The sequence below is a fragment of the Janibacter corallicola NBRC 107790 genome (genome assembly GCF_001570965.1).
GTDB classification, from domain to species: domain Bacteria; phylum Actinomycetota; class Actinomycetes; order Actinomycetales; family Dermatophilaceae; genus Janibacter; species Janibacter corallicola.
In genome coordinates this window covers 108,316-152,679 of sequence record NZ_BCSR01000002.1, presented here as the reverse complement: position 1 = coordinate 152,679, position 44,364 = coordinate 108,316, and the positions used below count along the sequence as shown (strand labels likewise).

Sequence of the window (44,364 nt, the reverse complement as noted above, 5' to 3'; positions counted from 1 at the left end):
CCGCCGACAGGCGGGTCGCGGCGACGAGGAGCACCTCGGAGGGGAGGCACTCCCCCTTCGCCACCCGGTCCAGGACCGCGGCCACCGCCACACTCGACTTGCCGGTGCCCGGCCCGCCGAGCACGCGCAGCAGGTCGCCACGGGCGGCCACCGCGGCGGCCTGGTCCGCATCGAGGTCATGACGGGGCACCTCCGCGGCGGTGGTCCTGCGGCGGAGTGCGACTGCTGGTTCCTGCTCGGTCACGTGCCCATCCCACCACCAGCCACCGACAACGCAGCCACCCCCGGACCGGGATGGTCGTCGGTACCACTCGGTAGGATCGTGTGAGCCACGACACCGACGCCCTCGCACGTCCCGGAAGGACCCCCATGAGCCCCACCACCGCCGGCCGCGTCCAGCGGATGCCCCGCGCCCAGCGCCGGGCGCAGCTGCTCGAAGCAGCCCTGTCCGTCTTCGTGGCCAAGGGCTACCACGCGGCGGCGATGGAGGACATCGCCGCCGAGGCGGGCGTCTCCAAGCCGGTGCTCTACCAGCACTTCCCCGGCAAGCTCGAGCTCTACCTCGCGCTGCTGGAGACCCAGTGCGACCACCTCGAGTCGCTCGTCCTGGAGGCGCTGGACTCCTCCCCGGGCCACGAGGAGCGCGTCTACGCGACGGTGGCGGCCTTCTTCGACTTCGTCGCGGACGAAGGGGGCGCCTTCCGCCTGATCTACGAGTCGGACCTGACGAACGACCCGTCCGTGCGCCATCGGCTGGACGCCCTCGAGGCCCAGCTCGGTGACGCCATCGCCCAGCGGATCGCCGAGGACACCGTGCTGGCCCCGCAGCTGGCGGAGATGCTCGGTATCGCGATGGCCGGGGCCGCGCAGGTCATGGCGCGGGTGTGGCTCGCCCACGGGGCGGCCTTCCCGAAGGAGGTCGCCGCCGAGGTCGCCGGCCACCTGGCGTGGCGCGGGATCGGGGCCTTCCCCGTCGACCGGACCAAGGACCCTGCCGGGACCGACGGGGACGGGGAGTGACACGATGGCTCTCGCCAGCACCCGTCCGGAAGGAGTGACCGTGGAGGTCAAGATCGGCGTCCAGAACGTCGCCCGCGAGATCGTCGTCGACGCGAGCGGCACCGAGGAGGAGATCGAGGCCGCGGTCCACACCGCACTCGAGGGCAAGCCGCTGGTGCTCACCGACACCAAGGGCCGCCGCGTCCTCGTCCCCGGTGGCGCACTGGGCTACGTCGAGGTGGGCGAGCCGAGCCGCGGACGCGTGGGCTTCGGGGTCTGAGCCCGCCCGTCGGTCATGTGGACCGTCGTCGCCACGATCATCGTCGGGGCCGTCATCGGTGCCCTCGCGCGTCTCGTGCTGCCCGGCAAGCAGTCCATCTCCACCGTCGTGACCGTCGTCCTCGGCGTCCTCGGGTCGCTCATCGGCTCCTGGGCGCACACCACGTTCTCCGACGGGTCCAGCAGGATCCTGGGGCTGGACTGGATCGCCTTCCTCCTGGGCATCGTCGCCGCCGCGATCCTCATCGTCGTCTACGGCCTCATCGTCGGGCGCACGGAGGACTGACCGTCACGGAGCCAGCCCGAGCCGGCGCATCCGCACCTGGTGCTGGTCGGTGAGGCGCTGCATCAGCTCACCGATCTCCTCGATGGTCGCGCCCGGGCGATCGTGGCTGCGCCCGAGGACCAGGTCACCGAGCGTCTCCCGCCGGCTGGCCACCACCTGGCCCTGGGTGAGCGCCTCCCCCATGAGGCGCCGGCCCCACAGCGCCAGCGGCCCGGCCCGGCGCGAGTCCGCCTCGATGCCCCGACGCACCGCCGCGACGATGACGTCGACGTCCCGGTGGTCGGCCGTGGCCTGCTGGATGATCGCCGCGGTGCCGGGGCGCACGTACTGCGCGGTCTCCAGGTAGAAGTCCGAGGCGATGCCGTCCCCGATGTAGGCCTTGACCAGCCCCTCGAGCAGGTCCCGGGGGCGGGTGCGGTCGTGGTAGGCGTCGAAGGCCTCCCGGAAGGGCTCCATCGCCTCGGTCGGCGTCCCGCCGAGCTCGCCGATGTGGTCCACGAGCAGCTCGTGGCCGCGGAACTCCTTGGCCGCCATCCCGGCGAGCGCGCGCTTGAGGTCCAGGTCCCTGGCCATCTCCGCATCCGCCGCGATGCTCGTGAAGCCCTTGATCGCGCCGTAGGCGATGACCCCGAGCAGGTCGATCGTCCCCTCGAGCTCGCGGGGCCCGATGGTCGCTGGGGTGGGGCTGTCGGGGGCATCGCTCATGTGGCGAGGATATCGACTCCGGAGCACGCATTTGGGTGCTGCACCTGACCGGCGGGTACCATGGAGGTGACCAGCGGTGCCCGGTCGGCATCCTCGTAAGCGCCGGAGCGAAATCCGGACGGTCGCCCACGCAGGCTGACCGCACTTGACTGTCCTCCGATCGGCCCGTCCACCACGGCGTGTTTCGCGCCGTCGATGCTGATCGAGAGAACATGACCGCAGACACGAGTACACCCACGACCGAAACCACGGAAGCCCCCGAGACCGAGCAGCGGCGCTTCCGTGACTTCGACATCGACCCCCTGATCGTCGAGGCGCTCGAAGAGCACGGGATCACCCACCCCTTCCCCATCCAGGCGATGACCCTGCCGGTCGCGCTCGGCGCGCACGACATCATCGGTCAGGCCAAGACGGGGACCGGCAAGACGCTGGGCTTCGGCATCCCGATGCTCAACCGCATCGACACGGGGAGCGAGGACCGCCGGCCGCAGGCACTGGCGGTCGCGCCCACCCGTGAGCTGGCCAGCCAGGTCGCGACCGACCTCCAGCGCGCCGGCAAGAAGCGGGGCATCAAGGTCCTCACCGTCTACGGCGGCCGCGCCTACGAGCCGCAGATCGAGGCGCTGCAGCAGGGCGTGCACGTCGTCGTCGGCACCCCCGGCCGTCTCATCGACCTGGCCCAGCAGAAGTACCTCGACCTGTCGGCGGCCAAGACGATCGTCCTGGACGAGGCCGACGAGATGCTCGACCTGGGCTTCCTGCCGGACGTGGAGAAGATCATGGCGATGACCTCCCCGTCGCGCCACACGATGCTCTTCTCCGCGACGATGCCCGCGGCGATCGTCGCGCTGGCCCGCCGGTACATGACCCAGCCGACCCACATCCGGGCCATGAGCGAGGACGGCGACCACAACGCGCACACCGTCGCGGCGACCGAGCAGCTGATCTACCGCGCCCACGCGATGGACAAGGTCGAGATGCTCGCGCGCATCCTGCAGGCCGAGGGCCGGGGCCGCACGATCATCTTCTCGCGCACCAAGCGCACGGCCGCCAAGGTCGCCGACGAGCTGGCCGACCGTGGCTTCGCGGCCGCGGCCATCCACGGTGACCTCGGGCAGGGGGCCCGCGAGCAGGCGCTGCGGGCCTTCCGCAACGGCAAGGTCGACGTCCTCGTCGCCACCGACGTCGCGGCACGCGGCATCGACGTCGACGACGTCACCCACGTCATCAACTACCAGTGCCCCGACGACGAGAAGACCTACGTCCACCGCATCGGACGCACCGGTCGCGCGGGCAACACCGGCATCGCCGTCACCTTCGTCGACTGGGACGACGCCACCAAGTGGGCGATGATCAACAAGGCGCTCGACCTGGGCATCCCCGAGCCGGTGGAGACCTACTCCTCCAGCCCGCACCTCTTCACCGACCTGAACATCCCCGAGGGGACCAAGGGCCGGCTGCCGCGCTCCAAGCGCACCCGCGCGGGCCTGGACGCGGAGCAGGTCGAGGACCTCGGCGAGACCGGGGCCCACAGCGGCCGTCGCCAGGGTGGCCGCGGTCAGGGTGGCGGCCGTGGCAGTCACCACTCCGGCGGTCGTGGCGGTCAGGAGCGCGGCCAGGAGCGCAGCCAGGACCGACCGCGCCGTCGGCGCAACCGGCGCCGCACCCGCGGGGGCCAGCGGACCCAGCAGCAGGGGAACGCCTGAGCCAGCGCCCCCACGCGCCCCACGATTTCCGGGTGACCCGAGAAACCGCCCCTCGGCACGAGTGTGAAACTCCTGCCAAGGGGCGGTTTCTCTTGTCGAGCGTGCCCTACAACGCCGCGAGGATCTCCTCGGTGACCTCGCGATAGGCCGCGGCCCCCTTGCTGGACCGGGCGGTCTCGAGGATGGAGCGCCCCGCGGCCGGGGCCTCGGCGAAGCGCACCGTCCGCGGGATCGGCGGGGAGAGCACCGGCAGCTGGTACCGCGTGCCGAGGTCCTCGAGCACCTCGCGGGAGTGGTTGGAGCGACCGTCGTACATCGTCGGCAGGATGCCGATGACCTTGAGCTTCTTGTTGAGCAGCTTCTTGACGTCCTTGACGGTGTCGAGCAGCTGCCCGACACCACGGTGGCTGAGCATCTCGGCCTGCATCGGCACGATGAGCCCGGTCGCGGCGGTCAGCGCGGCGAGGGTGAGCACCCCGAGACTGGGGCTGCAGTCCAGGAGGATGACGTCGTAGTCCGCGCGCGCGTCCGCCAGGGCCGACTGGAGGATGAACTCCCGGCCGGGACGGGTGAGCACCTGGGCCTCCGCGCCGGCGAGGTCGATCGTCGCCGGCAGCAGGTCGATGCCCTCACCGGCCTCGAGCAGCGCCTCCTCGACCTCCGCCTGCCCGAGGACGATCTCGTTGACCGAGACCTCCACCGCGTCGGGGTCGATCCCGAGGCTGAAGGTCAGCGAGGCCTGCGGGTCCAGGTCCACGAGCAGCACCCGTCTCCCCAGCTCGGCCAGGGCCGCTCCGATGGACGCCACGGACGTCGTCTTGGCGACGCCGCCCTTCTGGTTCGCAACGGCGATGATCGCCGCCTTCTTGGCTCGTGCCACCGGGGTCAGCCCTCCTCTGGTGCGGGTTCCCGATCATCCTCGCAGGTCGCCACCCGCCCGGCTCGCAGACCTCCCCGACACGACGTGCTGCCTGCAGCATTTTTGTCCGGGTGCGGCTGTCACCGCAGCACGGGCGTGGTGCCGGAGGAGGCAGCGACGATGCGCTCGAGCTGGGCGGGGTCGGTGGTGTTCTCGCCGAGGCGGTTCTCCTTGCCCTCGCCGTGGTAGTCGCTGCTGCCGGTCACGATGAGGTCGTGCTCGGCTGCCAGCCGCCGGGCCAGCCGCCGCCCCTCCGCGTCGTGGTCGCGGTGGTCCGCCTCCAGACCGGCCAGCCCGGCCTCGGCCAGCTCCGCGATGTCCTCCTGGCCCAGCGCCCGCTGCCGGCGACTGGCGAAGGGGTGGGCAGCCACCGGTACGCCACCGGCGGCCCGCACGAGGCGTACCGCCTCCTCGGTGGGGATCGCGTAGTGGCGCTCGTAGTAGGGCGACCTGCTGTAGAGCAGCCTCCCGAAGGCCTCGCTGCGGCTGCGGACCTCCCCCTTCGCCACGAGTGCGTCGGCCAGGTGAGGTCGCCCGAGGGTGGCTGGTTCTTCGCCCTGGGCGAGGACGTCCTCCCAGGTGATGTCGAAACCGTCGGCCGCCATGTGCTCGACGATCCGCTGCAGCCGGGGCACCCGGTCCTCGCGGACCCGTCGCAGCTGCGCGGCGAGCCGGTCCTCCTCCGGGTCGAAGAGGTAGGCCAGCACGTGGACGGACCGACCGTGGTGCCGGGTGGACAGCTCGGCCCCTCGCACCAGGGCGATCCCCTGCGCGGCGGCGGCCTCGGCCGCCTCGGCCCACCCGCTCGTGGTGTCGTGATCGGTCAGCGCGACGGTGTCGATCCCGGTGCGGGCGGCCTGCGCCACGACGACGGTGGGCGACTCGGTCCCGTCGCTGCGGGAGGAGTGGGTGTGCAGGTCGATCACGCCATCACCCTATGGCCTGCCCGCGGCCGGTGGACGAAGCGCTCCTCAGCCCAGGCCGGGCCACTCCGGCCGACGCTTCTCGGCGAAGGCGCGCACGCCCTCGGCCCGGTCGGCGCTGAAGGCGGTGTCGTGCCAGCGGGCGTCCTCCAGGTCCAACCCCTCGTCGTAGGAGAGCTGCAGCCCGTCCCGCATCGCCGCCTTCGCATTGCGTACCCCCACCGGGGAGTGCGAGGCGATCGTGGCGGCCATGGCGAGGGCCTCCCCCTTCGCGTCCTCGACGACCCGGTCGGCCAGGCCCAGCCGGGCCGCCTCGGGGCCGTCGATCCGGCGGGCGGTGAAGATCAGGTCCGCCGCACGGGACCACCCGATCCGGGAGGTGAGCAGCTGGGTGCCGCCACCGCCGGGGATGACGCCCACCGAGACCTCCGGCAGCGCGAAGGAGGCCTTCGGGCCGGCGACGATGAGGTCGCAGGCGAGCGCGATCTCGCACCCGCCCCCGAGGGCGTGCCCGTCGACCGCGGCGATCGTCGGCACCGGCAGGTCGTGCAGCGCCCGGTAGGCCAGCCGGTTGCCCGGCCGCTGCGCCCGCAGGTCCTCGTCGGTGAAGCCGTTGCGCTCCTTGAGGTCGGCGCCGACGCAGAAGGCCTTCTCGTTGCTGGAGGTCACCACGACCGCCCGCACCGAGAGGTCCTCGCGCAGCTGCTCACCGGCCGCGGTCAGCGCGTTCGCCATCTCGGTGGAGACGGCGTTCATCGCCTCCGGCCGGTCCAGGACGACCTCGCGGACGCCGTTCTCGTGCTCCTCGATGCGGATGAGGGCCATGCTCACTCCTTCGCTCAGGGGCGCGACAGCAGTGCCGCGATGCCCTGACCGACACCGATGCACATCGTCGCGACCGCGTGGTCGTGGTCGCCGTCGGCCATGGAGATGGCCGCCGACAGCGCGATCCGCGCACCGCTCATCCCGAGCGGGTGGCCCAGGGCGATGGCCCCGCCGTGGGGGTTGACGCGGGGGTCGTCGTCGGCGATGCCGAGCTCGCGCAGGACGGCGAGGCCCTGCGAGGCGAAGGCCTCGTTGAGCTCGATGACGCCGACGGAGTCCAGCCCCACGCCGGTGCGCTCGATGAGCTTCTTCGTCGCCGGCGCCGGCCCCATGCCCATGACACGGGGCTCCACGCCGGCGGCGGTCACCGCGTCGATGCGCGCGAGCGGCCTCAGCCCGTGCCGCTCGACGGCCTCCTCCGAGGCGACGAGCATCGCGGCCGCGCCGTCGTTGACGCCGGAGGCGTTGCCGGCGGTCACGCTGCCGCCCTCGAAGAGCGGCCGGAGACCGGCGAGCGCCTCCAGCGAGGTCTCCCGGGGGTGCTCGTCGGTGTCGACGACCACCGGGTCGGCCTTGCGCCGGGGCACGCTCACCGGCACGATCTCGCGGGCGAGGCGCCCGTTCGCGATCGCCGTGGCGGCCCGCTCCTGGGAGCGCAGCGCGAAGGCGTCCTGGTCCTCCCGCGAGACCGGGTACTCCGAGGCGACGTTCTCGGCGGTGCGCGGCATCGGGTCGGTGCCGTACATCCGCTCCATCTCCGGGTTGACGAAGCGCCACCCGATCGTCGTGTCCTCCAGCGTCATCGAACGGGAGAAGGCCTTGTCCGCCTTCGGCGCGACGAAGGGGGCCCGGCTCATGCTCTCCGCACCGCCGGCGATCATCAGGTCGGCATCGCCGGAGCGGATCGCGCGGGCGGCGTAGCCGAGCGCGTCCAGCCCCGAGCCGCAGAGCCGGTTGATGGTCGTGCCGGGGACCGAGACCGGCAGCCCGGCGAGCAGCACCGCCATCCGCGCGACGTTGCGGTTGTCCTCACCGGCCTGGTTGGCGTTGCCGAGGGCCACGTCGTCCAGCAGCGCGGGGTCGAGCCCCTCGTGCCGGGCGAGCAGCCCGCGGATGACGTGTGCGGCCAGGTCGTCCGGACGCACGCTCGAGAGCGCACCGCCGTACCTGCCGACCGGGGTGCGGACTCCGTCGACGAGGTAGGCGGCCCGCGTCGCCCCGCTCACGCCCGGTCCGCCAGGCGCGCGCGGCCGGCCTCGGTGAGGACGCGCTCCTTGCCCTCGGTGGCGATCAGCGGCGGCTCGGCCTTGTACAGGTCGGCCCGCACGGCCGGGTCGAGGCCGACCTCACGAGCGATCTGGTGGGCCTCCAGCCGGTTCATCCGGCCGCCCTTGTCGGCGATCTTCTGCAGGAAGGCGGTCACCGGTTCCTCGGCCGCGGCTCCCTCGCTGGGCTTCGGGTCCGGCAGCTCCACGAGCGCCTCGAGCTGGGCGACGACACCGCGCACGGTCTCGCGCCACGAGGCGGCCGTCTGCTCCAGGTCGTGGGCGGCACCACCACTGCCCTGCCAGGTGCGCTTGGGGTAGCGGCGGATGTACTCCCGCTCCAGCTCGAGCATCCGGGCGGTGTGGTGGGCGAACTGGTCGGCGCTGCCGTGCAGGAAGACCCAGTTGCGGGTCTCGTGGGCCTGCTTGCCCTGGGACTCCAGCTCCTCGTCGCTGAGCTCGGAGGCGGGAACGCCGCGATTTTCCTCAGTCATGTCTCGGTCCTCTCCTTCTTCCCACGTCAGTCGAGTCGACGCAGCCGGTCTCGGTAGGTTGTCGCGTTGCGGAGGTACTCGTCGACGCCGAACCGGACCCACTCACGGGCGGCGTCGGGGGCGGGCCGGGCCTTGGCCGGGACACCGATCGCCATGGACGCCGCGGGGATCTCGGCGTGCTCGGTGACGACGGCGCCGGCACCGACGATCGAGCCGGCCCCGACGGTGGCGAAGTTGAGCACGATGCTGCCGGAACCGATCAGGCAGTCGTCGTGCACGGTGCAGCCCTCGAGGTGGGCGTTGTGCCCGACGACGCAGCCGGCGCCGATGCTCGTGGGCTGCTCGACGATGCAGTGCACGACGGTCCCGTCCTGCACCGACGTGCGGTCACCGACGACGATCTGCCCGAAGTCGGCGCGCAGCACCGCGCCGGGCCACACCGAGGCCTGCTCGCCCAGGGTCACCGCGCCGATCACGGTCGCGTCGGGGTGGACGAAGGCGGAGTCCGGCACCACCGGCTCCAGGTCGCCCAGTGCGTACAGGGCCATCAGCGGGCCACCTCCGGCATGTTGGCGTAGAGGCGAAGGGCGTTCCCACCGAGCACCCCGGCGGCCGCCTCCGCGGGGACCAGGTCGGCCACGGCACGGGCGTTGCTGTCGACCCCGGGCACGCCGGGCCAGTCGGTCGCGAAGATCATCTTGCGCGAGAGACGCTCCAGCCCCGCGGCGGCGTAGTACTGCGGCAGTCGCTTGGGCGGCAGGCCGGAGAGCTCGATCCACACGTGCTCGTTGGTCAGCGCCATGAAGCCGGCCTGCTCGTACCACCAGCCGCGGCCGCCGTGGGCGAGGATCACGTTCAGCCCGGGGAAGTCCCGCAGGACCGGCAGCAGGTAGGTCGGGTCCGCGTACTCGTTGCGCGACCCGGAGAAGGTCGAGGTGCCGCAGTGCACGACGAGCGGCACACCCTCCTCCTGGAGCACCTGGTACGCGGGGTAGAGCATCGGGTCGTCGCAGCGGAAGCCCCCGTGGACGGGGTGCAGCTTCAGCCCCGCGGCCCCGTGCCCGAGCTGCCGGCGCACCTCGTCCGCGATGGGGTGGTGCAGGTGCGGGTTGACGTTGGCCATCGGCCGGAACCGCTGCGGGTTGTGCTCGACGATCGGCAGCAGGTCCTCGAAGAGCTGCATGCCGGTCGCCTTGGGGCTGTACTCGCAGAAGAGGACGGCCACGTCCACCCCTTGGGCGGCGAAGTGCTCGTCGAGGTACTCCGGGCGTGGGACGCCCTCGGGGTCCCACGCCCGCTCGAGCAGCCCCTCGGGCCCGAACTGCCGGGCCCAGTCGATCCACGAGCTGCTCAGCGTCGGCAGCACCGGGACGTGGACGTGGGCGTCCACGAGAGGGCGGTCGTCGAGCACGGCGTCCTCAGAGTCCCGCGACGAAGGGGGTGTCGGTCCCGATCGGACCGGTCTTGTGCGAGCCACCGGGCGCCCCGAGCGGCTCCTCGCGCCCCGGCAGGACCTCGGTGAAGAAGCGACGGTTGTCCTCGATGTGCTCCATGTCCTCCTCGGCGACCCGACGGTCCTGGGAGATGGCCTCCACGGGGCAGACCGGCTCGCAGGCGCCGCAGTCGATGCACTCCTTGGGGTTGATGTAGAGCTTGCGATCCCCCTCGTAGATGCAGTCGACGGGGCACTCCTCGGTGCAGGACGTGTCCATCGTGTCCACACAGGGGCTGGCGATCACGTAGGGCATGGCGGATCTCCTCTCTCCGGGGGCTCCAGTGTGCCCCCGAACGCTGTTGCGGGGGTGTCAGGCGGGCTGCGGGACCGACGTCGGCTGCTGGTCGGTCGAGTGACCGGGGAACAGCTGCGCGTCCGGGTCGAGGTGCACCGCAGCGTTGTTCACCGCAGTGGCGACCTCACCGAAGCCGACCGCGATGAGGCGCACCTTGCCGTCGTAGTCGGTGATGTCACCGGCGGCGTAGACGCCCGGGACGTTGGTGCGCATCGCCGAGTCGACGACGAGGTGGCGGTTGTCGTGCAGCTCCACACCCCACTCGCGAAGGGGGCCGAGGTTGGCCGTGAAGCCCAACGCCGCCACGAGGCGGGTGCACGGCAGGTCCCGCGGGTCCTCCCCCTTCGGGGTGATCGTCACCGACTCCAGGGCCTCCTCGCCGGCGGTGCCGGTGACCTGGCAGTTGAGCACGATCTCGACCGGGGCGTCCTTCATCTGCTCGACGGAGCCGTGGTGGGCGCGGAACTTGTCCCGCCGGTGCACGAGCGTGACGGACTTGGCGATCGGGTGGAGCATGTTCGCCCAGTCCACGGCGGAGTCGCCGCCGCCGACGATGACGACGTCCTGGTCGGCGTACTCGGCCGAGCTCGGCACGAAGTACTCCAGCCCCTTCCCGAGGTGGCTCTCGCCCGCCGGCAGCGGACGAGGGCTGAAGGTGCCGATGCCACCGGTCACGACGACGGCGCCGGTGTCGACCACGTCGCCGGTGCTGGTGGTCACCCGCAGCCGTTCCCGACCGTCCTCACCGGTGACGTGCTCGAGCCCCTGGGCCTCCTGACCGAGCAGGTAGGTCGGGTCGTAGGGGGCCGCCTGCTCCACGAGGTTGGCGATCAGCTGGCGCCCCGAGACGCTCGGGAAGCCGGCGATGTCGAAGATCGCCTTCTCCGGGTACATGGCGGTCACCTGGCCACCGACCTGGCTGAGGCTGTCGACGATCGCGGTGGAGAGACCACGGACCCCGGCGTAGTAGGCACCGAAGAGACCGACCGGGCCGGCTCCGACGATCAGCAGATCGACTGTGGTGGTCTTCATGAGACGGCCTCCTTCTCCTGCAGCTCCTTGACGAGCGTGCGGACCTTGAATCGCTGCATCTTGCCGGTCGCGGTCTTCGGCAGCTCGTCGACGAAGTAGACCCGGCGCGGCCGCTTGAAGCTGGCCAGCCCCTCCCGGCACCACGCGTCGAGCTCCTCGGGGGTCACCGCCGACGTGCTGACGACGACGGCGACGGGCTTGACGAGGCCGTCGGCGTCCTCCTGGCCGACCACCGCGCACTCGACCACGGAGTCGTGCTCGAGCAGGCGGTCCTCGACCTCGGTCGGGCTGACCCAGATGCCGCCGGCCTTGAGCAGGTCGGTGGCCCGGCCCATGCAGGTGTAGTACCCGTCGTCGTCGCGGACGTAGGTGTCACCGGTGTTGAGCCACTCCCCCTGGAAGACCGAGCGGGTGGCATCGGCCCGGCGCCAGTACCCCAGCGCCGCGGACTCGGCCCGCACGAAGAGGGTGCCCGGCTCGTTGTCCGGGACCAGTCCGCCGTCGGCGTCGCGGATCTGCAGCTCGTACCCGGGCACCGCCTTGCCGGTGGTGCCCATCTTGATCTCGCCCGGGCGGTTGGACAGGAAGATGTGCAGGCACTCGGTCGAGCCGATGCCGTCGAGGATGTCGAAGCCGAAGCGCTCCTTGACCCGGGACTGCACCCCCTTCGGGAGGGGCTCACCGGCGGAGGCCCCGAGACGCACTGAGGCGAAGGAGTCGTCCGGGATGTCGCTGTTCAGCAGCCCCGCGTAGAAGGTGGGGACCCCGAAGAAGAGCGTCGGCCTGCTCTCCCGGACCCGCTCGGCGATGCCGTGCGGAGTCGGGCGGCCCGGCTCGAGGATGGTCGTCGCGCCCGCCGAGAGCGGGAAGAACATCGAGTTGCCGATGCCGTAGGCGAAGAAGAGCTTCGCGATGGAGATGCACCGGTCCTCGGCGGTGATGCCCAGGACCTGCTGCGCGTAGGTCTCGCACACGAGGCGGAGGTTCTGGTGGCGGTGCATGGCCCCCTTCGGCTTGCCGGTCGTCCCGGAGGTGTAGAGCCACAGGGCCCATGCGTCCGCGCCGGCCGGAACGGGCGCACGCTCCTTGGCGGGGGCCCCGTCGGCCCGGGCGACGAGCTCGTCCCAGGAGAGCTCGTCGGTGCCGGCGACCCCACCGTGCTCACCGGGGTCGCCGTCCCAGACCAGGTGCCCCACCGCGGGGCAGTCGGCGACCGCCTCGGCCACCGCCGCGGCGTAGGTCGAGCTGCCGACCACCACCGCGGCACCCGAGTCGTCGATGATCTCGGCGAGCTCGTTCGCGCCGTACATCGTCGAGATCGGGACCGCGACGAACCCGCCGCGCATGGCCCCGAGGACACCCGTGAAGAGCGGGATGTCGTCACCCGCCACGAACAGGACGCGGTCATCGCGGCGCAGGCCGAGCGAGCGCAGGGCCGCCGCGACCCGGCCGGTCAGGTCGACCAGCTCGTCGTAGGTGAGGTTGCGGGACGGCGTCTCGACCGCCGTGTGGGTGCCACGCTCGGCGGCGACCCGGTCAACCAGCCACTCTGCTGCGTTGAATGTACTCGGCATCTCAGACGCGCTCCAGGTTGTAGTCGCCCTTCTGGCCGCTGCCGTAACGGCGCAGCGCGCCGTCCGGGCCGGAGGCGTTCGGGCGGATGAAGATCCAGTTCTGCCAGGCGGTCAGGCGACCGAAGACCTTGGTCTCCATGGTCTCCGGGCCGACGAATCGGTGGTTGGCCTCCATGCCGGTCAGTGCGTCCGGCGAGAGGGCGGCCCGCTCCTCGAGCACGATGCGCAGCTCGTCCTCGAAGTCGATGTCGTCCAGGGCCATGGTCACCAGGCCCGCCTCGTCGGCGGCCGCGGAGTCCAGGTCCTTGCCCTTGGCGGCACGGGCCTTCTCGAGCTCCTCGTCCCGGTTCCAGAAGCGGGACTCGAGGCGGGAGAGGCCGTTGCTCATCGGGTAGGCACCGTCGTTGATCTCCGTCACGCGGATCGTCGCCGGGGTGGCGTCGGGGTCGACGTCCTCGTAGACGCCCTCGAGCATGTACTGCCGGTCCGCCGCCAGGGCCAGCTCGAGCAGGGTGCCGACGAAGGCGGTGCCCGGGTCGATGACCGCGAAGATGCTGCGCGAGGTGACGTCGAGGCGCTTGAAGGTGCGCTTGAGGTACTGGTTCACCTCGTTGACGAACCAGTCCTGCTTCCACTCGGTGAGCTTCTCGTCGTGGGCGAGCACGAGCGACTGGTCACCGGTGGCGCGGATGACCCAGGTGCCGATGAGCAGCTCGTTGGTCCGCAGGTGCAGGATCAGGTCGTCCAGCTCGCGGGCGAGCGCCAGCGGATAGTAGTCCACGCCCTGCGTGCGGGCGGCCTCGGCGTCGGCCGGGGGCTCCTCGGTGGGGGCGGAGACGGTGATCTCGGCGAGGCGCTTGTCCCGGTCCAGCGTCGCGCTCACGTGCTGGTAGGAGATCGTGTCGCCCTCGATGGTGCGGGAGAGCTCGGTCAGCGCCACGCCCTCGCCGCCGGGACGGCCCGAGTCCTTGGCGCGCTCCTGGGCGCGCTTCTTGATCTCCTCATCCCAGGAGCCGCGCGGGATGGTCGCGTCGATGAAGCCCCAGTCCACGGCCTGGTCCCCGCGGTAGCCCTCGGACTTGGTCGCGAAGAGGTCGGCGCGGTCCTTGCGCACGTGGCGCTTGTCGACGACCCGGGTGAGGCCACCGGTGCCGGGGAGCACGCCGAGCAGCGGCACCTCGGGCAGCGAGACCGTGGAGGAGTTGTCGTCCATGAGCACGATGTCGTCGCAGGCCAGGGCCAGCTCGTAGCCGCCGCCGGCGGCGGTGCCGTTCAGCGCGGCGATCCAGGTCTGACCGGAGTTGGCGGACGCGTCCTCGATGCCGTTGCGGGTCTCGTTGGTGAACTTGCAGAAGTTCACCTTCCAGCTGTGCGGGGACCCGGCGAGCATGCGGATGTTCGCGCCGGCGCAGAACATCTTGTCCTTGCCGCTCGTGATGACGACCGACTTGACCTCGGGGTGCTCGAAGCGCATCCGCTGCGAGATGTCGTAGAGCTCGATGTCGACGCCGAGGTCGTAGCTGTTCATCTTCAGCTCGTACCCGGGGACGATGCCGCCCTGCTCGTCGACGTCCAGCTTCACGTAGGCGACCTCGCCGTCGTACTCGACGGTGAAGTGCTTGTACTTCTCGGGTGAGGTGCGGAACTCGACCACCGGCTGGTCGGTCGCCTCCTGGCCACCCGTGGCGTCCTTCTCGATCGTGGCTTCGCTCACGTCTTACCTTCCGTCTGCAGGGTCGGCGTCGTGGGGACCACGACGTCCGGGGCACAGGAGATACTCTACATTCCCCTCGCTGTGCGTCAAGAGTATGTAGTACTTCGTTGTCCCTCAACCGACTCCGAGGAGGCGCCGGGCGCGGTCGCCGTCGCGACGGAAGTCCGCCACCCCGCTCTCGTGCACGATCCGCCCCTTCTCCATGACCGCCACCCGGTCGGCGACGGCGAAGGCGGCCCGCAGGTCCTGCTCGACGATGAGGACGGTCATGCCCTCCCCGGCGAGCTCGCGCACGACCTCGGTCACCTGCTGGACGACCACCGGGGCGAGCCCGTCCGAGGGCTCGTCGAGCAGCAGCACCCGCGGCCCGAGCAGGAGTGCGCGGCCGATCGCGAGCATCTGCTGCTCACCGCCGGAGAGCTGGTCGCCGCGATTGCCCCGACGCTCCTTCAACCGCGGCATCAGCTGGTAGACCCGGTCCAGGTCCCAGTCCCCCGAGCGCCCGCTGGCGATGCGCAGGTTGTTGTGCACGGTCAGTGGCGCGAAGACCCGACGCCCCTGGGGCACGATCGCCACGCCCTCGGCCGCCCGGACGTGGGTCGGCAGCCCGCTGACGTCCTTCCCCGCGACCTCGATGCTCCCGCGCAGCGTCGGGACGAAGCCCATGATCGTGGACATCAGGGTGGTCTTGCCGACGCCGTTGCGCCCCAGCAGGGCGACGGTCTCGCCGGCGGCGACGTCCAGGTCGACGCCGGTGAGCACCGTGCTCCCGCCGTACCCGGCCTCGACGCCGGTGATCTGCAGATCGGCTCCGACGGTGCTCATGTGGCCATCTCCTCGTTGCTGCTGCCGGCCTCGCCCGGTGACGGTGCCGTCTCGAAGAGCTCCTCCAGGGAGTCCTCCCCGAGATAGGCCTGCTGCACCGCGGGATCCTCCCGGACCTGCTCGGCGGGGCCGTCCGCGATGAGCCCGCCGAGGTGCAGCACGCTCACCCGGTCCGCCAGGCGGAAGACCAAGTCGAGGTCGTGCTCGATGATCACCACCGTGAGGTCCTCGGGCAGGGACTGCACGAGCTCGGCGAAGCGGTTGCTCTCCGCCGGCGACATGCCGGCGGCGGGCTCGTCGAGCAGCAGCAGCCTCGGCCGGGTCGCGAGCGCGACCGCGACCTCGAGCTGGCGCCGCTCACCGTGGCTGAGCGCCCCGGTGACGATGTGGGACCGGTCGGTGAGGCCGACGTCCGCCACGCACTGCCGGGCGACGTCGTCGATGCCCGCACGCTCCCTCGCGGAGGAGGCGAGCAGGGACATCCCCTTGCCCGCGACCCGCTGCGCGGCGAGCGCGACGTTCTCCAGCGGGTTCATCGACAGGAAGAGGGAGCTGTGCTGGAAGGTCTTGCCCAGCCCCCTTCGCGCCCGCCATGCCGCGGACCGGCGGGTGACGTCGGTCCCGGCGAAGCGCACCTGGCCCGAGGTCACCGGCAGGGTGCCGGCGACGAGGTTGAAGAGGGTGGACTTGCCGGCCCCGTTGGGGCCGATGAGGGCGTGGCGGGCCCCCTTCGCCACCTCGAGGGTCACGTCGTCCACGGCGGTCAGGGCGCCGTAGCGTTTGGTCACTCCCGCCAGCGAGAGGGCCGGGACGTCGGTCGTGGTCGCGGTGGTCATGCGACTTCCTCCTCGGCGCCACGGTCCAGCAGGCGTCGCCACGGGGTCCCGGCGAAGCCACGCGGCAACAGGTTGTTCTACAGTCAAGATCCGTCTCGAAACCGTTAAGTAGTAGGTTGGGGAAGGGTCAAGGAGGTCCGGGGTCGCGCGTCGATGTTCGCGGCCACTCACGGTCACGTGAGAACCTGACCAGCGGACCACAGGACGAGGAGGCCACGTGACCACGACCGGTACGAGACCGGCGGCCGCGGGCGCGCGGACGAGTTCGGCCAGCGCCCGTTCGCTGCTGCTGACGATGCTCGGTGAGTTCGTCCACCCCCGCGACGGCGCGGCATGGACCGGCACGCTGGTCTCCGCGCTCGGAGCGCTGGGCGTGGAGAAGAAGTCCGCGCGACAGACGATCACCCGCACCGCCAGCCACGGGCTGCTCGCCTCGGAGCGGCACGGCCGCCGGGTGCGCTGGCAGCTGACCGAGGAGGGGCGCGAGGTCCTCACCGAGGGCACCTCGCGCATCTACGGGTTCCTTCGCTCGCAGCGCACCTGGGACGGGCAGTGGCTCGTCGTGGCCGCCGCGGTCCCGGAGGCGCAGCGCAGCACCCGGCAGAAGCTGCGCACGCGCCTGACCTGGCTCGGCCTCGGCACGCCCACACCGGGCATGTGGATCATCCCGGAGGCGTCCAAGGAGCACGAGGTCCAGACGGTGCTCACCGACCTCGGGCTGACCGCGGGCACCTTCGCGTGGGTCGGGCGGCGCGCCGCCGGCACCGACCCCGCCTCCCTCATCGACGCCGCGTGGGACCTGGCGGAGGTGCGCGACCAGTACCTGGAGTTCACCGAGGACTTCGCCGAGCGCACCGTCGAGACCGACGAGGAGGCCTTCGTCGCCCAGGTCGAGCTCATCCAGGCCTGGCGCGGCTTCCCCTTCGTCGACCCGGACCTGCCGGCCGAGCTGCTCCCCCGCGACTGGCCGGGTCCGGCCGCCGCCACCCTCTTCCACTCCCGCCGGGACCGCTGGCACCGCCGCGCCCAGCGCGCCTGGGACGCCATGGAGCGCGACGCCGCCGAGCGCACCTAGCAGCTGCTGCGCGAGCGTGCGCAGCAAACGAGCCTCGACGGGCGAAGGGCCGGTACCGCTACTCGCGGGTACTACACCATCCTCAGACGTCGAGAACTGACAGGACCCTGACCTTCCGGCATTCCACCTCGCTCGTCACGGGGAGCATGATGTAGTACCCGCGAGCAAGCAGAGGACGAGCGAAGGGAGAGGCCTTCCCGACTCAAGGGCTGAGCTTGCGAAGCCCCAAGGGAAGCCCTCTCCCTTCGCTCGTCCGTAGCGACGTCCGTAGCGACGTCCGTGACGCGTGTCCGCTCAGTACTTGTGCGACTCCACGTCGACGTAGTCCCCGCTCTCCTCCTGGCCGGAGGCGCGGGAGCCCTCGGGCACCGAGGTCGGAGCCGGGCTCGCGGCGGGCTCGGGCAGCTCGTCGCCGACCCGCTTGCGCAGGGAGGCGTCGGACTCGTTGCCCTTGTAGCCGCGCACGAGGAGCCAGTCGTGGACCTCGTCGCGCTCGGGGTGGGTGTCGCGGACGGTGTTGTACACGTAGTTGATCCCGCGCGCACCCGCCTCCTGCTCGAGACGGTCCATCACGAAGGACCCGACACCGGTGCCCTGACGCTCGCCGTCGACGACGAGAGTGATCTCGGCGTCGCCGCCCCACGTCGTGTCCAGCGAACCGAAACCGACGACGGTGTCGCCGTCCTTGGCCACGAACCAGTCGCCGGGCAGGTCCGCACCGGCGGCGTGGTCGAAGACCAGGGCACCCTCGGGGACGGAGGCGACGATGCGCGCCTTCGCCTCGTCCCAGACGGGCCGCTCCTCACGCTGCCAGGTCAGCGAGCTCACGCCAGACCCTCTTCGGCGAGGTGGACGTAGTCGAACTCCACCGGCTTGTCGTTGATCCCGGTCTGCGGCGGGGCGATCCAGCCGGCGAACTTGCCGTACTCGTACTCCGGCACCATGAGCTCGGCGACCTTGGCGCGGTCCTCCTTGCTCGGCAGCCACTCGCCGGCCTTGTCCTCCCAGGTCTTCTCGTCGAGGACCTCGCCCTCGGGGCTGACGAAGTGCTCGGCGTAGACACCGACCTGGCGGTGGAAGCCCTCGTGCGGGATGTAGAGCCGCTCGTCGAGCCCGGCGTCCTCGAGTGCCTGGTTCCAACGGCGCACGCCGTTCTCGCAGTCGGCGACGTACTCGTCACGCAGGTCGAGGTTGAGCGCGGAGATCATCGGGACCGTCTTGGTCTTGATCTGCCCGTCCTCGACGTAGTTCATCTCGCGCTCGTCGTCGAGCAGGACGTGGTCGTCCTTGCGCCGGGTCTCCTGCCAGCGGCCCTTGAGACCGGAGGTGTAGTAGTTGCCGGCGTTGGTCGACTGCTCCGAGCCGAAGAGGTCCATCGAGACCGAGAACTGGAAGTTCAGGTACTTCTGGATGACGTCGAGCGGGATGACCCCGTCCTCGAAGCCGGCCTTGCCCCCGTTCTCCTTCATGACCTCGGCGGTCCGCTCGACCGTGCGCTGCACGCCGGTGGTGCCCACGAACATGTGGTGGGCCTCCTCCTTGAGCATGAACTGGCAGGTGCGGGCCAGCGGGTCGAAGCCGCTCTCCTTGAGGGTTCCCAGCTGGTACTTGCCGTCACGGTCGGTGAAGTAGGTGAACATGAAGAACTGCAGCCAGTCGGTGGTCTCCTCGTTGAAGGCACCGAGGATGCGCGGGTTGTCGTAGTCACCCGAGTTGCGCTTGAGCAGCTGCTCGGCCTCCTCGCGGCCCTCGCGACCGAAGTAGGCGTGCAGCAGGTAGACCATGGCCCACAGGTGGCGCCCCTCCTCGACGTTGACCTGGAAGAGGTTGCGCATGTCGTAGATCGAGGGCGCGGTGTGGGCCAGCACGCGCTGCTGCTCGACGGAGGCCGGCTCGGTGTCGCCCTGGACGACGATGAGGCGCATGAGGTCGGCGCGGTACTCGCCGGGCACCTCCTGCCAGGCCGGCTCACCCTTGTGCTTGCCGAAGTTGACCACGCGGTCCTCGTCGCCCTCGGCGAGGAAGATGCCCCAGCGGTACTCCTCCATCGGCACGTGGTCGAAGTGGGCCCAGCCGTCCCGGCCGACCGCCACCGCGGTGCGCAGGTAGACGTCCTCGGTGGGCAGCTGCGGCCCGAGGTTCTTCCACCAGTCAAGGAACTTCGGCTGCCACCCCTCGAGCGCGCGCTGGAGGCGCCGGTTCTCGTTGAGGTTGACGTTGTTCGGGATCCGCTGGCTGTAGTCGATCGGGCTGGTGGGCCCGGACGGGTCCGGAGCGGATCCGATGCGGTCGTTGGTCGTCGTCATTGTGAATCTCTCCTTGCGCGACGTTGCGGAGGCTACCTTATATACTACACATGCCCCGACGTCACGACAACAGTTTGTGGACTATCTGGGTCGAAGGGGGGTCAGCCGAGGCTGTCCAGGACGGCCGGGCTGCCCTGCACCGCGGTGCGCTGCAGGTGGGCGTGGACGGCCCGCAGGCCCCCCTCCTCCTGGCCACCGCCGGCCCGGCCGGGGCCACCGTGGACCAGCTGCGGCATCGGGATGCCGTGCCCGGTCGACTCCGGGGCGCTCTCCCGGTCCAGGACGAGGATGCGCCCGTGGTAGGGGGCGGCGCCGGCGACGACGCCGGTGACGAAGTCGCGGTCGTTGGAGACGACGGAGCCGGCGAGGCTCCCTTCGCCCCGGGCCAGCAGGTCGACCGCGTGGTCGGCGTCGCGGTAGGGCATCAGGGTGCTCACCGGGCCGAAGGCCTCGACGGAGTGCGGCTCGCCGCGGTCGGCGTCGTCGACCCGCACGAGGTAGGGCGACATGAAGGCGCCCTTGTCCGCGTCGGCGCCGATGACCTCGACCTTCTCCAGGTCGCCGTGCACGACGGTCCCCGCCGCGGCGATCCGGGCGGCAGCGGCACGCACGTCGTCACGCTGCTCGGTGCCGACGAGGGCGCCCATGCGCACGCCGTCCGCCCCGGGCGCGCCGATGCCGATCCCGGCGAGCTTGGCCTCGACGGCCTGGGCGACGTCGTCCATCCGGTCCTGCGGCACCAGGGCCCGGCGGATCGCGGTGCACTTCTGACCGGCCTTGGTCGTCATCTCGGTGACGAGACCCTTGACGAAGAGGTCGAACTCCGGCTCCCCGGGCGCGGCGTCGGGGCCGAGCACGGAGGCGTTGAGGCTGTCGGCCTCGGCGTTGAAGTGCGCCGAGCGCCGGGTGACCGCCTCGTGCCCCCGCAGGGTCGCGGCCGTGTCGGCGGAGCCGGTGAAGCCGATGTGGTCCTGGCCGCCGAGCTGGTCCAGCAGGCCGGGGATCGAGCCGGCGACGACCTGCAGCGAGCCCTCGGGCAGCGCCCCGGTCTCGAGCATGATCCGCGCGGCGGCGACCGCGATGTAGGCGGTCGGGGTGGCCGGCTTGACGATCGTCGGGACCCCCGCGAGGAGGGCCGGCGCCAGCTTCTCCATCATCCCCCAGACGGGGAAGTTGAAGGCGTTGATCTGCAGCGCGACGCCGTGCGGGGTGGTCAGCACGTGGCGGCCGCCGAAGACGCCCTCCTTGCCGAGCTGGATGAAGTCGTCCTCGACGACGACCTTGCCGTCGGGCAGACCCTTGCGCCCCAGCGAGGAGTAGACGAACGCGGTCCCCGCTCCCCCGTCGATGTCGACGCCGGAGTCGCGGGCGGTGGCACCGGCCCGGGCGGAGAGCGCGTAGAGCTCGTCCTTGCGCTCCTGGACGGCGCCGGCGGCGGCCTTGAGCGCCGCGGCCCGCTCCGGGAAGGTCAGGGCACGAAGGGCGGGCCCGCCCACCTCGCGGGCGTGGCGGACCACCTCGCCCATGTCGATGCCCTCGCTGGAGACGCGGGTGACGGGTTCACCGGTGACGGCGTCCAGGACCTCGCGCCCGGTACCGGCCCCCTTCGTCCAGGTGCCGGCGACATAACTCTCGAGGATCTCGCTCATGAGCTCTTCTCCTGCTTCTCTGCGGTCCAGTCGTAGAAGCCGCGTCCGGTCTTGCGGCCGTGGTGTCCCTGCTCGACGAGGTCGATGAGCAGCTGCGGCGGGGCGAAGCGCGGACCGAGCTCGCGCTCCAGGTAGCGGGCGATGCCCAGCCGGGTGTCGAGGCCGACGAGGTCGGTCAGCTTCAACGGCCCCATGGGGTGGCCGTAGCCGAGCGACATCGCGGCGTCGATGTCCTCGGCGGAGGCGACCCCGGACTCGAGCATCCGGATGGCCTCGAGGCCGAGGGCCACCCCGAGGCGGCTGCTCGCGAAGCCGGGCGAGTCGGCGACGACGACCGGGGTCTTGCCCAGGCCCTCGCCCACCCACCGCACCGCGCGCTCGCGCCAGGCGCCGTCGGTGGCCCCCGCGATGATGATCTCGACGAGCTTGCTCGCCGGGACCGGGTTGAAGAAGTGGAGGCCGAAGAACCGCTCCGGGTGCGCCAGGCTCGTGGCCAGCGCGTCCAGCGAGATGGAGGAGGTGTTGCTCGCCAGTGCCGCGTCGGCGGCGATGACGGCCTCGACCCGCTGCAGGGTCTCCCGCTTGAGCGTCTCGTCCTCGGGGACGGCCTCGACGACGAGGCCGCAGTCGGCCAGGTCCGCGGCGTCCGTGGTCGCACTCAGCCGGCCCATCGGCTCGGCCGCATCGTCGAGCTTGCCGCGCTCGACGCTCTTGTCGCAGGAGCGCTGCACCCGCGCGATCGCGGACTGCGCGCTGTCCTCGTCGCGCTCGAGCACGACGACCTCGGAGCCGGCGAGCAGCAGGGCGTGCACGACGCCCGCGCCCATCTGGCCCCCACCGACGACCCCGGCCCGGGCGGGCACCCCGCCGGCGGTCACTGCAGGCCTCCGGTGGCGTCGAGCACGGTGCCGGTGACCCAGCCCGCGTCGTCGTCGACGAGCATCATGACGGCGCCGGCGATGTCCTCGGGGGTGCCGAGGCGCTTCATGGCGTTGCTCTTCGCCATCGCCTCGACCGCCTTGTCCGCGGTGATCGAGCGCATGTACTCGGTGTCGGTCGAGCCCGGACGCACCGCGTTGACGGTGACGCCGCGCTTCGCGACTTCCTTGGCGGTCACCCGCGTGGCGGCCTCGAGGCCGGCCTTGGCGGCGGCGTAGGTGCTCTGCCGGGCCGGGGCCACGGCGGCCGCGGCGCTGGAGACCATGACGATCCGGCCGCCGTCGCTCACCCGCTTGGCCGCCTCCCGCAGCACGAGCAGCGCGGAGACGAGGTTGAGGGAGACCGAGTCCTGGATCTGCTCCATGGTCAGCTCGGTCACCTTCGGGTAGTCCCAGCCGCCGACGCAGTCGACGACGACCGTGAGGTCGCCGGTCTGCTCGGCCGCGTCGAAGGCCGTCACGACCCCGTGCTCCGTGGTGGCGTCCACCGAGAGCGCGGTCACGGTGCGGCCCGCGCCGCTCAGCTCCTCGGTGAGCGCCTGCGCGCGCTCCGGGTGGCCGTGGTGGGTGATGGTCACGTCGTGCGTCTTCGCGAGTCGGCGGGTCACGGCCGCGCCGATCCCGCCTCCTCCGCCCAGTACCAGGGCAGCTGTCATCGTCGACTCCCTTCGTCGACCCCCAACATGCCACACATCTGTGCCGTGGCGCTAGGCGCTATGTAGAATGTATGCCGCCGCCGGTCAGGACACCGGGCGCGGCAGGCCCCGCTCCTTGCGGAGCTTCCGTGCCCGCCACTCCTGACGGAGGTAGAGCGAGGCCACCCAGCTCAGGAACAGGGACAGCAGCGGCGTGATCCACACCCACCACGGCACGTCGTCACCGGCGAGGATGCCCCGGACGTAGAAGACCGCTATCAGGATCCCGAACCCTGCGAGGAACACGGTGACCACCGCCGTCCCCCAGACGGTCGTCACCTGGGGCCTCCCGCGGGCAGCCTTGTCGAAGCCGTACTCCTCCGGCCGGTAGCTGATGAGCCGTCCGTCGTTAGCGCGCGCGAGGATCAGTTCCTCACCCGCGGCCACCCGCTGGTCGTGCTCCTCCGTCGCTGCCTGGTCCCGCCGGGCACGCTCGGCACGAGCCTGGTCATCCACTGCGCTCTCCTTCCCACGACGCTCCGACGCGTGCCGCCGAAGTGGCCCTCCCACGGGTACCACCCATGGGAGCCGTGCGCTGCCCGCGCGGTGAGACGATGGGTGCATGAGTGAGGAACAGAAGCAGGCCGACAACCGGAAGCGTCCCATCACCGACGAGTTCCGGACCTTCGTCGCCGAGGACTGGGCGCCGCGGTCCACCGACCGCCCGGCGCTCACCGAGGCCGCCCGCCGCGCCGCCGATCGCCGCGCGAAGGTTTCCGCGGACCACGAGGGCGAGCGCCTCGTCGTCCCCGCGGGCGGGCTCAAGGTGCGCAGCAACGACTGCGACTACGTCTTCCGGCCGCACACCGCCTTCGCCCACCTGACCGGGCTGGGATCGGACCGCGAGCCCGACGCGGTGCTCGTCCTGGAGCCGCTCGGCATGTCGGAGGAGCAGGCGGGGCACGAGGCGGTCCTCTACTTCCGCCCGCTCGCTCCCCGCGATTCCCAGGAGTTCTTCGAGAACCCCCGCTACGGCGAGTTCTGGGTCGGTGCGCGGCCGACGATCGAGGACATCGAGTCCGAGCTGGGGCTGACCGGTCGGCACATCGACCAGTTCGAGGACGCCGTGGGCAAGGACGCCGGCGAGCTGACCGTGCGCGTGGTCCGCGACGCCGACGCCGGCCTCACTGCACGGCTGGACACCATCCGGACCCAGGCAGGGGCGGAGGAGTCGAGCCTGCAGGAGGCCGACGACGCCCTGGCCCACGACCTGTCCCACCTGCGGATGGTCAAGGACGACTGGGAGATCGAGCAGCTCCAGGAGGCGGTCGACGCCACCCGGGTCGGCTTCGAGGCCGTCATCCGCGACCTGCCCACGCTCCCCGAGCGGGGCCGCGGCGAACGCTGGGTCGAGGGCACCTTCGGCCGGCACGCCCGCCACCAGGGCAACGGCGTGGGCTACGACTCCATCTGCGCCGCGGGCAACCACGCCAACACGCTGCACTGGATCAAGAACACCGGTGACGTCGAGCCGGGCGACCTGATCCTCCTCGACGCCGGCGTGGAGCTGGACTCCCTCTTCACCGCCGACATCACCCGGACGCTGCCGGTCGACGGGACCTTCACCGAGGCCCAGCGGCAGGTCCACGACGCGGTCGCCGCCGCCCAGGAGGCGGGCTTCAACGCGATCCGCCCGGGCGCGAAGTTCTCCGACGTGCACGCCGCCGCCATCCGGGTCATCGCCGAGCACCTGCACGCCTGGGGCCTGCTGCCCGAGGGCGTCTCGGTCGAGGACACCCTGGACCCGGAGCACGGGCAGTACCACCGCCGCTGGATGGTCCACGGCACGAGCCACCACCTCGGCATCGACGTGCACGACTGCGCCCTGGCCACCCGCGAGGAGTACATGGACGCCGAGCTCGTGCCGGGCACGGTGCTCACCGTCGAGCCCGGGCTGTACTTCAAGGCCGACGACCTCAAGGTCCCCGAGCACCTGCGCGGCATCGGCGTGCGGATCGAGGACGACGTCGTCGTCACCGAGGACGGCTACCGCAACCTCTCCGGCGCCTGGCCGCACACCGCCGCCGAGGTCGAGGCGTGGATCGCCGACGTGCAGGCCGGCTGACCACCCGCCTCGCCCGCCGGCTGAGGTGCGAGCGCCAGTGAGCCTCGAAGCCCACCACAGTCGAGGGGACCCGGCCCTTCGAGACGGTCGCTTCGCGACCTCCTCAGGGACCGGGGTGGAGGCGGTGTGGCCGGGTCAACAGCCAGGCGACCTGCCCCGGGGACGGGCGAAGGGGGAGGATGGCCCCGACCCCCTTCGCCCGAGTGAAAGGCGCCGCATGTCCACCAAGACCGTCCCCGGCAACTACTTCGAGGACTTCTCGATCGGCCAGGAGATCCGCCACGCCACCCCGCGGACGGTGACCGACGGGGACATCGCCCTCTACACCGGGCTGTACGGCTCGCGCTTCGCGGCGACGAGCGCGGCCACCTTCGCGGAGTCGATGGGCTTTGCGCGGATGCCGGTCGACAGCCTGCTCGCCTTCCACCTCGTCTTCGGCAAGTCGGTGCCGGACATCTCGCTCAACGCCGTGGCCAACCTCGGCTACGCGGGCGGGCGCTTCGGTGCGCCGCTGCACGTGGGCGACACGGTGACGACCACCTCGACGGTCATCGGCCTGAAGCAGAACTCCAACGGCCGCACCGGCGTCGTCTACGTCAACTCCGTCGGGGTCAACCAGCGCGGCGAGATGGTCGTCGACTACGTCCGCTGGGTCATGGTGCACAAGAAGGACCCCGACTCCCCCGCCCCCGAGACGGTCATCCCCGACCTGCCGGGCGCCGTTGCCGCAGAAGACCTCGTGGTCCCCTTCGACCTCACCGGGCACTCGTACGACACCGACCTCGCGGGCAGTCCCTTCCTCTGGGGCGACTACGAGGTCGGCGAGCGGATCGACCACGTCGACGGCATGACGATCGAGGAGTCGGACCACATGCTGGCCACCCGGCTCTACCAGAACACCGCGAAGGTCCACTTCAACCAGCACGCCCAGGGCCAGGCGAAGATCGGTCGCCGGCTCATCTACGGCGGGCACATCATCAGCCTCGCACGGGCGCTGTCCTTCAACGGGCTGGCCAACGGGCAGGTGATCGCCGCGATCAACGCCGGCGCGCACGCCAACCCCACCTTCGCCGGCGACACCGTCTACGCCTGGTCCGAGGTCCTCGAGCGGATCGAGCTGCCCGGCCGCACCGACGTCGGCGCGCTGCGGCTGCGCACCGTGGCGACCAAGGACACCCCGTGCGCGGACTTCCCGTACAAGGGCGAGGACGGGAAGTACCTGCCGAGCGTCGTCCTCGACCTCGACTACACCGTGCTCATCCCCCGCTGAGCGAAGGGGGCCGCCCCGGGCCGGTCGGGGAGGCGATCACCGGCGATCCCGTAGTCTCCACGAACATCGAGGAGGCGGAGGAGATCATCGGACCGCCTCCCTTCGCACGTCACCCAGATGGAGGCCAGCGCATGAGGACCGACCAGGAGACCCTCTCCCTGACCGTGCACGAGGGCATCCTCCTCGTCACGCTCGACCGTCCGGAGGAGATGAACTCCTTCACCGTGCAGATGGCCGACGAGCTCGAGGCCACCTTCCAGGAGGTCAACGACGACGACGGCGTCCGCGCCGTCGTCGTCACCGGCGCCGGCAAGGCCTTCTGCGCAGGGATGGACCTCACGGCCGAGGGCAACGTCTTCGGCCTGGACGAGTCCCTCACCCCGACCCTGGAGGACATGGCCGACCTCGACGACCCCGGACTGGCCCGGGTGCGCGACACCGGCGGACGGGTGGCCCTGGCCATCCACGCCTGCCGGAAGCCAGTCATCGCCGCCATCAACGGCGCTGCCGTCGGCATCGGCGCGACGATGACCCTGCCGATGGACGCCCGCCTCGTCTCGACGAAGGGGAGGATCGGCCTGGTCTTCGGCCGCATCGGGATCACCCCCGAGGCGACCTCCTCGTGGTTCCTCCCCCGCATCGTCGGGATGCCCACCGCACTGGACCTCGTCTACTCCGCCGACATCCTCGGCGCGGAGGACGCCCTCGAGGCCGGGCTGGTGCGCTCGGTCCACGAGCCCGACGAGCTGCTCGAGGCGGCCTTCGCCCTCGCCGACCGCTGGACGAAGGACCGCTCCCCCGTCGCGACCGCGCTCACCCGGCAGCTGATGTACCGCAATGCCGGGCTCGAGCACCCCGCCGACGCCCACCGGGTGGACTCGCTCGCGATCTTCTACGCGAGCACCGGCGACGGCAAGGAGGGGGTGGCCTCCTTCCTCGAGAAGCGCACCCCCGTCTACTCCGGCAAGGCCTCGCAGATGCCACCCTTCTACGCCGGGTGGTAGAGCCGGCCCGACACGCGCGACGGGGGAAGATCTCCGCTCACCGGGCGAAGTACTCCAGCAGCAACGCGTGCGTCACGTCCGGGTCGGCCACGGCGCGCGCACTCCCGCCGAGGATGTTCTCGAGCAGCTCCGGCGGCTTCGGGAAGTCCTCCGGCAGCGCGTCGTTGTACTGCCGGTGCTCCTCGAGCGAGGCGATCGCGTCCTCGAGGTGCCCGGTGACGTCGACGTAGTGCGTGGCCCGAGACCCGCTGGCGACGGCCACCCCGGACACCTTCCACGGCTCGAGCCCGTCGGCGACGAGCTCGGGGAAGACCCATCGGTTGCCGGCATCGGCCGTCGCGTCGAGCGTGGCGAGCCCGACGGCCCGGTGGTCGGCCTGGTTGAGGTTGCCGCCGACGAAGGTCTCCTCGTGGGTCAGGGTGACGACCAGGTCGGGACGGTTGCGGCGGATGGCGGCGGCGATGTCCCGGCGCAGCACCACGCCGTACTCGATCGTCCCGTCGGGGTGGTCGCCGAACTCGACGCGCTCGACGCCGACGACGGCGGCGCTGGCGCGCTCCTCGTCGGCCCGGGCGGGCGCGGCGTCGACCGGTTCCATGGTGTCGATCCCCGCCTCGCCGCGGGTCAGCAAGTAGTAGTGGACCCGCTTGCCGGCGGCCGTCCACTTCGCGACGGCGGCAGCCATGCCGTACTCAATGTCGTCGGGGTGGGCGACGACGCACAGCACGGCGTCGAAGGCGGTCTCGTCCAGGGCTTCGGGGCTGCTCTCGGTGCTCACGGCACCGAGGCTAGCCGGGCCGACCGGGGCAGTCAGCCCTGCTGTCGCCCCTGCTGCTCGCGCTGCTCCCGCTCGTAGGCGGCGCGGGCGCGCTCCTGGGCCCGGCGCACCTGCTCCTGGGCGGCCCGCAGCGGGTCGAGCTCGGCGAGCAGCTCCCGCGCGCGCTCGACGTGCTTGTGCTCGGTGAGCACCTCGTAGCGCGAGGCGATCACCTGGCTGACGGAGGTGAAGTCCCGCTCCCCGCCGGTCGTCTTGTAGCCCAGCCAGGCCCACACCAGACCGAAGAGGGCACCGATGAGCACGGTGGAGCCGAGGCGCACGAAGAGGTCCTGGCCCCCTTCGAACATCGCGAAGATCAGTCCCACGAAGACACCGATCCACACCCCGGAGAGCAGTCCGCCGACGAGCACCTTGCCGGTGGTCAGGCGCCCGCTGACCCGCTCGACCTGCTTCAGGTCGGTCCCGACGATCATCACGTCGTGCACCGGGAACTCGTTGTCCGCGAGGAAGTCGACCGCCCGCTGGGCCTCCGCGTAGGTGTCGTACACGTCCAGGCTCATCGGGTACTGCAGGCGGAGCCGCCCCTGCATCCGGGCCGCCATGGCGGGCTGCTGCATGCTCATGGCCCCATTGTCCCACCCATGCCGGCCTCCGGACGACCGCGTGACGGACGCGCCCCGACTCCGGCGGTCAGCCCTTGACCGGGTAGTCCTTGAGGATCGACTTGCCGATGATCATCTTCTGGATCTCGGCGGTGCCCTCACCGATGAGCAGCATCGGGGCCTCCCGGTAGAGGCGCTCGATCTCGTACTCCTTGGTGTAGCCGAAGCCGCCGTGGATGCGGAAGGACTGCTCGACGACGTCGGCGCAGTACTCGGCGGCGAGGTACTTGGCCATGCCGGCCTCGAGGTCGTTGCGCTCGCCCTTGTCCTTCAGGCGGGCTGCCTTGACCATCAGCTGGTGGCCCGCCTCGACCTTGGCGGCCATGTCGGCGATCCGGAAGAGGATGCCCTGGTGCGCCGCGATCTTCTTGCCGAAGGTCTCGCGCTGCTGGGCGTAGTCGATGCCGAGCTCGAAGGCGCGCATCATCAGCCCGCAGGCGCGGGAGGCGACGTTGACACGGCCGACCTCGACGCCGTCCATCATCTGGTAGAAGCCCTTGCCGGGCTCGCCGCCGAGCAGCTGGGCACTCGTGGTCCTGTGGTCCTGGAAGATCAGCTCGGTCGTGTCGACGCCCTTGTAGCCCATCTTCTCGATCTTGCCGGGGACGGTGACGCCCTGCGCGGTCTCACCGAAGCCCTCGGTCTTGTCGATGAGGAAGGTCGACATGTTCTTGTGCGGGGTGTCGCCGCCGAGCTCGGTGCGGCAGAGCACCGCGACGAGGTTGGCCGAACCGCCGTTGGTCAGCCACATCTTCTGGCCGTTGATGACCCACTCGTCGCCCTCGCCCTGCACGGCCTTGGTCTTGATGCCGGCGACGTCGGAGCCGAGCGCCGGCTCGGACATCGAGAAGGCGCCCCGGATCTCGCCGGTGGCCATCTTCGGCAGGTACCGCTGCTTCTGCTCCTCGGTCCCGTGCTTGAGGATCATGTAGGCGACGATGAAGTGGGTGTTGATGATCCCCGAGACCGGCATCCAGCCGCGGGCGATCTCCTCGACGCACAGGGCGTAGGTCAGCAGCGACTCGCCGAGCCCGCCGAACTCCTCGGGGATCATCAGGCCGAAGATCCCCATCTCCTTCATCTGGTCCACGATCTTCTGCGGGTACTCGTCGGCGTGCTCGAGCTCCTGGGCCACCGGGATGATCTGCTCGTCGACGAACTCCTTGACCAGTCCGAGCAGGTCCTGCTGCTCCTCGGTCAGTCCGTCGGTCGTCTGCAGGCGGGACATGCGCGTGTACCTCGGTTCTTCGGCGGCAGGATTCCGCGCCAGTATCACAGGTGGGCACCCCCGCCCACCATGGCGGGCGGGGGTGTCATCTGACACGCTACCGATCAGTAGACCCAGACCCGGCGCCCGATCGGGAGCAGCCCGCTGCTCCAGAGGTAGTTCATCGCCGCGTTCGAGACCCGGGTGCAGCCGTGCGAGGCCGGGTACCCGGGCACCGAGGTGTAGCCGTGGATGGCGATGCCGCCGTTGAAGTACTTCGGCCGCCACAACGAGCCCAGCGGGCCGTGGTCCATCCCGTTGACCTGCCGGAAGATCCGGTACCGGCCCCGCGGGGTGCGCCACCCGGACTTGCCGGTGCTGGTGTTGAAGACCCACCGGGTCCGGCCGCCCCGGACGACGAAGATCACCTGTCGGTCGATGTCGACCTCCATGATCGAGCCGCTGCTCGTGCGGGCCTTGGCGTCGCCCAGCCGGTCGATGACCGCCCAGGTCTTGGCCCCGCAGACCCCGTCGCGGCTCAGGCCGTGCATCTTCTGCACCGCCATGACCGCCTGCTCGGTGGTGACGCCGAAGTTGCCGTCGTTGCCCGAGTGCCAGTACCCGTGCTCGCGCATCGCGGTCTGCAGCCGCTTCACCGCCGCCCCCTTGCTGCCCTTCTTCAGCAGCGGGTGGGAGCCGCCTCCGCCTCCCCCGTCGTCGCCACCGCCACCGCCCGAGGCCAGCCGGTCCACGACCCGCCAGGTCTTCGGTCCGCAGATCCCGTCGCGGGCCAGGCCGTGGTCCCCCTGCAGGCGCTTGACGGCGCGCTCGGTGGAGGGCCCGAACTGCCCGTCCACGCCGGAGTGCTCGTACCCCGCCTTGAGCAGCTTGCGCTGCAGCTCCCGGACCGCGGACCCCCTGCTGCCCCTGCGCAGCGTCGGGTGGCTGGCGGCGACGGCGGGCACGACGCCCAGGCCGGCGAGTCCGACGGCCGCCGTCGAGGCCAGGGCGCCACGCACGAGGAGGCGGCGCTCCGGGGACTCGGCGACCTGCGTCCGGGCATGACGAGCTCGGTAGGTGTTCATCACTTTCCCCCTGTTGTCCGGGACGAGCCCCTGCGGCTCACCCCTCACCGACCCAGACGCCTCTGGGCGCCACCCGGTTGTGCCCGTCAGAACACGAAATGGCAACGACCCCGGTCACGGGGTCGTTGCCATTTCGGGCGAAGGGGGCCTGCCCCGCCTCGTGACGCCGGTGACCGCCCTCAGGAGCGGGCGAGGATCGCCTCGTGGGTCGCGAGGACCCGGCGCGCGATGTCGACGTGCAGGTTCTCGATCATCTTCCCGTTGTGGGTGACGACGCCGGTGCCGGCGCCCTCCTCCCAGGCCTGCAGGACCCCCTTCGCCTCGGTCACGGCCTCCTCGCTGGGGGCGAAGGTGGTGTTGCACACCTCGACCTGACCGGGGTGGATGAGGGTCTTGCCGTCGAAGCCCATGTCACGGCCCTGCTCGCACTCGGCGGTGAAGCCCGCGATGTCCTTGACCGCGTTGTAGACGCCGTCGAGGACCGCGATCCCGGCCTCGCGCGCGGCGAGCACCGCCCACGAGAGCGAGGTGAGCAGCGGTGCCCGGCCGGGCACGTGGTCGGCCTGCAGCTCCTTGACGAGGTCGTTGGTGCCCAGGACGAAGGCCTCGAGCCGGTCCGAGGCCTGCGCGATCTCGCGCACGTCGAAGATCGCCGCCGGCGTCTCGATCATCGCCCACAGCTTCGTGCGCTCCGGGGCCCCGGCGGCCTCCATGGCCGCGACGAGGGTGCGCACCTCGTCGGCGGAGTCGACCTTGGGCACGACGATGCCGGCGGGGCCGGCCTTCGAGGCTGCGGCGAGGTCCTCCTCGTGCCACTGGGTGCCGATCCCGTTGACGCGGATCGTCACCTCGCGGTCGCCGTACTCACCGGATGCCGCTGCGGCGCAGGCGGCCTCGCGCGCGGCGACCTTGTCGTCGGGCCCGACGGCGTCCTCGAGGTCGAGGATGAGCGCGTCGACGGGCAGGGTCTTGGCCTTCTCCAGCGCGCGGGCGTTGGAGCTCGGCATGTAGAGGACCGAGCGGCGGGGGGTGTAGCTCTCGCTCATCGCGCTCAGCCCTCGTTCCCGGCCTCGGCGTACATCTTCGCCAGCTCGGGGTCGTTGGCCGACAGACGCTCGGCGAGCTCGAGGACGACCATGCACTGCTTCCAGCTGGCGTCGTCCTCCATCTTGCCGTCGATCATCACCGCGCCGCGGCCGTCGGGCATGGCCTCCTTGACCCGCCGGGCGTGGGCGACGTCCTCGGCGGTGGGGCTGAAGACCTTCTTGGCGATGTCGATCTGCACCGGGTGCAGGCTCCACGCGCCGACGCAGCCGAGGAGGAAGGCGTTGCGGAACTGGTCCTCGCAGGCGACGGTGTCCTTGATGTCACCGAAGGGCCCGTAGAAGGGGAAGATGCCGTGCATCGCGCAGGCGTCGACCATCCGGGCGATCGTGTAGTGCCACAGGTCCTGCTGGAAGACCGAGCGCTCCCCCGCGTACTCCGGGGTGCCGTCGGTCCCCTTCGCCGGGTCCTGCCGCACGAGGTAGCCGGGGTGGCCGCCGCCGACGCGGGTGGTCTTCATCCGGCGGTCCGCGGCGAGATCGGCCGGGCCGAGCGAGATGCCCTGCATCCGCGGGGAGGCGCCGGCGATCTCCTCGACGTTGGCCATGCCGCGGGCGGTCTCGAGGATCGCGTGGACGAGGATCGGGCGCTGCACGCCGCCCTTCGCCTCGAGCTGGGCGAGGATCCGGTCGATGTAGTGGATGTCCTCGGGGCCCTGGACCTTGGGGACCATGACGACGTCGATCTTGTCGCCGACCTCGGTGACCAGGGTGGTGAGGTCGTCGAGGACCCACGGGCTGTCCAGGCTGTTGATCCGGGTCCACAGCTGGGTGTGCTCGCCGAAGTCGGTCTCCCTGGCGATCTGGACGAGGCCCTCGCGGGCGGCCTCCTTCTTGTCGGCGGCAACGGCGTCCTCGAGGTTGCCCAGGAGCACGTCGGAGACACCGACCATGTCCGGGACCTTGGCGGCCATCTTCGGGTTGCTCGGGTCGAAGAAGTGGATCATCCGGCTCGGTCGGGCCGGCACCTCTCGCACGGGGGTCGGCGCGCCGACGGCGAGCGGGGCGAAGAAGTCCTTGGCACTGCGCATGTGTGGGCTCTGGTCCTCTCAGGAGTGAGCGAAGGGGATTCCGTCGGCAACTTAGCAGCGGCCCCCCGCGGCGGGTTATGACGCAGTTCACCGCATCCCGCCCGGACCTCCCACGGGGCTCCCCTATGGTTCCCCCATGAGCGAGGTGAACCTCTCCGCCCTCACCACCGAGGCGCTGACCAAGTCCACGGTGCTGTGGCTGCGCATCGCCGGTCGCGAACGCCCGACGTGGTTCGCGACGGGCGAGGCGGGCAGCCGGCTCGCCGGGCAGGTGCTCCTCGCCTCCGGCGGGACCGAGGCGGACCTGGGCGAGCTGCCCGAGCACCTCGAGGTGATCCTGCGCAGCAAGGGCGCCGTCGGCGGGCGGCTGCTCACCCTCAACGCCACGAGCCTGGAGATCGAGCCGGAGAACCCGCTGTGGCCGATCGTCGCCGAGGCCCTGAGGGGCGCCCGGCTCAACGCGAGCGCCGACCAGCTGCAGCGCTGGCGGGAGTCCTCCCGGCTGTGGGCGCTCTCCCCCTTCGGAGCGCCGCTGCAGGGCCCCGGCCACTCCGGCGGCGACCAGCGCTCCTCGAAGGGGGTCCGTCCCGGCACCGCCGCCCGGCGCACCCGACGCCCGTGGCACCTCGGTGGCAGACCGGCCACCCGGCGCGGCACGCGGTGATCGCGAGCGTGCTGATTACGCTGTGACCCGTGAGTGCTCCCTCCCGGTTCTTCGTCGCCCGCCTGGCGAGCCTCAACGTCTTCGACCCCATCGGCGAGCCCGTCGGGCGGGTGCGCGACGTCGTCGTCACCTTCTCCCCCTCCCGCCGGCCCCGGGTGCTGGGTCTGGTCGTCGAGGTGCCCGGACGGCGTCGGGTCTTCGTGCCCATGACGCGGGTGACCTCGCTCGAGGGCGGGCAGGTCATCACGACCGGGATCGTGAACATGCGTCGCTTCGAGAAGCGGCCCACCGAGACCCTCGTGCTCGCGGAGCTGCTGGAGCGGCCGGTCACGGTGCGCACCGACGACGGCGAGACCGAGGCGACTGTCGAGGACATCGGCGTCGAGCAGGCCGCGAGCCGCAGCTGGTTCATCACCAAGGTCTTCGTGCGCGGCCGGCGCCAGTCCCGAAGGGGGCTGCTCGTCCGGCGGCGCGGGGAGACCTTCACGGTGCCGGTCGAGGACGTCACCGGCCTCTCGGCCACCGTCTCCGCCGCCGAGCACTCCGCGGTCAAGCTGCTGGAGTCCGTCGAGGACCTCAAGGTCGCCGACCTGGCCGAGGTGATCGCCGACCTCGCCCCCGAACGCCGGGACGCGGTCGTCGCCGCCCTCGGTGACGAACGGCTCGCCGACATCCTCCAGGAGCTCGGGCCGGACGACCAGGCCTCGATCCTCGGCACGCTGAGCGAGACCCGGGCCACGGACGTGCTCGAGGCGATGGACCCCGACGACGCCGCCGACCTGCTCGCCGAGCTCCCACCGGATCGGGCCGAGACGCTGCTGCAGCTGATGAAGCCCGACGACGCCGAGCCGCTGCGCCGGCTGCTCAGCTACGACGAGAACACCGCCGGTGGTCTGATGACGACCGAGCCGATCGTGCTCGCCCCGGAGGACACCGTCGCCGAGGCCCTCGCCGTCGTGCGCCGCGAGGAGATCCCGGCCGCGCTCGCCGCGACCGTCTTCGTCTGCCGGCCCCCGCTGGAGACCCCCACCGGGAAGTACCTCGGCATGATCCACATCCAGCGGCTGCTGCGGGAACCGCCGCACGAGAGCATCGGGCGCTACCTCGACAAGGGGATCGACCCCCTTCGCCCGGAGGATCCGCTCGGCTCGGTGACCCGGACCCTGGCCATCTACAACCTCATCGCGGCGCCGGTGGTCGACGAGACGGAGCACCTGCTCGGGGCGGTGACCGTCGACGACGTGCTGGACCACATCCTCCCCGAGGACTGGCGCGAGGAGCGGCACGAGGTGACCGATGGCTGAGCGCAGGAACGTCCGGGTCGACGTCCCGCAGGAGGTGCGTCGGCAGCTGATCCGGCGGCCCTCGGGCATGTCCGGCGAGGCCTTCGGGGTGCTCTCGGAGAAGTTCGCCCGCTTCATGGGCACGCCGCGCTTCCTCATCTGGATGACGATCTTCGTCACGGTGTGGCTCGGGTGGAACACCTTCGCCCCGGCGGCTGCGCAGTTCGACCCGCGGTCGCTGAACTACACGCTGCTGACGCTCATGCTCTCGCTACAGGCCTCCTACGCCGCGCCGCTGATCCTGCTCGCGCAGAACCGGCAGGACGACCGCGACCGGGTCTCCCTCGAGCAGGACCGGGTGCAGGCCGAGCGGGCCCTGGCCGACACCGAGTACCTCACCCGTGAGGTCGCGGCGCTGCGGATCGCGCTGCGGGACGCCGCGACCCGGGACTTCGTGCGCAGCGAGCTGCGGGACCTGCTCGCCGAGATGGAGGAGCGGGGGCTCGAGGTGCGCCGCCGGGAGGACGAGGCGAAGGAGTAGCGCCCCGTAGCGGACGGGGCCGGTGAGGACCGTCGCGAGGCGGCCCTACGATGGAAGGTATGGCAGCCCCGCACCCCACGATCACCGACGAGCAGCTCCACTCCGCGCTGGAGACCGTCATCGACCCCGAGATCCGCCGCCCCATCACCGAGCTGGGCATGGTGGACTCCGCCGCTGTCGACGAGAACGGTCACGCCACCGTCACCGTCCTGCTCACCGTCTCCGGCTGTCCGCTGAAGGACACCATCACCAAGGACACCACCAACGCGCTCATGGCCGTCGAGGGCGTCGTCGACGTCGACGTCACCCTCGGGGTGATGACCGACGAGCAACGTGCCGACCTCAAGGCCCACCTGCGCGGTGGCCAGGCCGAGCGGGAGATCCCCTTCGCCAAGCCGGGGTCGCTGACCCGCGTCTACGCGGTCGCGTCCGGCAAGGGTGGGGTCGGCAAGTCCTCGATCACCGCGAACCTCGCCGCCAGTCTCGCCGAGCAGGGCCTGAAGGTCGGGGTCGTCGACGCCGACATCTACGGCTTCTCGATCCCGCGGATGCTCGGGGTCACCCACGCCCCGACGCAGGTCGACGACATGATCCTGCCCCCGATCGCCTCCGAGGTGAAGGTGATCTCGATCGGGATGTTCGTCCCCGGCAACCAGCCCGTCGTCTGGCGCGGCCCGATGCTGCACCGCGCGCTGCAGCAGTTCCTCTCCGACGTCTTCTGGGGCGACCTGGACGTGCTGCTGCTCGACCTGCCGCCCGGCACCGGTGACATCGCGATCTCCGTGGCACAGCTGATCCCGGGCAGCGAGATCCTCGTCGTGACCACTCCGCAGCAGGCGGCCGCCGAGGTGGCCGAGCGCGCCGGCTCGATCGCGATGCAGACCCACCAGCGTCTCGTCGGCGTCATCGAGAACATGTCCTGGCTGGAGCTGCCCGACGGCAGCCGGCAGGAGCTCTTCGGCTCCGGCGGCGGCCAGGTGGTCTCCGAGTCGCTCTCGCGGACCGTCGGTGCGGAGGTGCCGCTGCTGGGCCAGATCCCGCTGGACGTCTCGCTGCGTGAGGGGGCGGACCACGGCAACCCGGTCGTCGACTCGAACCCGGACGGCCCCGCGGCCGTGGCGCTGCGCGGCATCGCCAAGGGCCTGGCCACCCGCTCCCGCGGCCTCGCCGGCCGCAGCCTCGGCCTGACGCCGACCGGGCGCTGAGGCCCGCCCCGACGCACCACGAAGGGGGCCGACCCGCCGACTGGCGGGTCGGCCCCCTTTCGTCAGGTGGCCTCGGAGTCCCAGGGAGTGCCGGTGGGCTTCTTCGCGGGCACCGGCTCCGCGGCGGCCGCGGGCTCCTCGTCGGAGGAGGCGGCCACGTCCTTCGCCGGGGCGTCGCCGAGGGCGATCGCCTCGTCGAGGGGCTCCAGGAGGGCCTCACGCACGATCCGGCGCGGGTCGTACTGGCGCGGGTCGTACTGGCGCCAGTCCAGGTCCTCGTACTCCGGCCCCATCTGCTCCTTGAGCTGGCTCTTCGCGTCGTTGGCCATCCGGCGGACCTGGACGACGAGCCGGGCGAGCTTGCGGGCGTACTCGGGCAGCTGCTTCGGCCCGAGGATGATGAAGGCCAGGATGACCAGGACGAGGAACTCCGAGCCGTGCATGATGCCCATGGCTAGTTCTCCTCGGCCGCTTCCAGCTTCATCGTCAGCTTCTGCAGCTTGCCGTCCCGACGGACCTTGAGGCTGACCTCGTCCCCGACGGACTTGGCGCGGATCCGCACGACGAGCTGGTCCAGGTCGGCGACGCGCCGCCCGTCCATGGACACGATGACGTCCCCGGGCTCGATCCCCGCCTTGTCCGCGGGGCCACCGGGCACGACGGGTGACTGCCCGCCGGGGGCCTCCCCCTCGTCGAGGACCTTCGCGCCCTCACCGGTCCAGCGACGGTCGAGGCTGACACCGATGATCGGGTGGACCGCCTCGCCGCTCTTGATCAGCTGCTGCGCGATGCGCACGACGACGTCGGAGGGGATCGCGAAGCCCACACCGATCGAGCCGGACGTGGATCCCTGCCCGGGGACCTGGGCGATGGCGCTGTTGACCCCGATGACGTCGCCGGAGGAGTTCAGCAGCGGTCCCCCCGAGTTGCCCGGGTTGATCGCCGCATCGGTCTGGATGGCGGAGATGTAGGACTCGGCGCCGGGCTCCCCCGCGCTCACCGGGCGCTCGAGCGCCGAGACGATGCCGGACGTCACCGTCGAGCCGAGGCCGAGGGGCGAACCGACCGCCACGACGTCGTCCCCGACGACGACGTCCTCGGACTTGCCGATGTCCAGGGGCTCCAGGCCCTCCGGGTCGACCTTGAGAACGGCCACGTCGTAGGAGGTGTCGGTGCCGACGACCTCGGCGTCACGCCGGGTCCCGTCGGCCATCTCGATGCTCACCCGGCCACCCTGGCCGGCGCCCTGCACGACGTGGTTGTTCGTGACGATGTGCCCCCGGCCATCATAGACCCAGCCCGAACCGGTGCCGGCGCCGGAGGCACCCCGGACACGGACGGTGACGACGCTCGGCACCGCCTCCTCGGCGATGGTCGCGATCGAGCCGTCCGGACGCTGGTCGGCTCCCTCGTCCTTGCCGTCCTCGACGATCGTCGGGCCGCCGCCGGACTCACCGGTGCCGGCACTGCCCACGACGAGGCCGCCGCCCAGGCCACCGAGTACGCCGGCGAAGAGCGCTGCCACCACGGCGATGCCGAGCGCCCCGAGCCACCCGGGGCCACTGCGACGGACCGGCGGCCGGGCGACTGTGCCCCACTGCTGCGCGGGCTGTTGCGGCATCGGGCCCCAGGACTGCTGGGGCTGCTCCTGACCGTGGGGGTCGGGCTGCTGCCCACTGAGCGGCTGGGTGGGCGCGGCATTGCCCATGCGCGCGGCCGCCTCGTCGTGGGGCACGTACTGGCCCGGCTGCTCGGCGCGCGGGTGCTCGCCCGGTGCGGGCGCGTGCGGGGGCCGTGGTGGCTCCTCACCCTGGTGCGGAGAGCTCATGCCTCAGATTGTGCCTTGCCGAGGGGCGGGGAAGGTCACCGGCCACGCCGCCCCTCCTCCGCCGGGATCACAGCGTGCCGGTCACCGGACGGGCCACCGGGAAGCCGGAACCGCCGCCACGGCGCCTGGAGCCGCTGTCGCCCCGCTGCCGGGTGGGCGCCCGGTGGCCGAGGCTCTCACGCAGCTGTGCACGCCCCCGGTGGATGCGCGAGCGGACCGTGCCGAGCTTGATGCCGAGGGCCTCGGCGACCTCCTCGTAGGTCAACCCCTCGATGTCGGAGAGAACGACGGCCGCCCGGTACTGCGGCTGCAGCTCGTCGAGCGCCTCTTGGATGTCGGCGTCGAGGAGGTGGTCGACGTAGACGTCCTCCGGCGTGGCGGTCCCGCTGTGCAGCAGCGCCGCGAACTCGTCGGTGAGGGAGTCGAAGCGCAACCGCTGCTTGCGCCGGGCGCGGTCCAGGAAGAGGTTCGTCGTGATCCGGTGCAGCCACCCCTCGAAGGTGCCGGGGGTGTAGCGGTCGAGGGAGCGGAAGACCCGCACGAAGGTGTCGTGGGTCAGGTCCTCCGCCTCGTGGACATTTCCGGTGAGCCGGTAGGCGAGGCGGTAGACGCGCTCACCGTGCTGCTCGACGATCTCGCCCCACGTCGGCGGGACCCAGTCCTCATGGGTCTCGTCCGTGGGTGCCGTGGTCCGGTCCTTGCTCGTCACCGGACCATCCTCACGCGGGAACCTGAGCATTGGCTGGATCACGGGGCCTCCGGGCGGGATAGGCTGCTGTGTCATGACATCCGCCGCCCAGCTGACCAGCCTCGCCTACGCGGAGCAGTTCATCCCCGAGGACGAGGCGCGCGAGTCCGCCCGGACCACGGGCGCCGAGCTCGGTGCGCCCCCGATCGGCTCGGGGGGTGGCGCCGCGCTGCGCCTGCTGGCCGCTGCCTCGGGTGCCCGGCACGTCGTGGAGATCGGCGCCGGCGCGGGCGTCTCCGGGCTGTGGATGCTCGAGGGGATGCCCGAGGACGGCGTGCTCACCACCATCGAGCTGGAGCCGGAGAACGCGCTGCGCGCCAAGCGGTCCTACGCTGCGGCCGGCATCGCGCCGCACCGCACCCGGGTGATCACCGGCCGGGCCCTGGACGTGCTCCCGCGGATGAACGACGCCTCCTACGACCTCGTGCACATCGACGCCGACAAGGAGGGCTACCCCGAGTACGTCGAGCACGCGATCCGGTTGCTGCGGCCGGGCGGGCTGCTCGCGATGGACAACATGCTCTGGCACGACCGGGTGGCCGATCCCGCCGTGCGGGACGAGACGACGACCCTGCTGCGCAACCTCGGCAAGGAGCTGCGGGACGACGAGCGGCTCATCGTCAGCCTGCTGCCCGTCGGCGACGGGCTCTTCGCGGCGGTCAAGCGGGACACCGCGACGCGGCGGCGCTGACTCCCTTCGCCGGCCGTCAGGAGGCCCCGGGGCCGGGGCCGCGACGGAAGCCGGCCGGCCCCTCGGCGATCGCGACGACCTCGAAGTCGTCGATCTCGATCGGGGCGGAGCCGACGATCTCGCTCCCCGGCGAGGTGTCGGCACCGCTGGTGAAGCTCTCCTTGAACTCGTCCCGGTCCTTGGCGGCGTCGAAGACGTAGGTCCCCTCGAACCACTCGCCCTCCCGCATCCGCCAGGTCTTGAAGGCCAGTCCGTCGAGGAACATGAAGTTGGCCATCGAGGTGCCCACGACGTACTCGCGCAGCTTCTGCGCCACGCCCGCGGGTGCGTCGGCGAGCGACCACCGCACGGACAGTCCGTATCCAGCGTTCATCCGATTTCCCCTCGGTCGGGACGACAGTGACCAGCGAACCTTAGTCAGTGGCCCGCCGGTCCGACAGGTCCGTGTCACCACCCGGACGACGAGAGCCCCCGGCACTTCGGGTGCCGGGGGCTCTCGTCGAGTCGAGCTACTTCAGGCCGTCGCAGTTGTCGATCGCGTCGCCGAGCGCGCGGACCTCGTCGGGCGTCATCTCCACGACCAGTCGGCCGCCGCCCTCCAGGGGCATGCGCAGCACGATGCCGCGCCCTTCCTTGACGACCTCCAGGGGGCCGTCCCCCGTGCGTGGCTTCATCGCCGCCATGTGCGCTTCCCTTCGATCCTCAGCTGACCGGGCATCGGTCGGGCGACGCCTGTGCGTCGCCGCGTTGCGGACATTATCCACCCCACGGTCGCTGCCCGCCTAATTGGCCCAAGGGTCACCTGGGGACGGCGGCACCCCTCCCCGGTCGGACTCGAGCTCGGCGATGCGGTCCTGCAGACGGTCGAGGACATCGTCGACCTGGTCCATGCGGTACCCCCGCAGCGCGGTGGCGAAGCGCACGTCCGCGACGTCCTGGGCACGGACCCTGCCCGCGGGCAGACCGTGGTCGGGCGTCGAGGTGACGGGCTCGGCCATCGGGTCGACGCCGACCCGTCCGGTGACCAGGGCGACGGTGGCCACCACGACGACGACGGCGACGAGGGCGACGACGATCCAGACCATGGGTCAGCCCTCGGTCGAGGATTCCGGCCTGACGCGGGCGGACTCCCGCTCGAGGTACTCGATGGCCTCGTCGACGTCGTCGGTCAGGTGCAGCCGATCGACGTCGGCCTCCTTGATCATCCCGCCGGCGAGCACGGTGCCGCGCAGCCAGTCCAGCAGCGGGGACCAGTAGTCGACGCCGATGAGCACGACGGGGAAACTGGTGACCTTGCCCGTCTGGGCGAGGGTGACCGCCTCGAAGACCTCGTCGAGAGTGCCGAAGCCCCCCGGCAGCACGAGGAAGCCCTCGCTGTACTTGACGAACATCGTCTTGCGCGCGAAGAAGTAGCGGAAGTTGATGCCGAGGTCGACGTAGGGATTCAACCCCGCCTCGAAGGGGAGTTCGATGCCCAGGCCGATGGAGGTCCCGCCGGCCTCACGGGCACCCTTGTTCGCGGCCTCCATGGCGCCCGGGCCGCCGCCGGTGATCACGGCGTAGCCGGCCTCGCTCACCCGACGGCCGAGCTCGACCCCGGTGGCGTACCACTCGGAGTCCACGGGTGTGCGGGCGCTGCCGAAGATGCTCACGGCCGGGCCGATCTTCGCCAGGGCGCCGAAGCCCTCGACGAACTCGGCCTGGATCCGCAGCACCCGCCAGGGGTCGGTGTGCAGCCAGTCGGCGTGGCCGCGGTCGTCCAGCAGGCGCTGGTCGGTGGTGGTGCGGGGCACCTGCCGGCCGCGCATGAGGACGGGGCCCTTGTGGTACCAGCGCTCGGATGCGGGAGTGCTCCCTTGATCGCTCACGTGTTGACCCTACGTGAGCCATCTGAGGACGGCGGTCTCGGCGGTCTCGATCTGCTCGACCGGGCAGCGCTCCTCGTCGTGGTGGGCCAGGTTGGGGTCGCCGGGGCCGAAGTTGACGGCCGGGATCCCCAGCGTGGCGAAACGCGCGACGTCGGTCCAGCCCTCCTTGGGGCCGACCGGGACGTCCAGCGCCTCGAGGAAGGAGCGGGCCGCTGGACGGTCGAGTCCGGGGCGGGCGCCCTCGGCGAGGTCGGTGATGCGCAGCCGGCGACCGGGCAGCACCGACTGGACGTAGGCGAGGGCCTCGTCGGCGTCCTTGTCGGGGGCGAAGCGGTAGTTGATCAGGACGGTGCAACGGTCGGGGATGACGTTGCCGGCGATGCCACCGTTGATCCCCACCGCCTGGAGGGCCTCGTGGTAGTCGAGGCCGTCGACGGTGACCGTCTGCTCGGTGTGCTCGGCGAGCGCGGCGAGAACCTCGTGGGCGTCGTGGATGGCGTTGTGCCCGTTCCACGGCCGCGCGGAGTGCGCCGCGATGCCCGTGAGCTCGACCTCGACGCGCATGGTGCCCTTGCAGCCACCCTCGATCGCGGCGGCGGTCGGCTCCATCAGCACCGCGAAGTCGGCCTCGAGCAGGCCGGGGTCGGACTCGGCCAGCAGCGCCAGACCGTTGTACTTCTCGTCGATCTCCTCCGCCTCGTAGAAGAGGAAGGTCAGGTCCCGGCTCGGTGCCGGCAGCAACGCCGCCTTGAGCGCGACCGCGACACCGCCCTTCATGTCGACCGTCCCGCGCCCGTAGAGCACCTCGGCGCCTCCCACCCGCTCGCGGCGCACCGGCAGGTTCGGCGGGTCGGTGAGCGGCACGGTGTCGAGGTGTCCGGCGAGGACGACCCGCTCCTCACGACCGAGATCGGTGCGGGCGACGATCGTGTTGCCCCGCCGGGTCAGGCGCAGGTGCTCCAGCGGGGTCAGCGCGGCCTCGACGGCGTCGGCGATCGCCCCCTCGTCCCGGCTGACCGACTCGATGTCGCACAGCTGCTGGGTCAGGCTCACGACGTCCGCACTCAGGTCCAGGGTCGGCATGGCGCCACCCTAGAACCTGACCCCGGCACCCGGGTGGGACCCCAGGCAGGGGCCCTTCAGCTCCCTACGGCCCGTCATGCGATGCCTCTGCGTGACAGACCACGAGTGATGAGCGAGCAGCCGGTAGGCGAAGGGGGCCCGCGCGGCGGCACGTGCTCGCCGTCCCCAACCACCGGACCACGACCCGCCCCGTCCACAGGACTGACGCAGGTGGCCCACCTCCCCCGTGGCCGCCCAAAGGATGGAGCATGGCGGACCACACGGACGACCCGGAGCCCACCGATCGGGTCGTGGACGCGGAGGCGAGCGGACAGGTCGGGGACAGGGGCGAGGGCGTCGTCTGCCCCATGCCCTGCGAGCGCTGCGACGCACTGGGGCCGGGCGGCTGCGAGGACTGCCTGGACTGCCTGCTGTGGCCGGAGGTGCCACCGGGGCGCTCGACGGGTGGCCCACCGCTGCCCGGGCGGACCTCACCCACCAAGACAGCAGAGCTGCGTGCGGCGCGGACCCGGCTGGCCATCGTGCCCCTCGCCCCGGCTGACGCCACCGAGCTCATCGCCCGGGACGGCGCCCGACGCCCTACGGGCAGGTCACCCGGCACTCGCTCCTGGACCGGCGGATGAACGGCAACGAGGCGGAGTGGACCTGGCGGCACGCCCCACCCCACGAGGTTTCGTAGGATCACCCCATGACCACCACCACGCGCTCCGCCTGGGCCCATGGACTGGCCACCGTGACGACCGAGGGGTCCGTGCTGGACACCTGGTACCCCGAGCCCGCACTCGGCGAGGCACCGCAGGATGCCGCTCCCCCGAAGGAGCTGCAGGCCCTGACCGGCGAGGACGAGGCGCGCCGTGTGCGCGTCGAGGTCGTCACCGTGGGCATCGACCTCGACGCGGCCCCGCAGGGCGCCTCGGACGGCTACCTGCGGCTGCACCTGCTCTCCCACCGGCTCGTCGAGCCCAACAGCATCAACCTCGAGGGCCTCTTCGGCCAGCTGAGCAACGTCGTGTGGACCAACCACGGCCCGTGTGCCGTCGACGGCTTCGAGGCCACCCGCGCCCGGCTGCGCGCCCGCGGCTCGGTGCAGGTGACCAGCATCGACAAGTTCCCCCGGATGACGGACTACGTCATCCCCTCCGGGGTGCGCATCGGCGACGCGGACCGGGTCCGCCTCGGCGCGCACCTCTCCGAAGGCACCACCGTCATGCACGAGGGCTTCGTGAACTTCAACGCCGGCACGCTCGGCACCTCCATGGTCGAGGGCCGCATCAGCCAGGGCGTCGTCGTCGGCGACGGCTCCGACATCGGCGGCGGCGCCTCCACCATGGGCACCCTCTCCGGCGGCGGCACCCAGCGGGTCGCCATCGGCCGCCGCTGCCTCATCGGCGCGGAGGCGGGCATCGGCATCGC

50 protein-coding genes (1 of these 50 only partly in view) are annotated in these 44,364 nt (G+C 71.4%); 15 read left to right on the top strand and 35 right to left on the bottom strand.

Annotated features, from left to right (window positions below):
• On the bottom strand, positions 1-244 hold a 244-nt coding region (locus JCO01S_RS02015; RefSeq protein WP_157074434.1), incomplete at its 3' end, for a UvrD-helicase domain-containing protein.
• Positions 245-369: 125 nt separating this feature from the next.
• Here JCO01S_RS02015 and JCO01S_RS02010 point away from each other — a divergent pair.
• Genes JCO01S_RS02010 through JCO01S_RS02000 form a run of 3 tightly spaced genes read left to right on the top strand, consistent with a single transcriptional unit; the run spans position 370 to position 1,564 of the window.
• Positions 370-1,020 (top strand): TetR/AcrR family transcriptional regulator, encoded by a 651-nt coding sequence (locus tag JCO01S_RS02010; protein WP_068249935.1) that lies wholly within the window; start codon positions 370-372, stop codon positions 1,018-1,020.
• A gap of 40 nt (positions 1,021-1,060) precedes the next feature.
• The gene (locus tag JCO01S_RS02005) at positions 1,061-1,279 is read left to right on the top strand and encodes a DUF3107 domain-containing protein (protein WP_068249933.1); all 219 of its coding nucleotides are present in this window, start codon (positions 1,061-1,063) and stop codon (positions 1,277-1,279) included.
• Between the two features lie 15 nt (positions 1,280-1,294).
• Positions 1,295-1,564, top strand: coding sequence for a GlsB/YeaQ/YmgE family stress response membrane protein (locus JCO01S_RS02000; RefSeq protein WP_068249931.1), 270 nt, complete (start codon positions 1,295-1,297; stop codon positions 1,562-1,564).
• Between the two features lie 3 nt (positions 1,565-1,567).
• Here JCO01S_RS02000 and JCO01S_RS01995 read toward each other — a convergent pair whose 3' ends face one another.
• Positions 1,568-2,269, bottom strand: coding sequence for a ferritin-like fold-containing protein (locus JCO01S_RS01995; protein ID WP_068249929.1), 702 nt, complete (start codon positions 2,267-2,269; stop codon positions 1,568-1,570).
• Between the two features lie 212 nt (positions 2,270-2,481).
• Here JCO01S_RS01995 and JCO01S_RS01990 point away from each other — a divergent pair, with 212 nt between their 5' ends.
• Complete coding sequence (locus tag JCO01S_RS01990; RefSeq protein ID WP_068249926.1) at positions 2,482-3,975, top strand: DEAD/DEAH box helicase; 1,494 nt, start codon at positions 2,482-2,484, stop codon at positions 3,973-3,975.
• Between the two features lie 106 nt (positions 3,976-4,081).
• On the opposite strand, the gene JCO01S_RS01985 is transcribed toward JCO01S_RS01990, so the two are convergent.
• The 13 genes from JCO01S_RS01985 to JCO01S_RS01925 form a co-directional block, all read right to left on the bottom strand.
• Positions 4,082-4,855 (bottom strand): ParA family protein, encoded by a 774-nt coding sequence (locus JCO01S_RS01985; RefSeq protein ID WP_084342547.1) that lies wholly within the window; start codon positions 4,853-4,855, stop codon positions 4,082-4,084.
• Positions 4,856-4,974: 119 nt separating this feature from the next.
• On the bottom strand, positions 4,975-5,820 hold the full coding sequence (locus JCO01S_RS01980) for a PHP domain-containing protein (protein WP_068249922.1): 846 nt from the start codon (positions 5,818-5,820) through the stop codon (positions 4,975-4,977).
• Positions 5,821-5,865: 45 nt separating this feature from the next.
• Positions 5,866-6,642: an enoyl-CoA hydratase/isomerase family protein gene (locus JCO01S_RS01975; protein ID WP_068249921.1), complete on the bottom strand. Its 777-nt coding sequence runs from the start codon at positions 6,640-6,642 to the stop codon at positions 5,866-5,868.
• A gap of 14 nt (positions 6,643-6,656) precedes the next feature.
• Positions 6,657-7,868, bottom strand: coding sequence for a 3-oxoadipyl-CoA thiolase (gene pcaF, locus JCO01S_RS01970; protein WP_068249919.1), 1,212 nt, complete (start codon positions 7,866-7,868; stop codon positions 6,657-6,659).
• Positions 7,865-8,401 carry a DUF6158 family protein gene (locus JCO01S_RS15605; protein ID WP_068249918.1) on the bottom strand — a complete coding sequence of 179 codons (537 nt, stop codon included), beginning with the start codon at positions 8,399-8,401 and terminating at the stop codon, positions 7,865-7,867. Before JCO01S_RS15605 ends, pcaF begins: the two co-directional genes overlap by 4 nt.
• 26 nt (positions 8,402-8,427) lie before the next feature.
• Positions 8,428-8,949: a gamma carbonic anhydrase family protein gene (locus JCO01S_RS01960; RefSeq protein WP_068249915.1), complete on the bottom strand. Its 522-nt coding sequence runs from the start codon at positions 8,947-8,949 to the stop codon at positions 8,428-8,430.
• Positions 8,949-9,812 (bottom strand): amidohydrolase family protein, encoded by an 864-nt coding sequence (locus JCO01S_RS01955; protein ID WP_068249912.1) that lies wholly within the window; start codon positions 9,810-9,812, stop codon positions 8,949-8,951. The genes JCO01S_RS01960 and JCO01S_RS01955 overlap by 1 nt, the downstream gene beginning before the upstream one ends.
• Before the next feature lie 7 nt (positions 9,813-9,819).
• Complete coding sequence (fdxA, locus tag JCO01S_RS01950; RefSeq protein WP_068249910.1) at positions 9,820-10,149, bottom strand: ferredoxin; 330 nt, start codon at positions 10,147-10,149, stop codon at positions 9,820-9,822.
• Between the two features lie 57 nt (positions 10,150-10,206).
• Complete coding sequence (locus JCO01S_RS01945) at positions 10,207-11,223, bottom strand: NAD(P)/FAD-dependent oxidoreductase (RefSeq protein ID WP_068249908.1); 1,017 nt, start codon at positions 11,221-11,223, stop codon at positions 10,207-10,209.
• Positions 11,220-12,797, bottom strand: a complete 1,578-nt coding sequence (locus JCO01S_RS01940; protein ID WP_068249906.1) for a benzoate-CoA ligase family protein — start codon at positions 12,795-12,797, stop codon at positions 11,220-11,222. Before JCO01S_RS01940 ends, JCO01S_RS01945 begins: the two co-directional genes overlap by 4 nt.
• A gap of 1 nt (position 12,798) precedes the next feature.
• Positions 12,799-14,511 (bottom strand): 2,3-epoxybenzoyl-CoA dihydrolase, encoded by a 1,713-nt coding sequence (boxC, locus tag JCO01S_RS01935; RefSeq protein WP_218002203.1) that lies wholly within the window; start codon positions 14,509-14,511, stop codon positions 12,799-12,801.
• A gap of 114 nt (positions 14,512-14,625) precedes the next feature.
• Positions 14,626-15,336, bottom strand: a complete 711-nt coding sequence (locus JCO01S_RS01930) for an ABC transporter ATP-binding protein (RefSeq protein WP_068249905.1) — start codon at positions 15,334-15,336, stop codon at positions 14,626-14,628.
• On the bottom strand, positions 15,333-16,172 hold the full coding sequence (locus JCO01S_RS01925) for an ABC transporter ATP-binding protein (protein ID WP_084342546.1): 840 nt from the start codon (positions 16,170-16,172) through the stop codon (positions 15,333-15,335). The genes JCO01S_RS01930 and JCO01S_RS01925 overlap by 4 nt, the downstream gene beginning before the upstream one ends.
• Before the next feature lie 217 nt (positions 16,173-16,389).
• Here JCO01S_RS01925 and JCO01S_RS01920 point away from each other — a divergent pair, with 217 nt between their 5' ends.
• Positions 16,390-17,247 (top strand): PaaX family transcriptional regulator, encoded by an 858-nt coding sequence (locus JCO01S_RS01920; protein WP_218002202.1) that lies wholly within the window; start codon positions 16,390-16,392, stop codon positions 17,245-17,247.
• Between the two features lie 294 nt (positions 17,248-17,541).
• On the opposite strand, the gene JCO01S_RS01915 is transcribed toward JCO01S_RS01920, so the two are convergent.
• The 6 genes from JCO01S_RS01915 to JCO01S_RS01890 all read right to left on the bottom strand — a co-directional run bounded on the left by JCO01S_RS01915 (position 17,542) and on the right by JCO01S_RS01890 (position 23,291).
• The gene (locus JCO01S_RS01915) at positions 17,542-18,075 is read right to left on the bottom strand and encodes a GNAT family N-acetyltransferase (RefSeq protein ID WP_068249904.1); all 534 of its coding nucleotides are present in this window, start codon (positions 18,073-18,075) and stop codon (positions 17,542-17,544) included.
• On the bottom strand, positions 18,072-19,553 hold the full coding sequence (gene boxB, locus JCO01S_RS01910) for a benzoyl-CoA 2,3-epoxidase subunit BoxB (RefSeq protein WP_068249902.1): 1,482 nt from the start codon (positions 19,551-19,553) through the stop codon (positions 18,072-18,074). The genes JCO01S_RS01915 and boxB overlap by 4 nt, the downstream gene beginning before the upstream one ends.
• Positions 19,554-19,654: 101 nt before the next feature.
• Positions 19,655-21,202 carry a phenylacetic acid degradation bifunctional protein PaaZ gene (gene paaZ / locus JCO01S_RS01905; RefSeq protein WP_068249900.1) on the bottom strand — a complete coding sequence of 516 codons (1,548 nt, stop codon included), beginning with the start codon at positions 21,200-21,202 and terminating at the stop codon, positions 19,655-19,657.
• Positions 21,199-22,080, bottom strand: a complete 882-nt coding sequence (locus JCO01S_RS01900; protein WP_084342544.1) for a 3-hydroxyacyl-CoA dehydrogenase family protein — start codon at positions 22,078-22,080, stop codon at positions 21,199-21,201. Before JCO01S_RS01900 ends, paaZ begins: the two co-directional genes overlap by 4 nt.
• Positions 22,077-22,796 carry an SDR family NAD(P)-dependent oxidoreductase gene (locus JCO01S_RS01895; protein ID WP_084342543.1) on the bottom strand — a complete coding sequence of 240 codons (720 nt, stop codon included), beginning with the start codon at positions 22,794-22,796 and terminating at the stop codon, positions 22,077-22,079. Before JCO01S_RS01895 ends, JCO01S_RS01900 begins: the two co-directional genes overlap by 4 nt.
• Before the next feature lie 84 nt (positions 22,797-22,880).
• Entirely contained in the window at positions 22,881-23,291 is a 411-nt protein-coding gene (locus JCO01S_RS01890) for a hypothetical protein (protein ID WP_068249896.1), read from the bottom strand.
• Positions 23,292-23,397: 106 nt separating this feature from the next.
• On the opposite strand from JCO01S_RS01890, the gene JCO01S_RS01885 reads away from it, so the two are divergent.
• The 3 genes from JCO01S_RS01885 (at position 23,398) to JCO01S_RS01875 (ending at position 27,174) form a co-directional block, all read left to right on the top strand.
• Positions 23,398-24,900 (top strand): aminopeptidase P family protein, encoded by a 1,503-nt coding sequence (locus tag JCO01S_RS01885; protein WP_068249894.1) that lies wholly within the window; start codon positions 23,398-23,400, stop codon positions 24,898-24,900.
• A gap of 217 nt (positions 24,901-25,117) precedes the next feature.
• Positions 25,118-26,170, top strand: a complete 1,053-nt coding sequence (locus JCO01S_RS01880) for a MaoC family dehydratase (protein WP_068249893.1) — start codon at positions 25,118-25,120, stop codon at positions 26,168-26,170.
• Between the two features lie 131 nt (positions 26,171-26,301).
• On the top strand, positions 26,302-27,174 hold the full coding sequence (locus JCO01S_RS01875) for a crotonase/enoyl-CoA hydratase family protein (protein WP_068249892.1): 873 nt from the start codon (positions 26,302-26,304) through the stop codon (positions 27,172-27,174).
• Between the two features lie 37 nt (positions 27,175-27,211).
• Here the strand turns inward: JCO01S_RS01875 and JCO01S_RS01870 are convergent, their stop codons facing one another.
• From JCO01S_RS01870 to JCO01S_RS01845, 6 genes are all read right to left on the bottom strand, one after another.
• On the bottom strand, positions 27,212-27,952 hold the full coding sequence (locus JCO01S_RS01870) for a PIG-L deacetylase family protein (RefSeq protein ID WP_068249890.1): 741 nt from the start codon (positions 27,950-27,952) through the stop codon (positions 27,212-27,214).
• A gap of 32 nt (positions 27,953-27,984) precedes the next feature.
• Positions 27,985-28,575, bottom strand: coding sequence for a YflT domain-containing protein (locus JCO01S_RS01865; protein WP_068249889.1), 591 nt, complete (start codon positions 28,573-28,575; stop codon positions 27,985-27,987).
• Between the two features lie 67 nt (positions 28,576-28,642).
• Positions 28,643-29,842 carry an acyl-CoA dehydrogenase family protein gene (locus JCO01S_RS01860; RefSeq protein ID WP_068249887.1) on the bottom strand — a complete coding sequence of 400 codons (1,200 nt, stop codon included), beginning with the start codon at positions 29,840-29,842 and terminating at the stop codon, positions 28,643-28,645.
• Between the two features lie 104 nt (positions 29,843-29,946).
• Positions 29,947-30,906 carry a L,D-transpeptidase family protein gene (locus JCO01S_RS15300; protein WP_084342542.1) on the bottom strand — a complete coding sequence of 320 codons (960 nt, stop codon included), beginning with the start codon at positions 30,904-30,906 and terminating at the stop codon, positions 29,947-29,949.
• A gap of 179 nt (positions 30,907-31,085) precedes the next feature.
• Complete coding sequence (locus JCO01S_RS01850) at positions 31,086-31,952, bottom strand: HpcH/HpaI aldolase/citrate lyase family protein (RefSeq protein ID WP_068249885.1); 867 nt, start codon at positions 31,950-31,952, stop codon at positions 31,086-31,088.
• Between the two features lie 5 nt (positions 31,953-31,957).
• Positions 31,958-33,040, bottom strand: a complete 1,083-nt coding sequence (locus JCO01S_RS01845; RefSeq protein ID WP_068249879.1) for an HpcH/HpaI aldolase/citrate lyase family protein — start codon at positions 33,038-33,040, stop codon at positions 31,958-31,960.
• Positions 33,041-33,176: 136 nt separating this feature from the next.
• Here JCO01S_RS01845 and JCO01S_RS01840 point away from each other — a divergent pair, with 136 nt between their 5' ends.
• Genes JCO01S_RS01840 through JCO01S_RS01825 form a run of 4 tightly spaced genes read left to right on the top strand, consistent with a single transcriptional unit; the run spans position 33,177 to position 36,733 of the window.
• Positions 33,177-33,704 carry a hypothetical protein gene (locus JCO01S_RS01840; RefSeq protein WP_068249877.1) on the top strand — a complete coding sequence of 176 codons (528 nt, stop codon included), beginning with the start codon at positions 33,177-33,179 and terminating at the stop codon, positions 33,702-33,704.
• Between the two features lie 29 nt (positions 33,705-33,733).
• Complete coding sequence (locus tag JCO01S_RS01835; RefSeq protein ID WP_068249875.1) at positions 33,734-35,008, top strand: magnesium transporter MgtE N-terminal domain-containing protein; 1,275 nt, start codon at positions 33,734-33,736, stop codon at positions 35,006-35,008.
• On the top strand, positions 35,001-35,528 hold the full coding sequence (locus tag JCO01S_RS01830; RefSeq protein ID WP_068249873.1) for a DUF1003 domain-containing protein: 528 nt from the start codon (positions 35,001-35,003) through the stop codon (positions 35,526-35,528). The genes JCO01S_RS01835 and JCO01S_RS01830 overlap by 8 nt, the downstream gene beginning before the upstream one ends.
• A 50-nt stretch (positions 35,529-35,578) precedes the next feature.
• A complete protein-coding gene (locus tag JCO01S_RS01825; protein ID WP_439645685.1) occupies positions 35,579-36,733 on the top strand; it encodes an Mrp/NBP35 family ATP-binding protein in 1,155 nt (384 codons plus the stop codon).
• Between the two features lie 62 nt (positions 36,734-36,795).
• On the opposite strand, the gene JCO01S_RS01820 is transcribed toward JCO01S_RS01825, so the two are convergent.
• From JCO01S_RS01820 to sigE, 3 genes are all read right to left on the bottom strand, one after another.
• Positions 36,796-37,185: a twin-arginine translocase TatA/TatE family subunit gene (locus JCO01S_RS01820; protein ID WP_068249871.1), complete on the bottom strand. Its 390-nt coding sequence runs from the start codon at positions 37,183-37,185 to the stop codon at positions 36,796-36,798.
• Between the two features lie 2 nt (positions 37,186-37,187).
• Positions 37,188-38,561: a trypsin-like peptidase domain-containing protein gene (locus JCO01S_RS01815; RefSeq protein ID WP_245634302.1), complete on the bottom strand. Its 1,374-nt coding sequence runs from the start codon at positions 38,559-38,561 to the stop codon at positions 37,188-37,190.
• Positions 38,562-38,628: 67 nt separating this feature from the next.
• Positions 38,629-39,270 carry an RNA polymerase sigma factor SigE gene (sigE, locus tag JCO01S_RS01810; RefSeq protein WP_068249870.1) on the bottom strand — a complete coding sequence of 214 codons (642 nt, stop codon included), beginning with the start codon at positions 39,268-39,270 and terminating at the stop codon, positions 38,629-38,631.
• 73 nt (positions 39,271-39,343) lie between these two features.
• On the opposite strand from sigE, the gene JCO01S_RS01805 reads away from it, so the two are divergent.
• Positions 39,344-40,000, top strand: coding sequence for an O-methyltransferase (locus JCO01S_RS01805; RefSeq protein ID WP_068249868.1), 657 nt, complete (start codon positions 39,344-39,346; stop codon positions 39,998-40,000).
• 16 nt (positions 40,001-40,016) lie between these two features.
• Here JCO01S_RS01805 and JCO01S_RS01800 read toward each other — a convergent pair whose 3' ends face one another.
• The 5 genes from JCO01S_RS01800 to dapE all read right to left on the bottom strand — a co-directional run bounded on the left by JCO01S_RS01800 (position 40,017) and on the right by dapE (position 42,951).
• Positions 40,017-40,373, bottom strand: coding sequence for a hypothetical protein (locus tag JCO01S_RS01800; RefSeq protein ID WP_068249866.1), 357 nt, complete (start codon positions 40,371-40,373; stop codon positions 40,017-40,019).
• A gap of 136 nt (positions 40,374-40,509) precedes the next feature.
• The gene (locus JCO01S_RS15295) at positions 40,510-40,683 is read right to left on the bottom strand and encodes a DUF3117 domain-containing protein (RefSeq protein ID WP_084342539.1); all 174 of its coding nucleotides are present in this window, start codon (positions 40,681-40,683) and stop codon (positions 40,510-40,512) included.
• Between the two features lie 99 nt (positions 40,684-40,782).
• Positions 40,783-41,085 (bottom strand): DivIVA domain-containing protein, encoded by a 303-nt coding sequence (locus JCO01S_RS01795; protein ID WP_068249864.1) that lies wholly within the window; start codon positions 41,083-41,085, stop codon positions 40,783-40,785.
• Positions 41,086-41,088: 3 nt separating this feature from the next.
• Complete coding sequence (locus JCO01S_RS01790) at positions 41,089-41,868, bottom strand: LOG family protein (RefSeq protein WP_068249863.1); 780 nt, start codon at positions 41,866-41,868, stop codon at positions 41,089-41,091.
• A gap of 9 nt (positions 41,869-41,877) precedes the next feature.
• The gene (gene dapE, locus JCO01S_RS01785; RefSeq protein WP_068249861.1) at positions 41,878-42,951 is read right to left on the bottom strand and encodes a succinyl-diaminopimelate desuccinylase; all 1,074 of its coding nucleotides are present in this window, start codon (positions 42,949-42,951) and stop codon (positions 41,878-41,880) included.
• A gap of 248 nt (positions 42,952-43,199) precedes the next feature.
• On the opposite strand from dapE, the gene JCO01S_RS01780 reads away from it, so the two are divergent.
• A complete protein-coding gene (locus JCO01S_RS01780) occupies positions 43,200-43,574 on the top strand; it encodes a hypothetical protein (protein WP_068249859.1) in 375 nt (124 codons plus the stop codon).
• A gap of 65 nt (positions 43,575-43,639) precedes the next feature.
• On the top strand, positions 43,640-44,364 hold the 5' portion of the coding sequence (gene dapD / locus JCO01S_RS01775) for a 2,3,4,5-tetrahydropyridine-2,6-dicarboxylate N-succinyltransferase (RefSeq protein WP_068249857.1). 211 nt of this gene lie beyond the right edge of the window; the window shows 725 of its 936 coding nt (coding positions 1-725); the start codon lies at positions 43,640-43,642; the stop codon falls past the right edge of the window.

Coding starts and splice junctions, on each gene's coding strand:
- JCO01S_RS01860 (WP_068249887.1), bottom strand. CDS start 29,842: ATGTCCCGCCTGCAGACGACCGACGGACTGACCGAGGAGCAGCAGGAC.
- JCO01S_RS02010 (WP_068249935.1), top strand. CDS start 370: ATGAGCCCCACCACCGCCGGCCGCGTCCAGCGGATGCCCCGCGCCCAG.
- JCO01S_RS15295 (WP_084342539.1), bottom strand. CDS start 40,683: ATGGCGGCGATGAAGCCACGCACGGGGGACGGCCCCCTGGAGGTCGTC.
- JCO01S_RS01780 (WP_068249859.1), top strand. CDS start 43,200: ATGGCGGACCACACGGACGACCCGGAGCCCACCGATCGGGTCGTGGAC.
- JCO01S_RS01975 (WP_068249921.1), bottom strand. CDS start 6,642: ATGGCCCTCATCCGCATCGAGGAGCACGAGAACGGCGTCCGCGAGGTC.
- JCO01S_RS01820 (WP_068249871.1), bottom strand. CDS start 37,185: ATGGGCATCATGCACGGCTCGGAGTTCCTCGTCCTGGTCATCCTGGCC.
- JCO01S_RS01880 (WP_068249893.1), top strand. CDS start 25,118: ATGTCCACCAAGACCGTCCCCGGCAACTACTTCGAGGACTTCTCGATC.
- JCO01S_RS01940 (WP_068249906.1), bottom strand. CDS start 12,797: ATGCCGAGTACATTCAACGCAGCAGAGTGGCTGGTTGACCGGGTCGCC.
- JCO01S_RS01925 (WP_084342546.1), bottom strand. CDS start 16,172: ATGACCACCGCGACCACGACCGACGTCCCGGCCCTCTCGCTGGCGGGA.
- JCO01S_RS01845 (WP_068249879.1), bottom strand. CDS start 33,040: ATGCGCAGTGCCAAGGACTTCTTCGCCCCGCTCGCCGTCGGCGCGCCG.
- JCO01S_RS01800 (WP_068249866.1), bottom strand. CDS start 40,373: ATGAACGCTGGATACGGACTGTCCGTGCGGTGGTCGCTCGCCGACGCA.
- JCO01S_RS01990 (WP_068249926.1), top strand. CDS start 2,482: ATGACCGCAGACACGAGTACACCCACGACCGAAACCACGGAAGCCCCC.
- JCO01S_RS01895 (WP_084342543.1), bottom strand. CDS start 22,796: ATGACAGCTGCCCTGGTACTGGGCGGAGGAGGCGGGATCGGCGCGGCC.
- JCO01S_RS01825 (WP_439645685.1), top strand. CDS start 35,579: ATGGAAGGTATGGCAGCCCCGCACCCCACGATCACCGACGAGCAGCTC.
- JCO01S_RS01960 (WP_068249915.1), bottom strand. CDS start 8,949: ATGGCCCTGTACGCACTGGGCGACCTGGAGCCGGTGGTGCCGGACTCC.
- JCO01S_RS01805 (WP_068249868.1), top strand. CDS start 39,344: ATGACATCCGCCGCCCAGCTGACCAGCCTCGCCTACGCGGAGCAGTTC.
- JCO01S_RS01930 (WP_068249905.1), bottom strand. CDS start 15,336: ATGAGCACCGTCGGAGCCGATCTGCAGATCACCGGCGTCGAGGCCGGG.
- JCO01S_RS01945 (WP_068249908.1), bottom strand. CDS start 11,223: ATGAAGACCACCACAGTCGATCTGCTGATCGTCGGAGCCGGCCCGGTC.
- JCO01S_RS15605 (WP_068249918.1), bottom strand. CDS start 8,401: ATGACTGAGGAAAATCGCGGCGTTCCCGCCTCCGAGCTCAGCGACGAG.
- JCO01S_RS01830 (WP_068249873.1), top strand. CDS start 35,001: ATGGCTGAGCGCAGGAACGTCCGGGTCGACGTCCCGCAGGAGGTGCGT.
- dapE (WP_068249861.1), bottom strand. CDS start 42,951: ATGCCGACCCTGGACCTGAGTGCGGACGTCGTGAGCCTGACCCAGCAG.
- JCO01S_RS01850 (WP_068249885.1), bottom strand. CDS start 31,952: ATGAGCGAGAGCTACACCCCCCGCCGCTCGGTCCTCTACATGCCGAGC.
- JCO01S_RS02000 (WP_068249931.1), top strand. CDS start 1,295: ATGTGGACCGTCGTCGCCACGATCATCGTCGGGGCCGTCATCGGTGCC.
- paaZ (WP_068249900.1), bottom strand. CDS start 21,202: ATGAGCGAGATCCTCGAGAGTTATGTCGCCGGCACCTGGACGAAGGGG.
- JCO01S_RS01995 (WP_068249929.1), bottom strand. CDS start 2,269: ATGAGCGATGCCCCCGACAGCCCCACCCCAGCGACCATCGGGCCCCGC.
- JCO01S_RS01865 (WP_068249889.1), bottom strand. CDS start 28,575: ATGAGCATGCAGCAGCCCGCCATGGCGGCCCGGATGCAGGGGCGGCTC.
- JCO01S_RS01840 (WP_068249877.1), top strand. CDS start 33,177: ATGAGCGAGGTGAACCTCTCCGCCCTCACCACCGAGGCGCTGACCAAG.
- JCO01S_RS01795 (WP_068249864.1), bottom strand. CDS start 41,085: ATGGTCTGGATCGTCGTCGCCCTCGTCGCCGTCGTCGTCGTGGTGGCC.
- JCO01S_RS01815 (WP_245634302.1), bottom strand. CDS start 38,561: ATGAGCTCTCCGCACCAGGGTGAGGAGCCACCACGGCCCCCGCACGCG.
- JCO01S_RS01875 (WP_068249892.1), top strand. CDS start 26,302: ATGAGGACCGACCAGGAGACCCTCTCCCTGACCGTGCACGAGGGCATC.
- fdxA (WP_068249910.1), bottom strand. CDS start 10,149: ATGCCCTACGTGATCGCCAGCCCCTGTGTGGACACGATGGACACGTCC.
- boxB (WP_068249902.1), bottom strand. CDS start 19,553: ATGACGACGACCAACGACCGCATCGGATCCGCTCCGGACCCGTCCGGG.
- JCO01S_RS15300 (WP_084342542.1), bottom strand. CDS start 30,906: ATGAACACCTACCGAGCTCGTCATGCCCGGACGCAGGTCGCCGAGTCC.
- JCO01S_RS01885 (WP_068249894.1), top strand. CDS start 23,398: ATGAGTGAGGAACAGAAGCAGGCCGACAACCGGAAGCGTCCCATCACC.